Here is a 57,671-nt window from a genome sequence, read left to right as displayed (position 1 = left end):
TTGTTGTTTTACCATTAGAACCGGTAACACAGACATATGGAGCTTCACTGACATTTAACGCAACTTCCGGCTCGGTAATAATTGGTAAGTCTAGTTTGATTGCTTCCTTTACCATTGGGTTATCATATGGAATACCTGGATTTTTAACCAAATAATCAAAGTGCTCTTTTGAAAGCAAATCAACTGGATGTTGACCGCCAATAACCCTTACACCAAGCTTTTTTAATTCTTGTGCATGAGGATTTTGATCGAGATTAGCCTTATCGTTTAAAGTTAATTTTGCACCAAGCTTAAGCAACAACTCACTTACAGCAAAGCCGCTTTTTCCTAATCCTAAGACTAAAATATTTTTATTCTTATATGTCTCAATCTGCCTCATTTTGTTTTATCCCCAAATAACTAAATATAAAATACTGCCAATTAAACCAGTTAGCCAGAAAATGATATCAACTTTCCATTCAGAATAGCCTAACATTTCAAAATGATGATGAATAGGTGTCATTTTGAAAATTCTCTTACCCGTTGTTTGGAAAGAAATTACTTGTAAGATTACACTAGCCGTTTCGCAGACAAACACGATTCCAACTAGTAACAACGACCATGGTCTATTTAAAAAGATACTTACGGCAGCTAAACCACCACCTAGGGCGAGTGAACCAGCGTCACCCATAAAAATCTTAGCTGGTTTGTGGTTGAAAATGAAGAAAGAAATAAGTCCACCAATTACACTCATACAAAAAATTAGTACAGCAAAGTTCTTTTGCTTTAATGCTAAATATGCGTACGTGCCGTATGCAATGATTGATAAACCAGTAGCTAAACCGTCTAGCCCGTCAGACAGGTTAACTGCGTTTGAAAAGCCAACCAACCAGAAAATAACAAAGATTGTAAACAAAATTGCGCTTGTCACAATGCCGATAAATGGAATATAAAGACCAAATTTGAAGTTATCAGTTGCTGCAATTAGAACAATTAAAGCTGCAATTAGGATTTGCAATGTGAACTTTTGCCAAGCCTTTAAGCCCAAATTTCGTTTATAAAACAGTTTAATTCCATCATCTAGAAAGCCAATAATGCCATAACCTAATAAACTAATTACCAAAATCCAAATTAATTTATTCAAGTGGTTTTGCCAAGCAGCTACCCATATTGTTGAAATAACAGCGGAAAGCACAAAGATGACACCACCCATTGTCGGCGTCCCCGATTTTTTCTCATGCCATTTAGGGCCTTCATCACGAATTTCTTGTCCTTCATGGTGGCTTCTCATGAAAATAATCATCCATGGAAGAAAAATTCCTGTTAATGCTAACGAACTAACTAATGCAATAATGCTAATGATAAGCATAAAAATGCTACTCCTTTAATTTGATTTTTATTTTAGTACCTGACTTAATAGTGACACCAGGTTTCACGCTTTGCTGACTAGCTCTACCAGTGCCTTGAATATCCAACTTCACGTCAGTAAGATTTTCAAATTGACGCAACTCTTCAATTGTCCAACCATTCATTTTTGGACATTTTATTTTACCGGAAGTCAAAACAAAAATTTTGTTACCTGCTTCTAGTTTTTGTCCTTTGGCAATTGACTGCCCGCTTATTTTATCACCACTGCCTACCTTAGCAAGCTTCAAACCTACTTGACGTGCCTTCTTCTCAGCTTCTAAATATGACATTCCTTTAAAATCAGGTGTTTTAATGATTGTTGTGTCATTTACTTCGTTTTTTGACATTAAAATGACGCGTTTCATCATCGGCTTAAAAATTGAAGCTAAGATAACTTCCGCAGGCTTGCTCATCCGTCGAGGCTGTTTCACAGTAATATAAATGCAATAGCGTGGGTGTTTGGCTGGGGTGACGCCAACAACAGAAAATGTATAATTATTATCGCCCTTAAGGTAGCCTCCACCCTTAGTATTTGCAATTTGAGCAGTTCCAGTCTTGACCGCAATACTTTCGCCCTTAATGCGGTAAACAGATCCTGTTCCAATTTTCTTATTTAATACACGTTGCATATTTTCAAGAACAACTTGTGCAGTTTCTTTTGAATAAATTGGTTCACCAACATTTTTGATTTGATAATTGGTAATTATCCTACCTTCTGAATCTGTCACTTTTTCGACAAATTGTGGCTTTACCATTTGACCTTCATTAGCCAAACTACTAAAGGCTTGCATCATCTGCATAACATTAACATTTACGCCTTGACCAAAACTTGTAACTGCTTGATCAATTGGTGATTTAAAAGCAATCAGCCCTGGTTGTTCTCCTGGCAAAGTTACACCAGTGTTTTGGCCAATGTGAAATTCATTCAAATATTTACGCCAAGTTTTGGCACCCATTTGTTGTTCAAGATGAACAAAACCAGTATTACTTGAGCGAGGAAAAGCTTGAGAAAATGGGATGCTTCCCCATCCATGAGTTTCCCAGTCATGAATTACTGAACCGCTAACTGTTACCGAACCAGAATTGTAGTATTGATTTGGGTGATAATTTCCACTATTAACGGCCGCAGACAAAGTTAGTACTTTAAATACAGAGCCTGGTTCATACGTATCTTGTACCAAAATGTTCCGGTATGATTTTTCCATTCCCTTTTTTGTTTGCGGGTTAAAAGTCGGTCTCTGCGAAGCAGCCAGGACTTTACCAGTTTTCATATCTTCTACAACGGCAGTAATTGAAACTGGATTAAAATTACTTTGAACGTAAGACAGGCGATTTTCAAGGTATTCTTGCAATTGTGAATCAATGGTTAAATAGACATCATTACCATCTTTGGGCGCCTGATAGTTCTGAACACTATTAGGCGTTTGAAAGTTTGAAGCATCGACTGACGAAATTTGGTAGCCGTCTTTACCTGATAAAACATCATTATACCAAGCTTCAAGTCCCATTGTTCCAATCAAATCTTGGGTCTTAGTTTTTTTGTTATACTCTGGCGTGGCTAAACCAACAATATGTGATGCAAAATTACCATTAGGATAAAGTCTTGATTGAGTTTCAAAAAACTTAATTCCTGGTAACTTCATCTTTTCAACTCGTTCTTTTTCTTTACGCGTTAACCCAATACCAGCAGTTCCAAATTGAACTTGAAAAGCCGGGTGACTTGGATTTAAATACTGCAAAATCTTGTCAGCAGAAAGCGGTAGGACCTTCGCCAATTTTTCAGCAGTTTCTGCTTTATTTACAACGTATTCGGGCTTATTTTTATAATTGATCGAGGATTTATCCAAAATTGCATAAATTGTATACAGATGAGAGTCCTGAGCAACCGCAAGACCATTACGATCATAAATTGTCCCACGAGTTGCTTTTAAAACCTGGTTTCTCATGTATAACTGCTCAGTTTTTTTGGTCAAGTCTTGACCGCTAACTGTTTTAGATATTCCTATATATAAAAATCTGCCCATAAATACAAGAAAAACCAAAGCTACAGCTACCTGAAGGAATCTTCCTACAGTAAAACGGTATTTGTGAGCTTTGGATTTCTGTAAATTTAAATTACTAATGTGCTTTTTCATTAGTGAATAGTCCTAATATTTTTTTCAATCAAAGTTAGCCCCTTATCTTTGGCAATCTTGTTAAGTCTTGCACTTGAGGTTAACTCACCTAATTCCTGATGTAAATCACTTACTTGACTTTGCTTTTTAGCAACTTCACGTTGCACACTAGTAAGTTCATGTTGAGCTGAAGTAGCAGAAATGCTTGAAGATACTAACATTGTCATCAAGCCAATTGTGATTAAAGTGCCCACGGCAAGTAAAGTCCGCTCTAGCCCATTCCAAGCAACATGCCGATGGTCAAGAACTTGTCTTTTTCTCTTTTGGGGTTCTTCTTGATTATTAGGATTAAATTCTATTTTTCTTGCTAAACTATCAGCCATTGCTATTTCCTCTTCACAATTTTTCCGCAACTCGCAACTTTGCACTGTGTGAGCGGTTATTGTTTTCCAACTCTTCTTTTGAAGCAACAATTGGTTTCCGATTGACCAGGCGAAGTGTTGGCTTCATGCTATCTGGTATCATTGGCATTCCTCTTGGTACCTCAACTTCAGAATATTTTTTAAAAATATTCTTTACGATTTTGTCTTCATCAGACTGGAAGGTAATTACACTAATTCTGCTACCGGGCTTTAAGAGCTCAATAGCCTCCTCAAGTGACTCCTGCAAAACATCAAGCTCATGGTTAACAGCCACGCGTAATGCTTGAAATGTCTTTTTAGCAGGATGTCCCCCTGTTCGACGTGCAAACGCAGGAATTGCTTCCTTAATAACCTCTACCAATTCAAAAGTTGTTTCTATTGGTCTGTTTTGTCTTCTTTCAACGATTTTGCGAGCAATTTGGCGAGAATATTTTTCATCGCCAAACTTGTACAAAATATCTGCTAGTTCTTTTTGGCTGTAGTTATTTACTAACTGATATGCATCAAAACTCTGACTCTGATCCATACGCATATCTAATCTAGCATCAAAGCGATAAGAAAAACCACGTCCTGCTTGATCAAATTGCGGGGATGAAACACCTAAATCATAGTATATACCGTCAATGCCATTTTGATAACCTAGCTCAACCAGATTCTTCTTTAAATGACTAAAATTGTCATGTACTAACTCTAGTCTAGGGTCACTATTAGGATTCAATAAACTAGCAAAGTTTAACTGTGCTGATTTTATTGCATACTCGTCTTGATCAAAGCCTATGAGAGTTCCATTCTTAAGCTTACTTAGTAAGTATTTTGCATGTCCGCCACCGCCAAAAGTTGCGTCTACGTATAGACCACCGTTTTGGGGATTTAAATTTTCAATTGTTTCATGTAAGAGTACACTGGTGTGTTTGAATTCCATAGTCATTTTTATAGTTCAATATCATCCAAATCTTCTGCGATGTCATCATAGTTTTCGTTAGCGTCTTCACTAAATTCTTCCCAGCGTTCCTTTGACCAAATTTCAATTCTGTCAGAAACACCAACGATGACACATTCTTTAACCAAGGAAGCGTGTTCCTTTAAAGTTGTGGTCAGATTGACACGTCCTTGCTTATCAAATTCGCATTCCATTGCACCAGAGTAAAACAATCGCGTAAAACTACGCGCATTTCTCTTAGTTAATGGAAGTTTTGCTAACTTAGCTTCAATTTTTTGCCACTCATCAAGTGTGTAGCCAAAAATACAGCCTTCCATTCCGCGAGTGAATACCATCTTATCACCAATTTGAGTACGCAAACGAGCGGGAATAATTAAACGCCCTTTGCTGTCAAGATTGTGATGAAATTCACCCATGAACATGGTCTAGCCCCCTTCCAAATAATAATTTACCACATTCCACCACTTTCTACCACTTTTTATTACATTTTTTTGATTTTTTATTTTTTCATATTTAAAAACAAAAAAAAGATTGAAATCTTTCGCAAGATTTCAACCTTTTAAGCTTATTTAGTTAGTGGGGAACTATTCCCACTTAAATCATCATAAATAGTAACCCAACATACCAGAAAATGGTATTCATTGTTAAAAAGTCCCAAATTTCTCTTATTGTTCTTCCCAATGAAATATTTTTATTTTTTACTGCCTCACTAACTGCAATAATTATTACTAAAATAAAAAACATGAAAAAACCATATGGCAAAAACTCTGGTCTCTTTTCTTGAACAACAATCAAATGACAAGCTGCAATTAAAAAAAATGGCAAAATATCATAACCTCTAAATTTTGCTTTCGGGAAAAACCAATTTAGCAAGGCAGCTATTAATATTCCAATAACGGGTAACATAAAAATTAAAAGCATATTTATTCTTCCTCTATTTACTTTGTTTCCATTTTATCCTATTAGCCGTTTGAAAAAAATATTTAAGTAGAATAAAATATTGTTCAAACAGGAGGTCAACAAATGACGCGAAGACGTAAAAAGAAAAAATCAGGTTTTGAAAAGCTAACTATATTTATGGCATGGATAATGGCTATTATTACTTTAGCTGCCGTTGTCGTTCAGGCATTAAGTCAAATCGGCTTTTTTGAATAAAAAACGTGAGAAAATAATCTCACGTTTTTTATTTACGGAGAATTAAGAGCGATAATTCTCTTGTTTTACCATAAACGGAAACTCTATAGCTAACCAGTTCCAAATCCAATACGTTAGTATAATGAAAGCAGCTGACCACAAGAAAGTCGGTAACAGCCCTTTTAGCAACATTCCTAGTGACACTTTAGCAATACCAGTTAAGTTAAAGAATAGCCAGTTATAGGCGTTTAAGAACACCGTTCCAATTAATGTAAAGACAGCTCTAGCCCAGAATAACTCTGGTAAAAAACGAGCCACTTTTTGTAAAAACCAACAAACACAAGGTAAACTAACTGTATATATACCAATGATGCCAAAGAAAAAAACATCACTTACAATGCCAGTACCAAATGCTAGCCATAATTCCTTTTGATTAGTATCATCAATTAATGCAACTAGCATCATCCCAATTGGTAATAATAAATTGGCACCACTGCTAAAACCATACAGTGGATGTAAATATAACGAAAGGCTACCATTTAAAGCTAATGTGATAAACAAAGCGAATGCCAGTGTATATTTTTTCAACGAACTCATTAGTCTACCGCCCTCTTAATTACGGTTACTGTTGTTGGGTCATTCAATTCACCAGCAGGATTTACTTTTATTAAATCTGATAAACCAAAAGAATCATGTGTTGTAGCAGCAACTGTTCCAACTAATAAGCCCTTAGGAGAATTCCCTCCCATTCCGCTAGTATATATTCTAGTACCTTGTTTTAACTTTTTACTATCAACTGCCTGTGTAAACGCAAGTGTTTTATCTCCAATAACAGTGATAATTCCATGAACCTTTTTACCATTAGTTGCTTGGGCTTCTACCGCAAAACGGTTAGCAGACTTATCAGTAGTTGTGATTAATTCAACCTTAGCAGAAGCGGCATCTGCTTCTACAATACGGCCAATAATTCCTCCACCAGACATTACAGCCATATTTTTACGTATGCCAGAAGTTGTCCCTTTATTGATAACCAAAATATCTGTCCAGCTATCAGGAGAACGAGAAATTACTGATGCATTAACTTGGTCGAAATCAGTAAGAGTTTTCTTAAGTTTTAAAGCTGACTTCAACTGTTTATTTTCAGCTTCAAGGCTAGAGTTGCGCGCTTTAGTTTGTTCTAATTCAGATACACGACTTTTTAAGTAATTATTCTCATTTTGTGTATTTAGCAGCTCATTAACATTGTTGAAGCCACCAGAAATTATACCGATTGGAAAATCAACAACTCTGGCACCAACTGCAACAATATCATTGCCTAAACTTTGAATTACAAGTGGAGTATTTCTTTTGTTACGTAAACTAACAGAGCCACCAATCACTGTAAAAAGAGCAATAACAACAATGCAAACTGATAATAATTTTTTATTTTGTAGAAATTTCTTCATCTGGAATGATCCCTAAAGAAAAGCCGGCAAAAATAGCCGGCTTTTAAAATTTTATCTGCGACTTCTACGCATTATTTCAATGTTTTTGAGAGATTCACCTGTTCCAACTGCAACACAGTCCAATGGATCTTGAGCAATGAATACAGGAACTTTTGTAGCCTCGGAAATAACATCAGGTAAATTCTTAAGTAAGGCGCCACCACCGGTTAACACAATACCGTGGTCGATAACATCAGCGGCAATTTCTGGTGACGTTTGTTCGAGCGTTTCTTTAATAGCAACAATAATGTCTTGAACAACGTCTTGAATGGCAAGTGACACATCTTCTGCTTTGATATCAACAGATTTTGGCAAACCGGTAACTAAGTCTCTACCACGAATATTTACTGACTCAATTTCCTTTGCCTTTTCAACCGATGCAGATCCAATTTGAATCTTAATATCTTCAGCAGTACGTTCACCAATTAGCAAATTAAAGTTGGAATGAACATAATTTACAATAGCGGCATTGAACTTATCGCCTGCTTGACGAATTGAAGTTGAAGATACAATTCCACCGAGTGAAATGGTTGCAACATCTGTTGTTCCACCACCAATATCAACTACCATTGAACCAGTAGGATCCATTACTGGTAACCCAGCACCAATTGCAGCAGCAAATGGTTCTTCAATCACATAAGCTTCACGTGCACCAGCTACTCGAGCAGCATCAATTACTGCTCGTTTTTCTACTTCAGTTACACCAGATGGAACACAAATCATTACTGAAGGCTTAGAATTACCAACGGTCTTCTCAATAAAATACTTTAGCATTGAAGCAGTTGTATCATAATCGGCAATAACACCATCTTTCATCGGTCTAATTGCAACGATGCTTGATGGGGTTCTACCAATCATTTCTCTGGCTTCTGAACCAACAGCGATTACTTTATTAGTATGAGTATTTTTAGCAACAACAGAAGGTTCTCTTAAAACTATCCCTTTTCCTTCCATATAGACAAGTGTATTTGCTGTACCCAAGTCGATACCAATATTTTTTGCTCCTAATCCAAACACGAAAATCTCTCCTTATTACTGCAGTCTCTAAATCTTGAATCATTATAGCATAAACTCAGACTTAAAAAAGAAGCGCAGTATAAACTTTAAGATGAACTTAAAACAATTGATGCTCACGCATGCTTAAATAATGCCCTTTTCCAACGATAAAATGATCCAAAAAGTCGATGTGTAGCATGTCACTTGCGTTGTGCAACAACTTGGTCAATTCTAAATCACTTTTTGAGGGCACTAATTTACCGCTTGGATGATTATGAACAACAAAGACACCCGCACACGCATATATCAATGCCCAACGAAAAATTTCACGCGGATGAGCCACAGATTTATCTAATGTACCCCTGAACAAACATTTTTCAGCAATTATATGGTTGCTATTATCTATATAAATAGCCCACAATTCTTCTTGCTTACGATTCGCCAGCTTGTCCGTTAAATACATCCCCACTTCATTACTAGAAGTCAGCACTGCATCACGATCATAGACAGCCATCCGTAAACGCTCAAGCACCATTTCGCCCATCACTGCAACTTTATCATCACATTTGAAATCAGACAAATATTCAAGTAAATCGTCAAAGCTAACAATATTCAACTGATTTAGTCTCTTAATTAACTGATCATAATCAGTTATTCCAACTTTCTTCAGCTGGTCAAACAGCTTAGTCAAAATCACAATATCAGTGTCTATCAAATAGTGTCTGGACTTAATAAATTTCATTAAATCATTCCTTTCACTATTTAATACGCAAAAAGACGTTAAACTTTTTTCAAGAAAGCGAAAAAGTCGTTGCAAACTTCTGCAGCAATCTCTTTATCACTATCGCCTGCTGGAATTAAATCAGGCACCATGACGCACTTGATTTCAGCAGCAACAGCAGATTGCAAACCGGCTGATGAATCTTCAAATGCCAAAATATTATTTTGCGGTATTCCTAATTTTTTAGCAGCTAGCAGATAAATATCAGGTGCTGGTTTAGGCTTTACGTGATTTTTCTTTACATCATCATAATTCAAGTGAAATTGGAAATAATTCCTAATTCCCGTCATCCATAAATTATGCTCTACCACATCCTCGGTATTACTTGTAACAACTGCCATTGGTATCTGCTTTTTCTGAAATAAATCGAGTGCTTGTTGGACACCAGGACGTAATTTCAACTTCCCTTCATTCGTCCACTGCCATACCAATTCATCGGTCCGCTTAATAAAGCGATCACGTTGCTCATCACCAGAAAAGTACTTTTGGTAAAAATCCTGCATATCATTATTGGTTGAGCCAACAAGTTTAAGATATGTGTCATCTGGAATGCCCAAATTTGCTTCTTTAGCAGCTTGAATGTTAGCCTTCCAATACAAATTTTCAGAATTAACCAGCAATCCATCCATATCGAAAAGGATACCGTTAATTTCTGCATCAATACCATTAATTTTCATTTTTGGCATTCTCCTCTAAATGTAAAACTTCACCCACCAAATAAAACGATCCTGTTACTAATAGTATATCATCTGATTGACTTTCTAGTTTTAATTGCTTATAGGTTGATTGCCAATTTTCTTGGTATGGATACTTCTGCACAACCCAATCTGGAAAGTCTTTTTTCTTAGCGGCACGAGGATAATCAATCGTTGTCAATTCTACTTGATCTGTTGGCTGGAATAATGAGAAAACCTCGTCTAAATCTTTATCATGCATCATCATCATTAAAATGCGAACCGTGCCATGACGAAGATGTGCTTGCTCATGAATAAAATTAAGTAAGTTCTGCATTGCTTGAATATTGTGGGCTCCATCTAATATGATTAATGGCTCAGATTGCAATACTTGATAACGGCCAGGAATAATTGTCTGATTAATCGCATCTTCAATTTCATCAGACGCTAAAGGAAGATGTAAAAGCGAAAATGCTTGAATCGCAACAGCAATGTCAAAGCCCTCAACTTCTGGTCTAAGATTGAAAGATAACTTTTTCTTGTTATCCCTATAACGTATTTTTTGGTCACCCGAAACGAAAAAGTCCTTACCCAATTTTCTTATTGGAGAACTTTTTTCGCGAGCTCTCTCCTCAATAATTGGCATTACTTCCTTAGGTAGATTACCTAGAACAACTGGGCGCTTGGTTTTGATAACTCCACTTTTTTCACGAGCAATATCAAGTAGTGTGGGACCAATTATATCTTCGTGATCAAGTCCAACAGTTGTAATGATGCTAACTTCCGGGGTAATAACATTGGTTTTATCATGTTCACCACCTATTCCAACTTCAATCACGGCATAGTCACATTTAACTTGTTCAAAGTAAACAAAGGCAGCGACAACTTCATATTCAAACGTCACTAAAGCAAAATTAGGATCTTCGATTCTAATTTGGTCGAGTGCGTTTTCAACTAGATTGGCAATTCTAACCAATTCAGAATCACTAATATTTTGGCCGTTTAACTGTATTCGCTCATTAAACTCAAAAATGTACGGTGAAACAAAAAGGCCAGTCTTTTGACCGGCCTTTTGCAACAAATTACTCAAATAATAAGAAGTAGATCCTTTACCATTTGTGCCCGTAACATGAATTGTTTTTACCTGATCTTGCGGATCACCTAATAGTTTTAAGACACGCTTAATATAGGTCAGGTCAGCTTTTTCATGTAGTTTAGGAAGTGAATATAAGTGCTTAATCACATCTTGAGCGTTGGTAAAAAACAATTTTATTCACCCTTCTTTAATTCTTCAATTCGTTGACGTACACTTTCGAGTTGACTTTCATAGTCAGCTTTCTTAGCTTTTTCTTTAGCGATTACTTCTTCTGGCGCATGAGCAACGAAGCCTTGATTGCCTAATTTCTTAGTTGAACGATCAACTTCAGCTTGAAGATTCTCTTCTTCTTTTTCCATCCGCTTAATTTCGTCATCAACATTCACTAAATCAGCTAATGGTATAAAGACTTGTGCACCTGAAATAACAGCAGTTTTAGCAAGTTTCGGTGCAGCAATTTGGGTCGAAATAGTCAATTCCTTTGGATGCAAGAAGTTCTTAACGTAATCTTCATTATCAGTTAAAATTCTTTCATTCTTAGCGTCTTCTAGTTGAATCATAATGTCGATTGAAGATGATAATGGCGCATTTACTTCGGTACGAATATTTCTAACTGCCTTGATAATTTCAATCAAGAAAGCCATATCATGACGCGCTTGCTCATTTTCAAATTCAGCATGTGCTTCAGGATATTTAGCCACCATAATTGACTCACCATCGTGTGGCATTGAGAGCCAAAGCTTTTCAGTTACAAATGGCATAATTGGGTGTAATAAACGCAAGATTTGGTCAAGAATCCAAATTAAATTATCTTGTTTTCTTGCTTTTAATTCTTCATCATTACCATTCAAAGCTACTTTGGCCATTTCGATGTACCAGTCACAGAAGTCGTTCCAAATGAAGTTGTATAATTCACGACCAGCTTCACCAAATTGATAGTCATCAAATAACCGAATAACTTCACTGACCGTATGATTTAGGCGATCAAAAATCCAACCATCTGCTAAATCGAATTTAGCTGTATCTGGCATATGAGCAGGTTGTGCATCTTCTGGTAAATTCATAATTACGAATCTAGCAGCATTCCAAATCTTGTTGATAAAGTTCCAAGCAGATGCAAGTTGCTTTGGATTGTAACGCGTATCTTGACCAGGAGCTGTACCGTTAAGTAAGAACCAACGTAAAGCATCGGCACCGTATTCATCAATTACATCCATTGGGTCAACACCGTTACCCAATGACTTACTCATCTTGCGCCCTTGTTCATCCCTAATCAAGCCATGTAGAACTACATCATTGAAAGGTCGCTCGTTAGTAAAGTGCAGGCTTTGGAAAATCATACGGGAAACCCAGAAAAAGATAATGTCATATCCTGTTACTAAAGCATTTGTTGGGAAATAACGTTTAAAATCTTCTGAATTTTCATCTGGCCAGCCCATCGTTGAAAATGGCCATAATGCACTTGAGAACCAGGTATCTAATACGTCAGGATCTTGGTCCCAGTTTTCAATGTCCTTTGGTTCTTCTTCACCAACGTACATTTCACCAGTCTTCTTGTTATACCAAGCTGGAATTCTGTGGCCCCACCATAACTGGCGTGAAATAACCCAATCATGAACATCTTCCATCCAATGCTCGAGTGTTTGTTCAAATCTTTTAGGTACAAAGTTAACCTTATCATCAGTTTTTTGATTTTCTAAAACCTTTTCAGCCAATGGCTTCATCTTAACAAACCATTGCGTTGATAGACGAGGTTCTACTTGAACACCAGAACGCTCAGAGTGTCCAACCGAGTGAACGATTGGCTTAACTTTAATTAGGCAACCTTGCTTCTTTAAATCCTCGACTACTGCTTTACGGCATTCGAAACGATCCATGCCTTCATATTTACCAGCATTCTCATTCATTGTACCGTCATCGTTCATTACGTTGATTCGTTCTAAATTATGACGATTACCTACAGCAAAGTCGTTAGGATCATGAGCTGGTGTAATTTTTACCAAACCAGTTCCAAATTCAGGGTCAACGTGTTGATCCTCAATAATAGGAATGTGACGTCCTACTAATGGCAAAACTAATTCTTTACCAACGATGTCTTTGTAGCGTTCATCACCGTGAGCAACTGCAACAGCAGTATCACCAAACATTGTTTCAGGACGAGTAGTTGCAATTTCAACAAAACCAGAGCCGTCAGCAAATGGATATTTAATATGATAGAACGCACCTTGATCATCCTGGTGGATAACTTCGATATCACTTAAAGCCGTCTGTAATTCTGGGTCCCAGTTAATGATATATTCGCCACGGTAAATTAAGCCTTCATTATATAATTGAACAAAAACGCGACGAACAGCTTTTGACAAACCTTCATCAAGCGTAAAACGCTCACGGGAATAATCAAGTGACAAGCCTAACTTAGCCCATTGGCTTTTAATTATTCCAGCATATTCATCTTTCCAGTCCCAAACTTGCTTAACAAAGGCTTCACGTCCCATTTCATGGCGATCTTTGCCTTGTTTACGCAACTTAGCTTCAACCTTAGCTTGCGTAGCAATGCCAGCATGATCCATCCCTGGCAAATACAAAGTGTCATAACCTTGCATTCTCTTATAACGAATCAAAGTATCTTGAATTGCAGTATCCCAGGCGTGGCCCAAATGCAGTTTTCCAGTTACATTTGGAGGTGGGATAACAATTGAATACGGATGTGCCTTTTTGTCACCCGATGGCTTAAACAAATCTTGATCTAGCCATTTTTGATATCTGCCCTCTTCAACCTCACGGGGGTCATATTTAGGTGCTAAATCTTTCATATTTTTCCTCCCAATAAAAAAGTCCTAAACAATTTAAAAATTGTTTAGGACGATCTAATTAACCGCGGTACCACCTAAGTTAGGTAAGACTAGGTCCTACCTCTCTTAAAACATGATAACGGCAAATCACCGGACTAGCTTACTACCAGTTCAGCTAATCAGTTTTCAATCAAGCTACCAACTAATCTTCCTTCGGTCTTTCACCAACAATGGACCTTTCTCTATTTATAAGATTAGTACCTCTTGATTATTACTTTGTTGCCATTATAGCATGTTTTTTACAGTAATGCAGTATCTTCCTCAGCTTTATTAGCCAGGAATTTCTCATCTGGGTAGATTGGTGTAACTTCAATACCATCAAGCGCACGTTCTATCAAACCATCGACATCCAGTCTAGCTTCATATTCACGTGCTTTATCCATTTTCGGTTTTGTCTTTGGACGTGGTGGTGCAAAAATAGTACAGCAATCTTCAAACGGTTGAATTGACAAATCAAAAGTGCCAATTTTTTCAGCTAAACTGATAATTTCTGTCTTATCCATTGTTGCAACAGGACGAAGGACAGGTGTAGTCGTCACATCATTAATTGCAGCCATTGATTCCAATGTTTGTGAAGCAACCTGACCAACAGATTCTCCGTTAAAAATCGCTAAATCTTTACGCTTCTCACGAATCAAATCAGCAAGTCTTAACATAAAACGACGTTGAACTGTCATCAAGTAACCTTCAGGAATTTTTTCCTTAATAGTTTCTTGAATCTCAGCAAATGGAACAGCGATAAAATTAATTCGACCCGCGTAATTTGCCAAAATTCCAGTCAACTCTTTTGCCTTATTCAAAGCCTTCTCAGTAGTGTATGGTGGACTATAAAAATGAACCATTTCAATGTCAACACCACGTTTTAATGCTAAGTAGGAAGCAACTGGAGAGTCAATTCCACCGGAAAGCATCATCACTGCTCTTCCACCCGTTCCAACCGGCATTCCACCAGCACCATGGAGCAACTCATCAGAAATGTAAACTGCATCTTGACGAACTTCAATTCTCAAAACAATATCGGGATGCTTCATTTCAACTTTTAAGTTGGACATGTGATCAAACAAATAGTCACCAACCATTAAATTCAATTCGTTGGTATCATAAGTGAAATGGTGATCGCTACGCTTGGTATTAACCTTAAAAGTCATCCCTTCGTGATAGGTTTCCTTCATTAAGGCTAAGGCCGTTTCCTCAATATCCTTTAAAGTCTTCTCAGTCTTAATCGTTGGGGAATAGGTTTGGATACCAAAAACCTTTTTTAAGTGTTGATCAACTTGTTTAAATGGTGCACCATTTAAAACAATATGCATGCGATCATGCTTGGGATGAATTTCGACTTGCGGAAAGTCACGCAGAACTTTAGTTACATTTCCTGCTAAGCGACCAATGAAGTCCTTCCTATTCTTTCCCTTGGTTGAAAGCTCGCCGTAGCGAATCATAATTTCCGTATATTCCATTAAACCTACTCTCCTAAATGATTTATCTGAGCGAAGTGACGATAAATTTGATCAAAAACTTTAATAAATTCATCTGCTTCATCCAGTGTATTAGTTTCATCAAAACTCATGCGGATTGCACTTGTAGCTATTTTGTCATCAACATTCATTGCAATCAAAGTACTTGCTTCATCTACTTTAGTTGAAGCACAAGCAGACGTTGTTGAAGTATAAATATCATGATCTTCGAGCGTGTGAACGAGAGTCTCACCTCGAATGCCTTCAAGCGAAAAGCAAAGAACATGTGGCGCAAAGCCAGTTGAAACTGGTGAAAAAATGGTAATGCCAGGTTTATCTTGCAAATAATTAACAATTTTTGCCTTAATTGCCTCTTCACGTGCTGCTTTTTCAGCTTCGTCAGCCAAAATCAGACGCATTGCTTTGGCCATTGCAGCAATTGCAGGCAAATTTTCAGTACCTGAACGAAGACTCTTTTCTTGTCCCCCACCATCATGGAGCGGAGCAATCATTTTGCCTTCTTTTTTATAAAAAACACCAGTACCACGAGGGCCATGAAACTTATGTGCAGATAGACTTGAAAAATCAACACGTGGTGTAAAAACACGTGACCAAATATTTTTACCTAATGCCTGCACATTATCAACATGAAACATGATATTTGGATAATTAGATAGTAAATCACTAATTTCTTCAATTGGCTGAATGGTACCAATTTCATTGTTAACACCCATAATTGAAACTAGAGTTGTATCAGAATCAATTGCGTTACGCAAATCATTGACATTAACTCTACCTTCTTTATCCACTGGCAATCTTGTAACATTAAAGCCCAAGTACTCTAAAGTATTAAAAGCATTGGTAACAGAGGCATGCTCAACACTAGAAGTAATTAAATGCTTACCAAATTTACGTTTTTGAAAAGCTGTTCCTTTAATAGCCCAATTATTTGATTCAGTTCCACCAGAAGTAAAGAAAATTTCATCTGCTTGCGTACCCAATAGGTTAGCAATCTGTTTTCGCGAACTCTCCAATAATTGAAAGGCCCGATCACCTAATTTGTGCAAACTTGATGGATTACCCCAGATTGTTTGCGCAACCTGATCATAAGTCGCTAAAACTGAGGGATCAATTTTAGTGGTAGCACTGTTGTCAAAATATATCACAAGCTTTACTCCCTTCCAAACCCAATTGGCTTGAATGTCCATTAACTAATAAATTGTAGCTTAAATCAAATCTAGCTTCAATGCAATAATTTAAATACAAGGCGTTCATCGCTAGCACTTCAATATTAAATTACTAAAAAGCCTCGCAATAAAATCATTTGTAAGTAAAAAGCCGTATTTAGATAAATACAGCTTTTTATTTGTATCAGATTGTCTAATTGTTCTTCTTGTCAGAATAATAAAGATTTTCAAGTCGTTGATATGATCCAGGCTCGACCTTTTCAATTGCTGTTGCAATCGTATCAAGTGCATCCTTATAGTTATAATCCATACTGTAAAGTTGCATTGTTTTCTTTTGGGCCTGTTTAATTGAATCCTGATTAGAGTACTTGTTGGAATATTGCAAGGTTAGCTCAACTAAATCGACACAATTAATAATTTCATCGGCTTCTCTTTTTAGTCGCTCGACATCGTCTGAAATCTGAATCAACTCGTTAGAAATTTCTTCCATATTAATTCTAACTTCACTTAGTTCCTTTGCAACATGACCAATTTCATTAACTACTAACGTGTACATTTGAATGAATGTATCAGGATTACCAGGTAACTTCTTACGCTCCAAACGGCGATAGACTAACGAAACTTCTTGCTTAAAGCGATTGATTGAGTCATTAGCTACGTTTTCAGCATCGTAAAGCCCATCAACGTCTTGTGACATTCTCTTCTGTTCATCACTAATTTCACGTAATCGCTCTATCATGCTGAGCCAAGAAGTCTTGATTTCAGAATAAACGCCCTTTCCATCAGCAATATTCTGAGTATCTACAGTATATTGTCGATTCATATCGTTTACTTCTTGTTCCAGTTTTCGACTTTCAGCTAGTTCGCCATGAGTTAGCTCATAGCTTTCATCGATATGCCGCAATTTTTCAACTAGATTTTTGGATTCAACTTGTGCATGAGCAAGTAAGCGTTGAATTTTATCTTGATTCTTTTCAACAAACGGACGAGCTTTGTATTCTAGCGTTAAAACATCATATAGGCCATCTATTTCAGACTTAATTTGCTTAAGCTCCTTCTTAAGATCTGCCATTTTTAATTCAGCTAATAACTTTTCAGCATCATCAACTTGAACCCGAATTTGTTTAATTTCTTCTAAAACATTTACCTTAGTAATGCAATATTTTGAAGAAGCCATTTTTTTGTAGGTATCAGTTAGTTCACTTAACTGTTCACGAAAAACCGTGTCAAGCTCATGCTGGGCCTCGCGAACTTCAGGTAATTTTGTGCCAATCGAATTAATTGCTGCTTTTATTTTAGATAAAACGCGCTTAGCTTCAACTTGATCCCCCTGCGCAGTTAAACTTTTGGCTTCAGTAAAGTCAGTTTCAATTGCACCAAGTTCAGTTTCAATTTGATCAAGTGCAACACCATATTTAAAGGAATCGGCTAAAACCTCTTTACGCATCTCCTGGTAGCTCTTGTTCAAATCGTCATATTCCATTTGGTTTTCACGGTTTGACTCAAGCAATTCTGTAAAAACGTCTTTTGTGTTTTTGGCATCATCATAAGTTGGCTTCATAATTTCTTGAGCCTGCTTAATATTTTTGTTTGCCTTAAAAAGCTGATAATGTGCGTTTTGTTCTGCAGCTTGCTCTAGTAATTCCTGAACTTCGGGAATTTTCTTACTAGTTGCTTGTTGATAGTTCTTACGCCATGTTGTTAAAGTTGTTAGACTTTCCCCCGCAAGATCAATCTTATCAAGCTTAGCAATATCATTGCCCAAGTCCATTTTGTCAATCTTGGTAATCATATCGTCAAGCTCAATAATTTCTCGCAATTGCCTCCGATTAATGATGAGCATAAATGCTACAATAAGAATGATAATTAAAATTGCAATTATTACAATTATGGACTGAGTTGATGTCATATTTTTCCTCCAAAACTACCCTCAATTATACCAAACTTCTTTAATGGAGTGCGGATTGATTTGAAAGAAGTTAACTATCTTAATTGAATGCTAAAATCTACCATTAATATAACCTTTTCCTGACGTTTTTAATTTATCAATATAATAACTACCAAATTGGCCTAAATTTAACTTGTTTTTTAAAAAACCGCCTAGAAACATCCAGTTTTCCTTGCTTAAATAGCCCAAGGTAGCTATAATAGACTTCGTGTAAAATATTTGCAGCTATAAGTGGCAAGAACGTCAACATCTTAATACGTTTTAGTGAACGAGTAACCGACGCTGCAAGAGGCGAAAATGAAAATTAAGATGCACGAATGCTAAACTTATACGTAACTATTTTACTCCAAAAACTGTTATCAGATTTTATTGGAGGATTTTATGTCAAGATATACAGGTCCAAGCTGGAAACGTTCCAGAAGATTAGGAATTTCACTTTCAGGTACTGGTAAAGAACTTAGTCGTCGTAACTATGCACCAGGTCAACACGGTCCCAATTCACGTGGTCGTTTATCAGAATATGGTGAACAATTACACGAAAAGCAAAAGCTACGTTGGATGTACGGTTTAAACGAACGCCAATTTAGAACTTTGTTCAAACGTGCTGGTAAAATCCGTGAAGGTGAACACGGTACTAACTTCATGATTTTACTTGAATGCCGCTTAGACAGTCTTGTTTACCGCCTAGGTTTAGCTACTACTAGAGAACAAGCTAGACAATTAGTTAACCATGGTCACATTACTGTTGATGGTAAACGTGTTGATATTCCTTCATACGACGTTAAGGTTGGCCAAGTAATCGGTCTTAGAGAAAAGTCAAAGAACTTACAACAAGTTAAAGATGCACTTGAAGCAGTTGTTTCTCGTCCATCATTTGTTACATTTGATGACAATAAGCTTGAAGGTTCTCTTGTACGTCTTCCAGAACGTGATGAAATGGAACCAGAAATTAACGAAGCTTTGGTTGTTGAATACTACAACAAGTTACTTTAATTTCTTTTATTCGCAAAAGCCCTTTCCTACTTGGGAAGGGTTTTTTGTTACTTGAAAGGAAAAAATAATAACTATGTCAGACGATTTAAACACACGAGTTGCAAATGCAGCCCAGGGAATCATCCCACAAACAAAGCCTGATGAACGTAGAAGATATCTCGGTTCACTGCGAGAGCGCGTCTTTGTCAGAATGAATAACACTGAAGTTAAAGACCCTGCCCTAACCCAATTATTTTTAACGCACTTCAATGATTACACTGGATTTTCGATCCTGATTAACGGTAATTTAAATGATGAATTTTTAAATCAGGTTGAGGCACAATGTGGAAAAACAAACATTCCTTTTACGATTGTTACTAACGAGACCGCTAAAACTGGTCCTGAGGATACGGCAATTTTAGTAGTTTCAAACACAGCAATTAACAAAATGCGAATAGAAATAGCCCAAGTTTACCCGCCCGAAATTCCTAAAACTGAGTTAACTCATGATGTTAAAAAAGATAAAAATGGTTTTTGGCATCGCTTATTCCATGGAGATAAATAATGAAACCATTAGCTTATCGCATGCGTCCACGTACACTAGATGAGGTTGTGGGGCAACAGCACTTAATTGGTCCTGGAAAAATTATTAGACGAATGGTTGAAGCCAAACTGTTGTCATCCATGATTTTATATGGCCCACCAGGCATTGGAAAAACTAGTATCGCAAGTGCAATCGCTGGTTCAACTAAATATGCTTTTCGCATGCTTAATGCTGCTACCGATAGTAAAAAGCAATTGGAGCAAGTAGCTGCAGAAGGCAAATTAAGTGGAACTGTTATCCTTTTACTAGATGAAATTCATCGGTTGGATAAAACTAAACAAGACTTCCTTTTACCTCTGCTTGAGTCTGGCGAAATTATTCTGATAGGTGCGACAACCGAAAATCCATATATTGCAATTTCTCCAGCGATAAGATCACGTTGCCAGATTTTTGAATTAAAACCTTTAGCTGAAGAAGATGTTAATCAAGCAATTAGCCGCGCACTTAGGGATTCAGAAAATGGCTTGGGTTCATACCATGTTGAGCTTACAGATGATGCAAGAAAATTATTAATTCAAAAAGGAAATGGTGACTTACGAACCACCTTAAACGGCTTAGAGTTGGCCGTTCGCTCAACTAAGCAAGAAAAAATTGCTGCGGGTAAAAATGAAGATGACCAACTAATAATTGACCAAGAAGAAATGGCAAATTCAATTCAGATGCGCAGCCAAAACTTTGATGCAAAAGGCGATGGACATTATGACTTAGTCTCCGCCTTTCAAAAATCAATTCGCGGTTCCGATACTGATGCTGCTCTGCATTATTTGGCTCGCTTGATTGAATCTGGTGACCTTATTTCAATTTGTCGCAGACTAAGTGTAATTGCATATGAAGATATTGGCTTAGCAAATCCAGCAGCCGTGCAACACGCACAGCTTGCAATACAGGCAGCACAAAGTCTAGGCTTTCCTGAAGCGAGGATTCCCCTGGCAAACGCTGTGATTGAACTTGCACTTTCACCAAAAAGCAATAGTGCAATCAGTGCAATTGATCAAGCACTAGACGATGTGAAAAATAAAAACTACGGTCCAATTCCTGATGACCTTAAGGACACCCACTATAAAGGTGCTAAGAAACTAGGTCACGGTAAAGGATATGTATACCCTCATTCATTTGCTAATGACTGGATTGCACAACAATATCTGCCGGACAATTTAGTTGGCACGCAGTATTTCAATCCTAAAGGCAATTCTAAAATCGAAAGTGGCCTTAAGAAGCAGTACGAAATTCTACATGAAATGCAAGAAAAAGGATTAAAAAAATAAAGAGTGACACAACTGTTATTTCTAACAATTGTGCCACTTTTATTTTTGTCTAAAAGTTAACTTTCTAATTTAAAAATTAGCCTTTTTAACATATTTATTTTGAGCAACGATATAATACTTTTTGTTCTTAATAGAAATAGGATCACCATAGGTCGAAATTGAATGGTTCTTTCTCAATACCTTTTTACCTAAACGATTACCATATTTGCTATAAAGATAAGCATTATGTCTCAGCTTTAAGTTCTTACCATCGATGTTGCCTGCATTAACTAGTAAACCATTTTGCAAAATATAGTAGTTAGATCCACTAATTGCTTTTTGACCGGTTACGCTAATTATTGAGCCAGCTAGATAAATCAATTGGTTAGCACGATGACCATTTTCATCATAAAGGTATGCATTGTGCATCAACGTTTTTTCAATGGTTGTCTCGGATTCTTCCTTAGGCCCATTAGCAGATATTGCTTCAACCTTTGCAGATTGATTAGAGACAATCACCGCAACATTTGTAGCTTTAACATAGCGGTTCTTATCAATGATAAAGTATTTCTCGCCACGAAGTTTAACACTATCACCATAAGTTTTAACAATACTACCCTTCTTTAGAACGCCAGCTTTCTTTACACGCTGTCCGAATTTGTTATAAACATAAGCATTATGCTTTAACTTTTGCTCAATTGCCAATCCGTTGCCAACAGCAACATAATATTTCTTATTGTTATCATGTGTGTCAATTAGTACATAGTATTCATTACCTGCAATAGTAACAGTACCATAAGTTGAAAGAATTGAGCCGGCACCTAGTGTAACTTTGTTAGCACGCTTTCCTGAATTATCATATAGATAAGCATTATGCATTAAGGTTACATTAGTACTTTCGCCTAAATCATTTGCTGAATCATTTTCTTTATCAGTAGTTGGTTTCTTAGCTGGATTTGCAGGGTTAGAAGTCGTATCACCATTACTATTAGAAGTAGAATTACCTCCACCGTTGTTAATGTTATCATTGTTGCCGTTGTTATTGTTGTTGGCACTGTCTTTAATAATTTTATCAATAACAGTTGAATCTGAAGAGGCTTTATTAATCGCTTCAATACCATCGTCACGCTTACCGTCAACATCAGTAAGAGTATTATTTTGATCAATCTTTTTCTGAGCATCTGCTAGAAGGCGGTCGATTTCAGTCTTAATCGCAGCTTTTTCATCATCAGTATAGTTATCACCATTTTCATGTTTTACCTTGTTATTATCAATTTTCTTCTTAGCATTAGTAGCAGCGTCAGAAACAGCAGCTTTGGCAATTTCTCGTATTCCAGTTATTCTATTATTCGAAACTTCATCGTAAGAATTACCAGATATATATTTATATTTGTCATGCTCACTGTTAGTTGAATAAATCCATGCAGAATCACCAAAGTATTTTTGGTTCTGAGCAACTGCACCTTTGTATTCAGCCTCAATATCCCTATTGGCAGAACTCTTAACTGTGTACAATGCTTGTTGCATTAATTGATCAATTGCTTGCCTCGTCATGTCAATATCATGGTTCATCTGATTGGCAATACTTTCATAAGATGCATCAGCTTGAGCATCCTGGGTAAGCACATTATCTACACTTCCATGTATGCCATCAAGTCTATTTTTGAAATGATCTCTATCTGGAGGAAGAAGGCTATCTATATCATTAAGCTTATCCTTTGCCTTATTGAACATATCCTTAACTTGTTCTTTAGCCATTAGCTCATTATAAGCATTGATTCCGTTGCTATACGATTGCGTTGTAGAGCCAATATTTGTTGAATGCTTAATTGCATCAATTGCATCCTGGATAGCTTGAATATTCCTTTGATAAGCAGGATTTGCTTTTTGTTCTTCAGTTAATTTATTGTATCCAGCTTCTAGACCTGTTATTTCATTTCCAGCACCTTTTAAGGCATTAGTTTGATTATAATCAAACCACTCAGAAGTATTTTGATAAGTATCAGTTAACTTAGTACCAATTTGATTTTCATCAGTCGGGACTTTGTTGATATCAGTTTGCTGCTCTATGCTTGCTTTTTCATTTGCATATAAATCATCAACTATCTTGTTTAATGCTTTCTTTTGATCAGCAGTTAGTTGAGATAACCCAATAATGTTGTGAGTTGTTGAATATTTTCTTTGTAAAATATCCTCTGCTTTTGCTTTCGCAGCAGCAAGATCAGTATCTTTTTCAACATCAGTAAATCCAGGAACGTGACTGCCAGAATCGCTATCAGAATATCCTTGAGTTGCATTGTTGACTATCTGATCAACGTCCTTTTTGATGTCATCAGTAGAACGATCATTTCCATTCTTATCTGTTGTTGGAACTGCATTAATCTTTGCTTTGCTCTGATCATAAATGTCTTGAAGTTTCTGCTTCTGTTTTTGTAAATCAGAGTTTACTAAACCGGAATCCTCAAGCTTTTTATCAGCTTCTGTTTTTTGCTCAAGAAGATTATTAATAGCATTTTGCTTAATTTGATAGATTTCTTCTTTATTTTGAGCTGTTTGATAAAGTTGATTAATTCCAGTTTCACCTAAATTGATTGAGTGTCCGTCGCTATCCAGTCCCTTTTCAATAGACTGCAATTTCTGTTTAACATTTTCGAAATCAGTTGTTGTTGGATTGCTTGGTAAAGCAACTTTACTAATTTCATCCTTAGTCTTTTGAACCAGCTGATTAAGTTGATCCTGCAAGTCAGCCTTTTGTTGATCAGTTAAATGACTTGCAACCTGACCAATACTGCCCTTATCTTTGACATATTTATCAATAGCGGCAATTTGCTTGTTCTTTTCGCTAAGTAAATTAGCTGGAATACCGGCCTGATCTATCGCAGCTTCACCAGCTTTTTCAACTTGATCTAATTTTGCATTATCATCAGCACCATATAAATCACTAACACCTTTTTGCATCGCGTCATTTATTGCAGCTTCATTTTTGCTTATCTCAGTTGGATCAAGACCTAAACTTGGTAATTTTGCCTTAGCAGCTTCAGCATATTCTTTCAGAGTATTAATTTGTTTGTTCTTTTCCTCGAATCTCTGAGTTAAACCAGTAATTGCATCATTACCAGCTTGTGCTGCTTGATTCATTGCACTATTTGCATCTGTTGAATTGTTTTGAGCAGCTTGAATATTTTGGGCAGCTTTGTCACGCTCTGACTTAATTCGGTCTCTCATCTGATCTGCAAGATTAGGATTATCTTTGGCAATCTTATCGGCAGACTCGTTTGCCTTATTAACTGCATCCTGCAACTTAGTCAATGCATTATTAACAGATTCTGCCTTGATAATTTCATTATTAGCTTTATCCAAATCAACATTATTCTGATTTTTAGCGTCAGCTAATTGATCTTTATTTACAGTGGAGTTAATTCTTGACTCACCAGATTGCCGAACTTGATCAAGTTTATTCTTCAGGTCATTATATTGATCTTGACCTAGCTTTTTATTAGCTAAATCTTGATCAATTTGTTGTTGTAATTTACCAATTGAGTCAGCCAAATCATTCTTAGCAGAGTCTTTAGCAGCGTTCATGTTCTTATCGTTGACGGTGTCAATGATTCCTTTCATAATGTCGTGGCCCTCATCTTGGGCTTTTTGAACATCATCTTGGTTTTTAGCCTTGTCTACCTTTGCCTTTGCCTTATCCCGCTCGCTATTAATCATGTCCGCATCTCTAGGGTCGTTTTGAATGGCTCCTTTAGCATACTCATCCAAAAATGAATTTGCCTTATTTTTAACTGATTGCAGTTTAGCATCAGCCAAAGCCTGGTAAATATTGTTTAGACCAGCATTTTTCTCTGTGTCAATATTTTCTGCAAGAGCACCATTAACGCTTGCAACGGCGTGATTATAAGCATCTTGTGCTTGCTGCTTAAACTTAGCTAATTGATCTGAAGTTAAACTTGGTAATCCATTAATTTCTGGTAGAACACCGGTATCAGTTGAGCCTTTTCCAAGAGCTTTATCAAGTTCTTTAATTGCTTGATCTCTTTGGTTACGAATATCATCTGCATCACTCTTATTTGCATTTGTGATGACATTACTAATTCCCTGCAAAGTATTATTTTTAATCTTTTCAACTGTATCACTATCATTTGTAGCGTCAATATCTTTAAGGCCTAAATCAGCTACTTCAAAAACTGCATTTTGGTCTCGTGAATCATGTAGTTTATCGCGAGCTTCAAGTGCCGTCTTTTGAATCAAATCTTTAGCAACAACTTTATCACTAGCCAACTTTGCAGCTGATTCGACATCATTAATTTTATTTAATGTATCTTGATAAATCCCAGTTAGTTGATCTTTGTTTGTTGTAGCGTCAATTTTACTGTTTGCATCTGTTGGGATTGTACCAAGTTGATTAATTGCATCATTAAATTTATCTTTTACTTCATTTCTTTGGGCTGTCGATAATTTGCTATAAATGTCACTTAAACGATTCTTAGCACTGTTAGCAGCATTAGCAATACTATTCTTAATGTCAGTTTTAGATGCGTTGAAACCATTACCTGTAGCTTCTGCAGCATCAATAGCAGATTCACCTTTTTTCTCAGCTGTGTTAGCATCGGAAATGGCATCTGTAGAATCAACTACTGATTTAGCATTATCACGTGCAGCTGTAATATTATTAATAGTGGTTGTCTTGGTATCATTAGTAATATCTGAGGAATTACTAATTCGCTCAACCGCCTTTTGAGCATAATCATCAAGCTTTTGCTTATTAAGAATCTTGTTAACATTTACATCACTAATCACATTATCAATTAATGACTTACCGTTTTGAACGATTTCATTAAGTTGTCCGTTAGTAGTGGTGGTTTTATTATTAATTCCATTAACACCGATATTATATATAGCATCCACTTTTGCACGTAAATCTGCTTTGTTGGCACTTGTAATCTGATCCATATTGCCAATTTGTTCTTTAACTTTATTTCGTTCAGCCATTAGAGTTGCTAAAGCCTGGTCTTTTGCGGATTGCAAGTTAGCAGAAGCTAGAATGTTTGCTAAATCATTTTTACCTTTAGTTAGTGCTGTATCTATATCATCTTTACTTGCACCCTGAATAGCAGTTTGCGCTTGATTAAAGGCATTTGTAATCTGGTTATAGTAGTCATTCTTTTCTGTTACTCCCAAATTAGGGTCATTAGTAATTTGACTATTTGCATCATCGCGTGCACCTTTTAATTTTTCGATTGCTGCTTTACGTTGCTTTTCTAGAGCCTGGGCGTTGATATCTGATGAAAGAGAATTAATAACTGAATCAATTGCATCAACTCCTTTTTGAGCATCATCATTAATGTCAGTTACTGTATGGTCATTAGTAATAGCTTGAATTGTTTGATCGTACCCTGCATCAATTTGATCTCTTTTAGCTTGGACTGTTGCAGGATCAAGTTGTTCATTCTGTTGGGCTTTGGCAAGAGCATCTTTAGCTTTAGCTTTGGCCTGTTGTAATCTACTAATTGCTTGTGCTCTAGTGGCTGTAATCTGAGCAGCACCTAAATCTTTTAGAATATTATTTTGACCTTCTTGTTTAGCCGAATTAATATCAGAAACATTTTGAGCCGAAGTAATTTTTGCCTTCGCAGCCTGGGCATCTTGATCAATTTGATCTTCATAATATTTCTTATTTGAAGGACTGAGTTGACTATCATCAATGCTTTCAATTTTAGTTTTTGCATCATTAACTGCTGTATCAATGTCTTGAGCTGCCTTTGTTCTAGCTTCTTCTACTTCCTTATTTGCAGTGCCTCGAGCATCGCTTACAATATTCTCAATACTACTTTTAGCATTAGTGACTGTCTCAGCGATTTTTGAACTATCAACTTTGTTTAAGGCATCTATACTATCTTCAGCTACCTTACTGATTTGACCATGATATTCTTTCTTTTGTTCATCAGTCAGATTGCTTGTCTGATCAATTTGTTGATCAGCATTAGTTTGATCTTGCCTGATCTGCTTGATAGCATCAGCTAAGGAATTATTACGCTCACCCTTAGCTTTAGCGGAAAGCAGTAGGTTGTTTAAGGCAGTAATACCATCATTTCGTGCTGAGTCGATTGCGGTTAAACTATCTGCTTGATCAATGCGTTGGTCGTAACCAAGGGGAGTTGTTGAATTATCGAGCAACTTCTTTGCCGCGGCTACGCTATCATCAATATCATTTGCAGACAAGCCTGGTAAACTACGTAGTTGGGTTTCGATATCGCTTTCAGTTTTAGCAAGTTTGATCTTAGAAAGCTGTCTTAAAATTGATCTCTTAGTTGCTTCCTCAGTCGTTGAGACTGTTGCGGAATCGCTAGCTTTATCAACATTAGTCAAGCCATCATTTACTGTTTTCTCTATATCAGAGTTTGAGGCGATCCCTAACGAATTTTCATTAGCGGTTGCATAGCCCCAAATCTCAGCCTTTGCAGCATTTTGATCAAAAATAGTTTGTGCAGCTGCTTCTCTTTGACTAATTACAGTATTATCAGCAGTTCCGTATATCGACTTTTGCTTATCATATATAGAACTCCCTGGTTTAGCAGTTGCAACTTGGGCAGCCTGATCAATTGCGTCTAATAGAGGGGTCTGCTGATCTGAACTAATACCTGAGTTCTGTACCCGCTTTTTGGCAGCTTCAGCTGCAGCATTAATTTTACTTGCTTCTTGATCAGCATTTATATCCTTAATAGACTCCTTACCCTTAGAACCATCAGGATCATCACCAGTGATAATGTTGTGAACTGCTTTATTATAAGAATCTTTTATTTCTGCGGTCTTATCGGCATGATTTTTAATTTCATCTTGAGCAACTGCCTGTAAGTCTTTCAGGGCCTGAATTGTTTTGTTAACTTGATCAATTATACCTTGAGCTTCTTTTTGGTGCCCGTCCACTGACACTTGATCAAGGTCTTTTTCAATATCACCTTCCGGTTGAGCAATCGCCTGAGCGCGAGACAAACGACCGGTTAGCTTTAATACTTCGTCCTTCTCTTCTTTACTCAAGTTAGGATCATTTGCAAGTTTGTAAGTATCGACATAGACCTGATCAATTTTTTGTTTAAGATCAGTTTCAATACTCTTTTTATAGCCATAAGCTGCTTGATCAATTGCATTAATACCATTCTTCATTGCTTCTGTAATATCTTTATCAGCTTGAAAAGCTTTCACAGTATTAATTGCTTTATCACGTGCAGCATTAATCGCATCTACCATTGTAGGAAATCTCTTTGACTGCAATGTGGCTTCATTATTTAAATTCGTTATCGCACTATCACGAGATGTTTCAATCGTTGAGGAACTTTGTGCTTGGCTTACGATGTTCTTAATCGCATCAAGGGCAGCATTCTTACGATTGTTAATCTCTGTTAACGTGTTTGAACTTGAGGCGTAGACTGAAGTTTTTTCGTTATCAGCATTAACAGTCTTAGATGCAGCAGTCGCAATTTTATCTAATTGACTATTAAAATCGTTAACTTGAGTTTCAGACAGGTTATTAGGTCTATGAATTTTCGCATCACTAATTGCGTCAGTGATTGCCTTAGCGGCTTGATCTTGTGCATCAGATAAAGTTAAAATATCCAAGTTTTTAATAATTGGCCGACGTCCCGTAGCTACACTAGATGGATCGTAGCTAACAAAGTTAGCATTGGGCGCTAGTTCTACAGAGTAACCCTTATCAAACTTAATCGTTTGGTCTGCGGGGATAGTAAAACTAAATGAGCCGTCATCATTTATAATTGCCGCATACTGAGTTGGTAAAGGATTCAAAGAACTGTTGCTTGAGTCTCTTATAGTGTCTTTTGTTTGAGCATATGGATTGTCAATTAAGTTCTTACCATTTTGATCCTTTGGTGTCCACGCTGTCTTTCTACCCATACTATCAATCAAATTAGCCATAATATATGCTTTAGTTGCAATAGGTAGGATTAAACTAAATGGGTTTTTCAAATTTTGTGAATCTAAATCAGGGCCATCAACAGCAGAATTGTAATTAATTACACTACCTGGATCACCAGAAATTGTTTGTGAACCATCAGCATTTCTAGTTATTTGAACCTTACCGGGATCAATATCCAAAAAGCCGCTTGGATTGGCTGGAACAAAACTAATGTTGTTATAACCAAAATTGTTTCTATTATTAAATGCCTTTTGAATAATATCTGAAAAGATTTGATCGTAAGTCCAACCGTTTTTAATACCATCAGCCAATGAGGTTTGAACATCTGCTGGTAACTTATCAAGTGAAATATTAGCTTTAGCTGCTTGCGCCTTAATTTCTGCCAATCTATCCGCAGTTAACTTCTCTTGACCGTTAAGCAATTCAATATTATCAACTGCAATCGTGCTATCAGTTTTCCTTACAGTTAAAACGTGAAACGGTGGCAATGTTACTTTACCTAGCCCACTTTGCGTCGAACTCAAATCAAACTGTTGTCGAACATTTGTTAAGGTAATTGGCATTGTACCGATAATACTGGTATTAGGATTGGTATTACCTTGGGCATTTAAAATTAATGAAGTAGGATTATTAACAACTAGTTTTCCACCTTGAACGTCTACCAATAGTATTTGACCAGTACCGCCGTTCACATATTTGCCACTTGGATCTGGCTGACCAAGAACGATATTGAAGCCACCGTTTTCTATATTAGCCGTACCCTTAATAAGAACTAACGTACCAGAATAGTCACCCATATTTGAACCGTTAATGTTTAATGAGCCTCGCGGTAAAATGTTAAAGTTACCGCCATCATAAATCAGGTTTCTGTTCCACCAGTTATTGGCTATATCGCCGTTAGTGGTAATATTGACTTTCGCATCGCTATTAATATTGAAGACAGAATTACCATCATTGATAAGAATCGCACTAGACTGATCATTGTCATTTGTACCATTATAGTGATCACTACCAACTATGATGTTTAATTCACCATCAACATTCACGGTTTCATTATTACCTAACATGGCAATAGCTAAAGGAAGTCCGGTGTGTTCAGCAGCGTTAGAGCCTAAACTATTATTAGGAAAATAGATTCGCGGCGAAAGTGTAACCTTAGCGTTCTTAGCAATGTTAACAACGTTGTTGCTGCCTGCCATTTCGAGCACATTACCACCAACAGTTTTACCGGTAAAAGTACCGCTAAAATCGATTGAGTTGTTTGAACCAGTAAATTCAAATAGTTGTTGAACGTCACCACTTGAAATTGTAATCCCTGGATACGGTGTATGCGTTACTTCACCGTAGTTAGTCCCTGTGAAGTAAATTTTAGTATTATTACCACAGTGAACCATTTGCGATCCATGGAAATTAACATTATTAAAAGTGATTTTTGAAAAATGGCCGTCTTGGTTGTAATCATCAGTCATGATTACGCCCCAAATATCAGCACTCCATAAATCAAGGTTATCGTAAGTAATATCCAAGTCTTGCGTACTTCCACTATTTAATTGGAGGTGATTACCTTTCAAATCAACTTTAAATCTGGTATTACCGTTGCCACGGGATTTAATCAACATTTTCCTTCCGTAAAAGTAGTACGCTTGTGATCCATTCTCGGGTCCGTCTGTAATATCGTTCATGACGTCAATTTCTGAAATAGACTCATTCTGAAAAGCAGCTATAAGTTCAGTAAAGCTATGGACCTGCGCTACACTAGCATCCTTAGTTTTAATTTCAGTCGTTTTAGCAGTATCTGGAACTTTAGCCGCTGGATCAGTTGGATCAACGGGTTTAGTCGTCGTACCTCCTTTACCTGAGGTGTCAGTGGTTCCACCAGTTTGATTGGTATCAGAATTACCTGTACTAGTTTGGTCCTTAGAATCAGCTGTGTCAGAATCAGGTTTTTGATTAGCACTATTTTGCTGATCAGAGCCATTTGTTGCATTGGTCTTTCCTGTCTGACTAGTTGAAGAACTTGAATTAGTGGTTGGAGGTACACTGCCATCTCTTAAAAATGAGCTTAAACCTGAGTAGGTACTTACATCAACCAAGTGATTAGCATTTTGAGTGTTATCATCTTGGGAGTTAGCCTTTTGACTATCAGAAGTACTCAAACTATCTGTCTTCTTGCTAACTTCTTGAGAAGCATCTACCGTATCTGCTTTAGCAGTTTGAGTATTTAGGCCAAAAAAGGTAAAGCCCAATAGCACAGAAGCAGTACCAATTGTCAATTTTCGAATTGAAAAGTGGTCCTGCTTATCTTGCATTTCCATTTTCTTTAATCTTTCATTGTTATTATTTTTCCCTAGCATGATATTCCTTTCTCAAAATCTATGTTACAACTACATTGTATGACCACTATTAATAATTTGCTAATATAGTGCTTACACTTGATATGCATTTTATAAATAATGAGTTAAGTGATTTTAAAAAAGGAAAATGAGGGGATGTTTTCTGCAGGCAATTACTATTATATAAAGATTTGTTGATGTGCTTCAGGATTGATGCTTAATACTTCAAATAGAAAAAAGTGCATTTCATTTGACAATTACTTGTTTTCTAAAATTATATTTAAACAGCTTACTGATGTATAAATATTAAAATAATAATAAAAACAACAGTTTAATTCATAACATTGTGATTTTTTTGCAATACTATCTGCTTACTGTTTAAATCTTGACAAATGCTGTAATGGTGGGTAGTATAATAATTGATCTGAGTTGATCGACTAGCTTAATTGTATATAGTTGACCGGTCAAACATAAGACATGCGAGATTGTAAATAACTTTTGAATCGGAATACTATTACTTAGTTAATAGGATCCATATTCATTGCGATACATCTCATTTTTTTGAACACTGCGGGTTCAACAAGCATTCTTTTGCTATATTCGGTCGACTCGGATTTCTTTAGAAATTCAGGAAGCGGTCTATTGACCGCTTTTTATTTGGAGACTTTTATGATCTTAAAAATTGTTATTATTCTGTATTTAGCCGTACTTCTTCTAACCGCCTTCTATCTTTGGCATAACCGAGATAGACACTTTTTGGTTTTTAGTAGTAAAAGTAATACGAATTTCCGCCCTATTATGTCTTGGACAGCAATTATCTTATTGTTGGAATGCATTATTGGGATCATCATCTTATTCCAAAGTAATAAGTATTTGAATTTGGTTACCCTACTTCTTAGTTCAATTACTATTCTAATTTTTAGCTTATTAATTAATCACGAAAATGATTAATTGGCCAAAAGTTTGGTAAAATGAATGTATAAGAGAGGTGTTTTAAATGATGAAACAATATCACCGCATACAAGTCGCCGTTGATGGATCAAAAGAAGCAGATTTAGCTTTTAAAAAAGCAATTTTACTAGCTAAGGGTAATAATGCAGGCTTAGAAATTTTACATGTCATTGATACTAGATCCTTCCAAAATGTTTCAAGCTTTGACTCCGAAATGGTTGAGCAAGTTTCAAATGATGCTAAGGAAAAGCTGCAAAAATATTACAATGATGCAAAAGAAGCGGGAATTAACGATGTTCACTTTTCAATTGAATTCGGTTCTCCTAAGGCAATCATTGCACACGACTTTCCTAAAAAGCATCAAATTGATTTAATCGTAGTTGGTGCAACTGGCTTAAATGCTGTAGAACGAATTTTAGTCGGTAGCGTAACCGAGTATGTAACCAGAACCGCAGATTGCGATGTACTAGTTTGCCGTACCGCCGAAAATCAAAACTAAAATAAACTGGGCATACAAAAAGCACTTCTTTTAAAAGAAGTGCTTTTTATTTTTAATTAAAAGTCGCCTGCCTGGCTAAACATATAATCTTTATTATGAAACTTCATCGATAAAATCATACCAATACCAATCATATTCCCAATTAAGGCTGAACCACCTTGGGAAATAAATGGTAATGGTATACCTGTCAACGGCAAGAGATCAATACTCATTCCTATATTTTCAAAAACATGGAACAAGATCATCATAATGACCCCGGTCGATACATATGAGTAAAATGCATTTTTGGTATCAAATGTGATACGCACCATCTGAATAATCAGGTATAAGTAAAGCAAGATAACTGCTACACTACCAACAAAACCAAATGATTCACCAATTACTGAATAAACCATATCCGAACCACGAACTGGTACGTAAACACTTAGATTTCCAAACCCATTACCAAAAATCTGTCCAGATCCAATCGCTTGCATACTCTGCCACAACTGATATGCTGCTTTAGATGTATCTGTAGATGGATTCAGCCAAGACATGATACGAGCAAATTGATACGGTTGAAAAGAATGGCTTAGAATAACCTGGCCGCCTGGTGTAGTTACCATAAAAATCACTACCACACCTATAATTGCAACTATGATAAACATTGGTGTTATTATCTTCCAAGATATTCCTGAAACAATAATTACCCCACCAACTATAGCGAAAAAGACAAGCATCGTACCAAAGTCATTTTGTAATTTCAGTAGAATTGCAATTGGTAGCATCCAACCAACTATTTTACCAATTAAAACCCAGTCATTTCGAATTGTGTGTGCGAACTTCTGATTGTGCTCTCTAACTACTCTAGCTAACATTAGAATAAACGCTGGTTTCATTACCTCAGATGGCTGAAAGGAAATTGGCCCTAGCTTAAACCAATTTTTGGCACCAGCATCAGCAGCTAGACTTCGATTATAAAAGAATAAAACTGCAATCAAAAGGACAATTCCTAGACCGTAGGCATATGGTGCAATTCGAAATAACTGTTCTGCATCAAATTGAATTACAAAAACAATTATTACTAAAGAAATCAGATACCAAAGCCCTTGCATTAAAACTGCTTTTACTGGACTTCCCATATGACTTGGATCATCTATTGCAGCAAAGTAAATCGAGTATAAACCAACAGCTGCCAGAATCAGCACAGGAACAACAATGTTCCAGGCTATTTGATCATACAAATCAGTTTTATTTTGTACTTTTACCATTAATCATCACTGTCCACTATTTTTCATGTAAAGCAAAGTACGATAGCAAGTCATTGATGCTACTTTCTAACGTCTTTGCATATAGAACACTATTAGTTTTATTAGTAATTGCACGATAACGTCCATCAATTTTTTCAATTAAACCAATAGCTTTTTTCTTCTGTGGAATGACTACTTCCCAAGTCGGATTATCTTTTTCGTTGATTTCATTAATTTCAATATTAATATTCTCTGGTTTCTTTGACATAAATACTCCTATTTCACATCAGGATGAAATTTTTTAGCAATAATTTCATCTTCATATCTCTCTGGGTGGGGGTTACGGAAAATAGTAAACTTATCAGGTACCGGATCAACCCCTCCGCGAACAAAGGGATTGCACCGCAAAATTCTGCTAATACCCATAATTAATCCTAAAAAAGGACCAAATTTGGTCAATGCATCAATCATGTAAGTTGAGCAAGTAGGATAATAACGGCAAGACTTAGGTAAAGCCGGCGAAATAAATTTCTGATAAATTCTAACTAGATAAATTAAAATCTTACGCAAACCACACCTCCAGTTGAATTAATGACGTTGATGCTTTTCGATATTTTTAAGCAAAATGCCTGTTCCCAATGCAACAGCTTCAAGAGGATGATCAGCAGTCAAAACTGGAACCTTAAGATAGTACGAAATTAGTTTATCCAAGTTCTTTAACATCGCACCACCACCAGTTAGCATAATACCACGATCAATAATGTCGGCAGATAACTCAGGCGGAGTCTTCTCTAAAACATCTTTAGTTGCTGCAATAATTGTCATTAAACCATCATGCAAAGCTTCTTGAATTTCAGGAGCAGAAACAGTCGCCTGCTTAGGAAGACCATCCACTACATCACGTCCACGAACAGTAATCGTCTGATCCTTATCCGGTTCAAACGCACTACCAATTTCAATTTTAATTTGTTCAGCTGTTCTTGAACCAATAAGCAAATTATGCTTGTTTTTAATGTAAGAAACAACAGCTTGGTTCATATGGTCTCCAGCATAGCGAAGAGATTGGCTAGTAACAATTTCACCCATTGATAAAACAGCAATATCAGTAGTACCACCACCAATATCGATAACAATGTTACCTTGTGGCTTAAAAATATCTAGCCCTGCACCAACAGCTGCAACCTTAGGTTCAAAATCAAGGTAAACCTTACCACCACCTGATTTTTCAGCTGCTTGAATAATTGCTTTCTGTTCAATTGAAGTTACTCCAGTTGGAGCACAAATCAAAATGTTAGGTTTTGACATAAAGCCCTTAACATTTAATTTTTCAATGAAGTAAGATAGCATCGCTTCTGTAATGTCAAAATCGGCAATTACCCCATTCTTTAATGGGCGAATCACACGAATGTTACCAGGCGTTCTACCTACCATTTTGTATGCTTCAGTTCCAACAGCTACTACTTTATTTGTACTTGTATTGACAGCAACTACTGATGGTTCATTCAAAACGATTCCCTTACCAGAAACGTTAATGAGCACGTTGGCTGTCCCTAAATCAATTCCTATATCTCGTGCCACGATAATCCTCCATAAATATTCATTGTACATTTTACCATAAAGAAAGCTAGTTTGCTGCACTCTTCAGGCGTTTTAACAAGTCTTAAAAGAAATTACTTAATTGTAAAGAAGTATCTATCAACGTAATGAAAAAGTTCCCTACTAAAAAGCCTAGCGCAATTGCCGCAAAAATCAGTAGCAATTGCGCTTCAAAGACCTTATTAGTTCTGATGATTTTTTCGATTCTGACACTCTTCATAATTTGAAATGATAGCCCTATTGTTATCAGGTAAATAATAATACTGATCAGAGCATGAACACCAAGTTGAAACATTTAATTTCCCACTTTTCTTTAGTCAAATAAAAAACGGATACACGCTTTTGTGTATCCGTTAAACTTTAATACTATTTACCTGAATTGTAAACACTAATCCGGTTGACAGCCCTTCTCAATGCAACTTGTGCTCTTTCGAGCGATCTTTGATCATGCGTTGCTTTTGCTTCCTTCAAAGCATCTTGAGCACGCTTTCGAGCTGCTTCAGCACGAGACACATCAATTTTATTTGAACGTTCCGCACTATCAGCAATAATCGTTGCCACGTTATCAGAAAACTCAAAGTAGCCACCGCTTACTGCTATGTGATTAACAACTTCATTCATCTCCCGACTTCTTTTAACCCTAATTTCACCAATTGAAAGTGGAGTTAAAATAGGCAAGTGATTATACATGATTGAGCGTTGTCCATCGATTGCACGCATCTCAACAATACTACAATGATGAGAAAAAACTACGCCATCAGGTGTTACAACATTTACCATGAAAAGTTTTTCTGGATCTGCCATTTGACATCACCCTACTTTTCTAATAATGCTTTTACTTCAGGATCACTGGCGGTTACACCCATATCTTGAGCTTTTTTCAAAACATCTTCGATAGGACCCACGCTACGGAAAGCATCTTCTGGTAAATCGTCTAAATGACCATCCAAAATCATCTTAAAGCCCTTAATTGTCTCTTTGATTGGAACATATGAACCAGGTACACCAGTAAATTGTTCAGCAACAAAGAAGTTTTGGGATAAGAAGAACTGAATCTTACGAGCACGACTAACAATTACCTTCTCTTCATCAGATAATTCATCCATACCCAACACTGAAATAATGTCTTGTAATTCGTGGTAGCGTTGCAAAATGTGCTGTACACGTGTAGCAACTTCGTAATGTTCTTGACCAACTACTTCAGGATCCAACGCACTAGAAGTTGATTCCAATGGATCAACGGCTGGATAAATACCCTGCTCAACTAAGCTACGTTCCAAGTTGGTTGTAGCATCAAGGTGAGCAAAAGTTGTAGCTGGGGCTGGGTCGGTATAGTCATCGGCAGGAACATAAACGGCTTGAATTGAAGTAATTGAACCCTTCTTAGTTGAAGTGATTCTTTCTTGCAATTGACCCATTTCAGTTGCAAGTGTTGGTTGATAACCAACGGCACTAGGCATTCTTCCTAACAGAGCTGAAACCTCAGAACCAGCTTGAGTAAACCGGAAAATGTTGTCGATAAAGAGCAAAACGTCTTGTCCTTCAACATCTCTAAAGTACTCAGCTAGGGTTAATCCAGTTAAAGCTACACGCATTCTGGCACCAGGCGGCTCATTCATTTGACCAAAGACCATCGCTGTTTTGCTTAAAACACCAGATGCCTTCATTTCAAAGTAAAGGTCATTACCTTCTCGTGTTCTTTCACCAACACCAGTAAAGACCGAAATACCACCATGCTCTTGAGCAATATTGTGAATTAACTCTTGGATAATAGTAGTCTTACCAACTCCGGCACCACCAAACAAACCAACTTTACCACCACGAACATAAGGTTCAAGTAAATCAATAACCTTAATCCCTGTTTCCAGAATTTCTTGGCTGGTAGTTAATTCATCATATTTTGGTGCATTTCGATGAATACTGTTACGAGGATGATCCTTATCAAATTTTGGACCATTATCGATTGGTTCACCTAAAACGTTAAAAACACGTCCTAAGGTATCAGAACCAACAGGTACTGAAATAGGACCTCCAGTATCTTGGACCTTCATTCCGCGCCGGAGTCCGTTGGTAGATTCCATCGCGATTGTTCTTAATACACCGTCACCGAGTTCAAGTGTAACTTCAAGAACAATTGATTCATCATCCGACTTAACGACGCGCAAAGCATTGTTAATATCAGGTAGGTTTTTGTCAAGTGGAAATTTCACATCGACTACAGGGCCGATTACTTGAACAACTTCACCTTCACTCAAAACATCTACCTCCTTTTCTCTTAATTATTTCAAAGCATTTGCACCACTGACAATTTCGGTAATTTCAGTAGTGATCTCAGCTTGTCTTGCACGGTTTAATTTTGTAGTTAAACTTGAAACCAAGTCATTTACGTTATCGGTTGCACTCTGCATTGCTGTCATTGAACTAGCATGTTCTGCAGTTTTTGCATCCAGAATTGCCCCATAAATAGTTGAACGGGCATATTGAGGAATTAGTGTAGTCAACACAGTATTAATGTCTGGCTCAATATCATATTCTAAATCTCGGTGTTCTTTTGCTTCTTTAAGGCCGATATCGATATCAACAATAGGAAGCATTTTTTCAACACGAAATGCTGATGATAAAGAGTTTATGTGGTGCGTATAACAAACGTATAGCTCATCATAAACTCCGTTTAAGTACATTTTGATTGCAGTTGAAACAATTGGTAAAACTTCATCAAAAGTTGGCACATCAGAAATTGCAGCATTTTCATAAACAACATTCAAGTTGTTTTTCTTGAAAAATTCAGCTCCTACAGAGCCAACAGCAAGAATTTTAATATCTTTATTTTCTGCTTTTGCATCTTCAGCTAAGCCCATCATATTTTTAATGACGGCACTATTATATGATCCAACAAGTCCTCGATCACCTGTAATTACAAGATAACCAGTAGACTTTACTTCTTTACGAGCTTGAACCATGTCTGAAATGACACCTAGGCCAAAAACATTTTCATAGTCAATCTTACTGATGCTGTCTTCATCGATTGCAACATTTTCTTTGTGCAAGTGGCTAACCACTTGTGCACTCATCAAACGGGAAAGAGTTTGTCGAACATGGTCATTATATACCGTATATCCTTCATCTCTTTTTTCTGTTTGATTTAGTTTTGACGCAGAAACCATTCTCATTGCTTCTGTGATTTTACCAGTTTGCTTAACTGAAGCAATTTTCTTCTTCAACTCAAGTAAAGATGCAGGCATACGCTACCTCCTATTTATTACTTGGTGAAAAACTATCTGCAAATTTAGAAATTGCAGTCTTTAACTCACTTTCATCCGGCAGTTCACCTGTCTCACGGATGTGATCCAATAAGTCTGAATGTTGACTATCAAAGTTATCATACAATTCTTTTTCAAATCGGCCGATATCTTCAACAGGAACAGAATCCAAATAGCCATGAGTTAGTGAGTATAGTAAGACAACTTGCTTTTCAACTGGAATTGGGTCATGTAATGGTTGTTTTAAAACTTCAACAACTCTACGACCACGATTTAATTTAGCCTGGGTTGCCTGATCCAAATCACTGCCAAATTGAGCGAAACTCTCTAATTCATGATAAGCTGCCAAATCAGTACGTAACGTACCAGCAACTTTTTTCATTGCTTTTATCTGAGCGCTACCACCAACACGGGAAACAGAATTACCAGCGTCAATAGCTGGACGAGTTCCTGCAAAGAACAAATCACTTTGCAAGAAAATCTGACCATCCGTAATCGAAATTACGTTGGTTGGAATATACGCTGAAATATCTCCCGCTTCAGTTTGGATAAACGGAATGGCAGTCATTGAACCTCCACCAAGTTCATCACTCAACTTCGCACTACGCTCCAACAGACGGGAATGCAGGTAGAAAACGTCACCAGGATAAGCTTCACGACCAGGCGGACGACGAAGGAGCAAAGAGAGTTCACGATAAGCAACGGCTTGTTTGGATAGGTCATCAAAAATGACTAAAACATCCTTACCGTTGTACATAAATTCTTCACCCATTGCCGTACCAGCATATGGTGCTATATAAAGCATTGGGGCCGGTTCACTTGGTCCAGCTTCGACAACAATTGTATAATCCATTGCGCCAAAGCGTTTCAAAGTTTCTACTTGCGTTCTAACAGTTGACTCCTTTTGACCAATAAAGACGTAAATACAAATTACATCTTGTCCTTTTTGATTCAAAATAGTGTCAACAGCCAAGCTTGTTTTACCAGTTTTACGGTCACCAATGATTAATTCACGCTGACCTCGACCAATTGGAACCAATGCATCAATTGCTTTAATACCAGTTTGAAGTGGTTGATTAACTGATTGTCGTTGCATAACTCCAGGTGCAGCATCTTCAATTGGACGAGTCTTAGTGGTTTTAATTTCACCAAGTCCGTCAACTGGCTGACCCAGAGGGTTAACTACACGACCAATCAGTTCTTCGCCAACTGGCACACGCATGATTTCACCGGTTCTTTTTACTTGGTCACCTTCGCGAATATCATCAAAGTTACCCAAGATAATGATACCAACATCATTTGACTCAAGGTTTTGAGCAATACCATACGAACCGTTGTCAAATTCCAACAATTCATTAGATAGAACATTGTCCAATCCGTGAGCCCGGGCGATACCATCACCTATGTAAGTTACAACCCCAACCTCATTAATGTCGAGTTTGTCATCATAGTGTTCAAGCTGTTGCTTGATTAAAGAGCTAATTTCTTCTGCTTTAATGCTCAATGGTTTCACCTCTTTTAATTTTTACTAATTAACTGCGCACGAATCTTTTTCAGTTTGTTCTTTACTGAACCGTCAATAACGCAATCGCCAACTTTTAGAATTACACCGCCGATTATCTCTGGATCTACTTTGTTTTCTAGGGTAACACTAGCTAAACCAAATTTTTTAGCATAACTATCCCCTAGAGCACTTAATTGATCTTCATCAAGTTTAACCGCAGTTATTGCAGTTCCAACCATTATTTTTTTGCTGTCATTATACAATTTATTAAAGAAATCGATAATATCAACAAGTTCAAGAAAATGATTATAATCTAGCAGCAAATTTAAAAAAGTTTGAACTTCTGTACTGAAGCCCTGTTCAATTGCTGACAACGATTTTTTCTTTTCATCACTGTTTAAAATTGGATCACTAAAAACACTAAGGATCTGCGGATTTGTACAAACGGCTTTTCTTAATTCACATAATTCTTCTTTAACAGTATCCAAAGCGTTCATGTCTTGCGCATAATTAAATAGCGCAGTTCCATAACGTGCAACAATTTCTTCTCTACTTAAGGCCATTATTTATTCAGCCCCTTAATAAACTGATCAACCAAATCTTTTTGATCGTCAGCAGATAAGTTTTTAGCAATTACCTTTTCAGCAATTGTAACCGATATATCAGCTACCTGCGCACGTGCTTCATCTAATGCATCTGCTTTGGCTTGTGCAGCATCTGCTTTCGCCTTTTCATGAATCGAAGCAGCGTCATCGTTAGCCTCAGCTACGATTTGACTACTTGTCTTCTGCGCATTAGCTTTTGCATCAGAGAGAATTTGTGTTGCTTCTTGTCTTGAATTTTTCAAGGCAGCTTCACGTTCATTAGCCAAAACTTCGGCTTTTTTGCGGTTGTCTGCAGCTGAATCTAAATCGCTAATTACTTTTTGCCGTCTTTTTTCCATCATTTCGGAAACTGGTCCCCAAGCATAGTGCTTAACCAAGACAAGCAAAATTGCAAAAACAATCAAATACCAAATGGTATTACCAATGTAAATATGACCTGATGAGGCTGCAAATAAAGTTTGAAATGTCATTTACTGCCCTTCTCTCTTTTCAACTTAATTACTTTTAAAAATTAAAGGAAGAGAATCAGAAAAGCAACAACAATTGCCAAAATTGGAACGGCTTCAATCAAACCAACACCGATGAACATTGTTGATCTCAAGTTACCTGCACTTTCAGGTTGACGAGCCATACTTTCGACAGTCTTAGTAATAACTTTACCGTTACCCCAAGAAGCAGCTAATGCTGCAATACCAGCGACCAAAGCTGCAGAAATATATTTAAATGCTTGTGACATATTTAAACCTCCGAAAAATTATTCTTTTGTAACTTTCTTACCAACATAAACCATTGATAAGGTTACGAAAACATATGCCTGGATAGAGCCAATGAAGACAGAGAAACCTTGCCAAACCATCGCAAGTGGGGCAGCTAAAACCATAGTTGTAATACCAAAGCTAGGAGCTAAACTATTTCCAATCAATGTCAATAGCACTTCCCCAGCATAAATATTGCCGTATAAACGTAAAGACAAAGTCAAAAAGTTAGTTATTTCCTCAATCATATTGATTGGGAACAAAAAGCTAACTGGCTCTGCATAATTGCGCCAATAGCCACCTACGCCAAATTTTTGCATTCCAAATGTGAATGATAGAAGCAAGGTCATCATTGCAAACGACATCGTCGTTACTGGATCAGCTGTTGGTGACTTAACAAACATATTGTCACCAACTTTGACTTCTAAGAAGAGTCCCAATTGATTCATGCAAAAGATAAATAGGAACAAAACAAAAGCATAAAGTGATAGATGCTTACGCGCATCAGGATCGCTGACATTATCTTTAACAATGCCATCAGTGAAATCCAATAAGTATTCAATCACATTTTGCTTCTTGTTCGGTCTCAATTCAACTTTGCGCGAGAGCCAAATGCAGACGAATAAAACCACTGCAGCCATTAAAGTTGAGCCAATCATCCCAGCGAGATCAAAGTTTAAACCCAAAAATTTAAAAACAAATGATTTCTCCATTACTTCGTGACCTCCCTTCTTGTGCCCAGTTTATCGAACACTCCTACAATATTAACACCAAACAAACCTTTTGTGAAAAATTGTAAGCGAATTCCGTATACTATTTGTAAAAATTTCGCTATTTAGTGCCAAACAAGCGGTCACCGGCATCACCAAGACCTGGGGTGATGTAGCCATTTGGTAATAACTTCTCATCTTCTGCTGCGGCATAAATGTCTACATCAGGATTTTCTTCCTGAATAGCTTTTACGCCTTCAGGTGCAGCAACTAAAACGGCAAGTTTAATGTCCTTAACACCACGTTTTTTCAAGGCGCCAATAGCCATATTAGCTGAGCCACCAGTGGCAAGCATTGGGTCAACTACTAAACACTCACGATCTGCTACATCCTTAGGCATCTTGCAGAAGTACTCGTGGGGTTCTAATGTTTCTTCATCACGGTACATCCCAATGACACCAACTTTAGCTGAAGGAATCATTTCCATCACACCATTGAGCATACCAATACCTGCACGCAAAATAGGAACAATCGTCATCTTTTTACCAGCTATTTCCTTTTGCGTTGTTTTGCCCATTGGTGTTTCAATTTCAACATCCTTTAATGGTAAATCCCTAGTAATTTCATATGTCATCAATCCGCCAATCTCACCAACGATTTGACGAAACTCATTGGAGCTTGTCTCCTTACGTCTAATGATTGTTAACTTGTGTTGAATCAACGGATGATCTAACACTGTAAATTTACCCATTCTTTTCCTCCTATAAAACAAATATACTTTCTCGCTTATTTTAATCAAAAAAGCAGAGGGTTTAAAGCCCTTTGCTTTATTTTTTTACTTTACATGAAAATGGTTCTCAGCCGCAGCTTTATTTAAACGATTCATATATGCCAAGGTGGCCTCGCTGCCACTAAAACCTTGAACATAAATTTGATCAATTGACTGCTTATCATCAAAATAGCGCAATGCACCAAATAAGTTATGATCGGCATCTACCAGATTTTTACCCAAACTATACTTATTTTGCTCTGGTACATTCAACCCAACTAAAACAGAATCTAAAGCTGCTACGCCAGTATGCTCATTAAACTCAATTTTTGCAAAATCACTCGTGTCATCAACAATTATTACTGGTTCACTTGGAGCATAATGACGATACTTCATCCCCGGAGCCTTTGGTATATCTTGATCTTTCACTTGTCCACTGTTAATCAAGACCTTTTCACCAAGTACTTCGCTTAGCTCTTGTGGCGTAATTTCACCAGGCCGTAAGACAACCGGCGTTTCGACGGACAAATCAATAATAGTTGATTCCAAACCTACTCTTGTTGGCCCACCATCGATTATGCCCGAAATTTTACCATTTAAATCATGATAAACGTGCTGTGCAGTGGTTGGACTTGGTTTAGTAGAAGTATTCGCAGAAGGCCCAACTATTGGATAGCCTAGTTTAGAAATTAAATCGTGCGTCAACTTATCATCAGGACAACGAAACGCTACAGTATCTAAACCACCAGTAACAGCTTTTGGCAAAGCATTAGGTTTAACAAAAAGCAAAATAGTCAGCGGACCCGGCCAAAAATGCTTCATTAATTTTTGCGCACGTTCAGGAATTTCTTTGGCATAATCCGAAACCATTGCTTCATCTGAAACAGTTACAATTAACGGATTATCACTAGGTCTTCCCTTAGCAGCATAAACACCCTTCACAGCTTTTTCATTAGTTGCGATAGCGCCAAGACCATAAACTGTTTCGGTCGGAAAAGCCACTAATTCACCAGCTCCTAAAAGTTTAACGGCTTCGTCAATTTGGTCTTGCTGAAAAATTTTCGTTTCCATTACTTATTCCACTTCCCAGATACCATTCGTGGTTTACTTGCCATATCATCCTTAAATTCAATTGTAAAATCAGGTAATTCTTTCGCAAACAGTTCTTGTAATTGCTGTTTTTCGCTAAAACCAAATTCTAAAAAGAACTCTCCACCAGGATTCAAGTGTTCACGTACCTGCTTGGCAAATTTTTGATAAAATGTAATACCACTTTTACCACCAAATAATGCTTCTTTAGGTTCATTTTGTAAAACATTCTGATCCATCACATTTTTTTCGGATTCTTTGATATATGGTGGATTAGAAATTATCTTATCGAACTTTTCTAATCCAATTAAAACGTTAGCTTTGCGCACAGTGACATCTAAATCATAGACTAAAAAGTTTTCTTCCGCTGTTCTTAAAGCAGCGTCTGTCACATCAGAAGCAAACAAATTCAAATCTGTGATTCCTTTTTTAGCTGCTTCTTTTGCTAAAGCAGCAGTAATACAGCCTGAACCAGTACCTAAATCAAGTACGGTCTCACCGCTTTTTAATTCTTCAAGCGTCCAAGCAACTAGTTCTTCAGTTTCAAAACGCGGAATTAAAACACCTTGTTCAACTAATATCTTGTAACCATAAAACCAGGAATAACCCAAAATGTATTGAGGTGAAATTCCTTTAGCAAGTTTTTTGACATCTTTTTCGGCTTGCTTAATTTGAGCGTCGCTTAGCGCCATTTCTTGTTTTAACTCAAATTCGCTTGGACTTAGTCCAAGTCTTTCAGCTAAAAGAAAATCAACGTCTTCTTGACGCTGATCAGCAGCCGTTTCGGTTGCCCAAATACTTAAGTCCTTCAAAGTAGCAATTTTAGCCATTTTGATCAGCCAACTCCTCTAATTGCTTAGTTTGGTTATATAAAATCAATGCATCAATGACTTCGTCCAACTCACCATTCATAATTCGATCTAACTTGTTGAGTGTTAAACCAATTCGGTGGTCAGTTACACGGTTTTGCGGATAGTTATAGGTTCTAATTCTTTCAGAACGATCCCCCGTACCAACCGCATTTTTCCTCTTTTCGTCATATTGATCACGATTTTCACTTTCATAGTAATCATAAACACGTGAGGTTAAAATTTGCATTGCTTTTTCCCGGTTTTGTTGCTGACTACGTTGATCCTGCATTGCCACCACAATTCCAGTAGGCAAGTGGGTCATTCTAACAGCACTTGAAGTCTTGTTAATGTGCTGACCACCAGCACCACTAGCACGGTAAACATCAACTCTGATATCTTTTGGATCAAGCTCAAAATCGACTTGCTCATACTCTGGCATTACAGCAACAGTTGCAGTTGAAGTATGTACTCGTCCTTGAGATTCAGTTACAGGAATACGCTGTACACGGTGCGCACCATTTTCATACTTTAATTTAGAGTAAACTTTGTCACCTGTAATCATAATTGCAACACGCTTATAGCCACCAACTTCAGTAGGTTCACTATCAACAATGGAGACCTGCCAATTTTGCCGTTCAGCATACTTTTCATACATTCTGAGTAAGTCACCAGCAAAAAGTGATGCTTCATCACCACCAGCAGCACCTCTGATTTCCATAATGATATCTTTATCATCGTTAGGATCTTTAGGAAGCATTAAAATTTTGATTTCATCCTCCAAATCAACTATTTCCTGCTCCAGACTACTGTTTTCTTCTTTAGCCATATCAACTAAATCAGAGTCACTTTCACTTGAAATAATTTCGTTATTATCTTTTATTTCTTTTTTATCTGCTTTGTATTTTTGATATTTTTCTACAACATCATGTAAGTCAGATGCTTCTTTGGAAATTTCCATATACCGTTTGGTATCGTTGATAACCTCTGGATCTGCCATCATTTCTTGCAATTCATCATAATGAGCCACAAGTCCTTCAAGCTGTGCCATAATTTTATCCATATTTTATCAGTCCCTCTCTATCTTTGTTCATTTGGGTGAAAATAATGAAAACGACAAACCGGATAGTAACTTTCATCACCACCAATTTGGACCTGCTCACCTTCATAAACTGGTTTCCCTTCGTGAATACGCAAGTTCATTGTAGCCTTACGTCCACAATAGTGGCAAATGGTTTTTATTTCGTTGATTTTATCAGCAACAATCAACAGATTTTTTGACCCTTCAAATAGGTTATTCTGAAAATCATTTTTTAATCCAAAAGCCATTACTGGAATGCTTAATTCGTCAACAATTCTAGCACACTCAAAAACATGGTGCCGTTCCAAAAACTGTGCTTCATCAACAAAAACGCACGCAATTGGACCATCACCAAGCTTTTTTTCCTGATCATTGATTTTTTCGATATAAGCAAAAATATCCATGTCATGCTCAATTGGAATAGCCTTGCGATGAAGACCTATTCGTGAAGCAACAGTTCCTACCCCACTCCGATTATCTACGCCACTTGTCATCAGCACAATTTTTCGACCCTGAGCCTCATAGTTATGTGCGTCTTTCAGAATTTCAAGCGTTTTGCCACTACTCATTGTGCCGTAGTGAAAAAATAATTGTGCCATTTTTGCTCCTTTGTATAATTATATCCACCTGACTTTATCTAGTATAGATGAAAATCAAAATAAGTGCAGTTAAAATAGTAGTTAAAAACTCGTTTTCGTTTGCGTGCTATGCTATAGTTGTTACAGATTTTAAAGCGAGGGATAAACATGAATCTAAAATCTGATGTTGCCAAATTTGCCGGAAAATCAAGTTACTGGTTTCTTCACAATGTACTAAAAGGTGGAACTAGCTTCCCAGGAAAAATTGCAATGAAACTTGATCCAGATATTTTGAACACACTTGCTCAAAATTACGAAACAGTTATTGTAACCGGGACAAATGGTAAAACTATGACTACTGCATTGATAGTTGAAGCCTTACGAGAAAAATACGGCGAAGTTTTGACCAATCCGTCTGGTTCTAACATGCAACAAGGAATTGTTACTGCTTTTTTAGCTAATAAAAAGAGCAAAGCTAAGCGCCCCATTGCTGTTTTAGAAGTTGATGAAGCCAATGTCAAAATGGTTACTAAACTAGTTAAGCCGAGTGTTTTTGTTTTAACTAATATCTTTCGTGATCAAATGGATCGCTACGGCGAAATTTATACTACCTATAATAAAATTATTGAAGGTATTAAGTTAGCTCCTGATGCAACCGTCATTGCTAACGGTGATGCTAGTATTTTTTCATCAGTTGATCTGCCAAATCCCAAAATTTTTTACGGCTTCAAACTTCCAAGTGACCATTCACAAAATGATGTTAAAGCTCCGGTTAATACCGATGGTGTCCTTTGCCCTGAATGCGACCATATATTGCATTACCATGACCGAATTTATGCTAACTTAGGCGACTTCTTCTGCCCCAACTGTGGCTATCGCCGTCCGGAGTTAACATATTCAGTCAGCGAGATTATCGATCAGGATCCAAATCATCTTAGCTTTCGAATGGGAACCAAAGATTATCACATCAATATTGGTGGAACATATAACATTTACAATGCCTTAGCAGCCTATTCTGTCGCACGTCATTTTGATCTTGACGATGAAGAAATTGCTAATGCCTTTGCCAAAAACAAACGCGTTTTTGGTCGCCAAGAGTTAATTCAATACGCTGATAAGGACATTGATCTCATTTTGGTTAAAAATCCAGTTGGTCTAGACGAAGTTTTGCATATGCTTAACACCGAAAAGGATGACTATTCTCTAGTTACACTACTTAATGCTAATCATGCTGATGGAATTGATACTTCATGGATTTGGGATGGTCAGTTTGAAGATTTGAATCACGAGCAAATTAAACAAATTCTAGTTGGTGGACAGCGTTGGCATGACATGGGATTTCGCTTAGAAGTTGCTGGCTTTTCACCAGAACAAATGACTACCTGTCCGGATAACGAAGCAGTAATTGAAGAAATTGCCAAGCTTCCAACTAAAAAGGTTTACATTTTATCTACCTACACTGCCCTTCTTTCACTCCGCAAGACAATGGCAGAGAAAAAGATAATTAAGGCTGGCATGTAATTGACATAATTAACAGCTAAAAACTATTTTTGTAAAGTTTTTAAAGATAGCGCTTGCAAAAAGATGATTTTTTTGTTAACTTTAAAAGAGTTAATGATAGCGCATGTTACTGGTAATGCAGGCAAGACTACATTGATAACTAACATTTTGCTTTTTTAAGTATTAGTTATTTTTGTCGTCCTGTCTGCATTTTTTGATGGGTACAAGAATGAATAAAATTAAAAAGATACTAAATGTTAATGTTGTAATTATTGATCACGATGGAAATGAATATATTGCTTTTGGTAAAGGGATTGGCTACCACGCCAAAGTTGGCAGCGAAGTGCCTGAGGAAAAAATTAGTCGGAAGTACATTCCGGTTGATGATAACAAACAAAACGAGCTCGTTCAGTCACTACAAAAAATCCCAGCCAAGATCATTGAAACAACAACTGAAATAGTTGAATATGCAGAGCGAAGTCTGCACGAAAAGCTCGATGCAAGTATTTATTATGCTTTGTCTGACCATTTATATTTTGCAATTCAACGTTTGCAAAATAACTTATCATTAGGCAACCGTATATACTTGGAAATGAAAACTTATTATCAGCCTGAGTTCAAAGTAGGATTACATGCACTTGATATTATCGAAGACAATTTAGGCGTAAAGTTACCTCAAGAAGAAGCTGCTAACATTGCTTTTCACATTATTAATGCTTCCAGTAATCAGGAAAGCAGCAATGTGCTTGAAGTTTCTCGACTAATTGATAATATCTTGCAAACTCTGCGTGTTCTTTGCCACGGTAACCTGGCAACTGAAGGCTTAAATTACGAGCGCTTCGTTACTCATATTAAGTTTTTTGCTGAAAGATATATCAGTAATCAGATGCTTTCAAATGATCCAGAATTACTAGAACAAGTGATGAATCTTTATCCTGAGGCTAGTAAAATTGCCATGAAGCTTAAGCAAACAATTGAAATTATTTATAGTAAGCCTATTACTAAGGAAGAGCTTGCTTATTTAATTATTCATATTCACCGTGTGACCATGTATTGAAAGGAAAAGAACAAATGAGAAGTAACAAAGAAGTTACCGATATGATCGTCAAAAATGTTGGCGGTCCCGATAACATTTCTAGCTTTTATCATTGTGCGACGCGAATTCGCTTCACATTAAAGGATAAAAGTAAATTTAATGCTGAATTTTTGAAGCAGCAACCGGAAATCTTGGGGGCGGTTCAAGCTGGTGAAGAATCGCAAGTTATCATCGGCGCAAAAGTTGGTGAGTACTTTAAACAGATTCAAAACGATTATCATATTTCTAGTGATAATCCATCTGAGCCATCTCCAGATAAAGAAAAGGTTGGCTTTTTCAGAAACCTGGTTAATATTTTAGTTACAATTATGGCACCAATCATTACGCCATTAATTGCCGGCGGTATGTTTAAAGTGGTTATTTCACTTTTAACTACTTTTAATCTAATCTCAGTCAAGTCCCAGAACTACGCTATTTTGAGCTTTATGGCTGATGCTGTCTTTTACTTCCTGCCAATGATGCTGGCAGTTAGTGCTGCAGAACACTTTAAGACAAATAAATTTTTGTCAATTGCTATTGCTGGTGTGCTTTTACATCCCAATTGGGCAGCGTTAGTCGCTGCAGGCAAACCAGTAACTCTGTTTGGAGCACCAATAACTTTAGCTACATACAGCAGCACTGTTATTCCAATCATTTTATGTGTTTGGATTCAATCCTACGTTGAAAAATTTGCTGAAAAAGTCTCCCCTAACGTCATTAAAACAATGCTTAAACCACTTTTGATTTTTATCATCATGGCTCCCCTTGCTTTAATTGTTATTGGACCAATTGGCTCATGGTTAGGTGACTTATTAGCATTACTAATCAATAGTTTAAACAAATACGCGCCTTGGCTAGTTCCAACTTTAATGGGTGCTTTCTCACCTCTTCTAGTTATGGTAGGTATGCACGTAGCACTAGTGCCAATAGCATCTTTAGGTATTGCTAGTCCTGCAAGAAGTGAGAATATTCTTGGACCTGGTATGCTAGCCTCGAATATCGCTCAAGCTGGCTGTTCATTTGCCATTGCCCTAAAAGATAAACGTTCACAAAATCGCCAATTAGCACTTTCTGCTGGTGTAACTGCCCTATCAGGAATTACTGAGCCTGCTCTTTACGGTGTTACCTTAAAGTACCAACGAGCAATTTACGCAGTTATGGCTGCCGGTGGATTGGCTGGCTTTTACGCTGGTATCACTCAAGTTGTTAGATATTCATTCGGTTCACCTGGTATCTTCACTATTGTTAACTTCATTGGTAAGCCTGGCAACTTTTTAAATGCCATTATTACTGCTATTATTGCCTTTGTTTTAGGTTTTATCTTCACCTTTTTACTCGCAAAAGTTGAAAAAACTGATTCAAGTGCGTCAAAAACATCAGATACATTAAATTCATCTAATACTGAAAATTACGCTGAATTTGAAGCTGTTAACGCTCCAGTTGATGGTAAAGTTATTCCTCTAGATCAAGTTAACGATGAAGTGTTCGCAAGTGGATCGCTTGGTTCAGGTCGCGGGATTGACCCTGAAACTGATCTAATTGTTTCTCCTCTAGCCGGTAAAGTTACTATGACCTATCAAACTGGTCACGCAATTGGAATCACATCAGATAATGGTAATGAATATCTGATTCATATTGGAATTAACACAGTTAACTTAAAGGGCGAAGGTTTCGACGTTCAAGTTAAAGAGCAACAAGAAGTAAAACAGGGAGATCCTTTGGTTCAAGTTGACTTTGCTAAAATTAAACAAGCAGGATATGATCCGACTGTTTTAATAATTGCGCTCAATAAACCAGACAACCAGTTAAACTATGACTCAGTAGATCAGGTAACTGTTGATGATCGAATCTTCAGCACTAGAATTAAAGGACAAGATGATAATGAGTAAAACTTATTCGTTTCCCAAAGACTTTTTATGGGGCGGAGCAACAGCCGCTAATCAACTTGAGGGTGCCTACAATGAAGACGGTAAAGGGTTATCCACGATGGATTTACTTACTGGTGGTGATCATCAGACACCGCGAAGAATCACACGTCAAATCGAAGACAACACCCTCTACCCTAATCATATGGCCGTTGATCACTATCATCATTACAAAGAAGATGTTAAGTTATTTGCCGAAATGGGTTTCAAAACATACCGTTTTTCAATTGCTTGGTCAAGAATTTACCCTAATGGTTTAGAAAACGAACCTAATGAAAAAGGTTTAGAGTTTTACGATAACTTAATTGCTGAATTGAAAAAATATCATATTGCGCCGTTAGTAACCATCTCACATTTTGAAAACCCCATTGGATTAACACAAGAGTTCAATGCTTGGGCCTCTCGTAAAATGATTCCCCAGTATGTTAAATTTGCTAAGACTGTAATCAAACGTTATCACAAAGATGTTAAATACTGGCTTACCTTTAATGAAATCAACATGCTTGCCAAACCGCTTGGGGCGTATATGGGTGGCGGAATGTACTTAGGTGATTCAGAGGTCTTCAATAATACTGAGGAAGACTCTACCCAACTGCGTTATCAAGCACTACATTATCAGTTCTTAGCGAGCGCCGAAATTGTTGATTGGGCACATCACTATGATTCTTCATTAAAAATGGGCTGCATGATGGCCTACCGCATGATCTATCCTCTAACCAGCCATCCTGACGATGTTCGCTATGCTCAATATATGACTGAAATTAATAATTTTTACTGTGGTGACGTACAGGTTAAGGGAAAATATCCTTACTTTGCGCAAAAGTTCTGGAATGACCACAATCTTAAGTTAGATATCACTGACGATGATTTAAAATTGTTACAAAAAGGAAAAGTTGATTTTTATACTTTTTCTTATTATCAGTCATCTACTGTCACTGTTACCCAAGACGATGCTGAAAAAGCAGCTGGTAACTTCTTTAACGGTGTTAAAAATCCATATGTTGAACGTAGTGCTTGGGGTTGGGAAATCGATCCTGTTGGCCTTCGAACAGCACTAAATCAAATATACGAACGTTATGAAATTCCACTAATGGTTGTTGAGAACGGACTGGGAGCAGCTGATCAACTAGTTGAAAAAGATGGTCAATATACTGTCGAAGATGATTATCGGATTGATTATCTTCATGATCATATTGTTGAAATGGCTAAAGCAATTGATGACGGCGTTAACTTAGTTGGCTACACCCCTTGGGGCTGTATTGATCTTGTATCAGCAAGTACAGGTGAAATGACTAAACGCTATGGCTTTATCTATGTTGATAAAAATGATGATGGTAGTGGAACTTATAACAGATACAAAAAGAAATCATTTAATTGGTACAAAAATGTTGTTGCAAGCAATGCAATAGACGATTAACAACACAAAATAAAAGAGCTTCATAATAGTTAGGCTTCAATCTGGCTATTTGGAGCTCTTTTTTTATGAGCAAATATGCTAATATTTTGTGAAATCTGCTAATTCAAATGCAACAGAGTAATTACATTTTTGAGCAAACTAAAATACACGATTCGGTTAAATCCAAATCGTGTATTTAAATGTTATTCAGTTATACAAATATTTTGCTGCTCAACAGACTAGATACGCTTTTTAAATGCTGCAACCATTCCTAGCAATGAAACTGCAACGACAGAAATACCAGCTAATAACATCTTCAAAGAGTTAGTCTTATCAGAACCAGTTTGTGGCAAAACAGCTAGTTTAGCGGCAGGATCCTTAGTTGTTGTATTTACATTATCACTCTTGTTCTCATCTTTTTTGGTAGTATCAGTTGAAGCTGCTGGGTCCTTCTTATCTTTGCAAGGATCCTTTTGATCAGAACTTGTACCAGGCTTTTCAATTGGGTTTTGAATTTGTCCTGAATTGTCAGTTACATTGGTCTCATTTGAACCATTATCCTTAGTATAAATGTAGATTACCTCTTTAGGTGTGTCTTCAAAGTAACCTTCAGTTGGTCCTTGCCAGTCCTTTAAAGTATAACCAGAAATTGCCTTACGCATTGTTCCATAGCTTACTTGTGTATGGCCGTCAATAGTCTGATCGTCAGCAATCTTATTTCCTGCTTCATCTTGATAATGAGCAACAACTGTAGCAGTTCTTCCATCGTTAACTACTGTAGCAGCAGGATTGGCAGCATCAGCTTTAACAACATTAGTTCCATTAACACCAGCAAAAGCAAATACTGCTGCAGCTGCGGCAGTCAATAAAGCAGAGCTTTTCTTGATTTTTAAGCTTTCAATTTTCTTCATAATTACTCTCCTAATAGCGTTTTCTATTCTTTAATACAATTATAATATCACAACTTGTTCCCCATACCTAGAAATTTTCTAAGTCTAATTTAAACCGGTTAGCTCCCACTTCTTTAGTTTCCAGGTATAAAAATTTTTGCTAAAGAACAAACACCAGTATTTTATTCTAAGTTCCCAGCTTACTGCACACAATATGATTAGAATACCTCAGGTTTAGTGATGCAAAAAATAACACCTACCAAAAGTTTAAATATACATATATAATAGCTACGGTCATATATTTTTATTGTCCACAACGCCAGTGACACTAAACCTATGGCATATTTTTGAAGGGAGATCTTAATGATCAAAATAAAAAAAGTACTATCAGTTGTTGGAGTCAGCTTCTTAGCAATCGCATTAGGTGGATGCTCTTCTAATAACAAGTCGAGCAATTCTAACACACTCACTAAGACTGAACTGCAGAAAAAAGCTTTTAAAGAAAAGTATGACGAAATTAAGCTTGGAGATATTTCTAAAAAGGGTGGCGGCGGTGCTTCCATTACTGAAACCACTGAACTCTTAGGGAAACCAAAGTCCACTAAAACCACTTTAGTTAACGGACTAAAAATCAAAACAATAGGTTGGACTAAAACAAGTGCAGCACTTGTTGTTCAGTTCTATAATAAAAAGGCAATAACAAAGACCATTACTAATTTCAAGTGGGAAAAAACAGCTGGTAAATTAACTCTAAAATCATATAATAAAGTTAAAGAAAATAGCTCTTATGCCAGTCTGGTTAAAAAACATGGTCAACCCGATACATTAAACGAGAACATCGTAATGGGAAAAAAGAACAAGATTGCTTTTTATCAAACTAAAACGAAATCAAAATCCGATAACAATAGTAATCGCGTTACTTTTGTTTTTTCAGACAACAAGCTCGTTTCAAAAACAAAAGCTGAGTTGAGTAAATAGTTTTAAGTACTCTGCTCAAGCTACTTCTAAATTTATAATTTAACCTCTCTTAATTTATTCAATCAAAAGGGTCGCATTCCAACAATTTAATTGTGGACTGTGACCTTTTAATATGCTCTGATTATTTTTTTATGACAACATTGCTTAGTAGGACTTACAAAGTTGCTTTCTTTATAAAGCTGTTCACATTTACAATGTAGTATTCCTTATTCTTTATTCTAATAGGTACGCCATAAGTCTTTACCAGTCTGTTTTTCTTTAATTTTGTTTTTGTGCGGTTGCCATATCGATTATAAAGATATGCATTATGTTTCAAATTAGATTGCTTTGCATCAATTGTTTCCTGCTGCAAAATACAAACCATTTGACAGTTCATAATAGCTTCTTTCATTAACTGTTTGAAAAGTCGGCATAGAATAAAATTTGCCTGTAGATCTTAAACTTGAAATTAACTCAGAAATAAAGCACTTTGGACATGAATTTTTCCATTTATAACTATATATATATTAGAAAAGTAAAATTTTTTATTATACGGAAAAGCAGTACAATAGATTTTGTTGTTTTCTCTTAAAAAATCACAGAGCCAAGTATATTCATTAAAGTCTAAAGGACTAAAAATACTTATAATCAAGCTATCATCAGATATTTCTTTTATCTTTGCTTCAAACCAGTCGCTTTGAAAAGTATTAAGGTAGTAGCTCGTTAGTGTGTCATTTTTTTCATTCATAACTTTAGACATCAAGTTATATATTTTTTTGTTATTGGTAAAAACTACTATATTTTTATATTCAGAATAATATTCAACTTTTTCTTCGAGAAGCTGAGAATCCAACATAAACTTTAAAGTTGACTTATATATTTCTAAACCAAAATAATCTTCTAAAAACTGCTCAGTAACTAAATTTTTGTGAAGATTGTCTATCTTATTAAAGAAACTAATTATGCTTTTATTTGTAAGGTGATTTATCCCATTTTTATTTTGGACTACTGCATTATTAATATCATTATTTAAAATTAAAAACTGTGGTATTATATATGATTTCATAGTTATCTTATTCTTATATTTTTAGTTTTTTCCCCAATTTCAAGGTCATGACTAATGATTATAACTAGATTAGTTTGTGCAATTTTTTCCAATAAGCATAATAAATCTGATTGCAATTCAGGGTAAATATTAGCTAGTGGCTCGTCTAATAAAAAGCAGTGCGCTTTCTTTTTCAAAATAGCAGAGTAAAGCTTTACTAATTGTATTTCGCCCGTTGAAAGCTCAGTCATTTTCTTATCTAACACTTTTTTTATATTAAATTGAGAAGAGCTAAATACTTTTTGGAAATATTGATCACCAGAAATACAGTTTTCGTTACTCTCATTTACATACATATCTAAATATTCCCTTACAAGACAATTTGGAAGAACCGTATCTTGGAATAAACAGCTCATATTATTTTCTCTCAGCTTTTCCTTATTTATTAAGTCAATATCTATATTGTTTATTAAAATTGTTCCTTTTTTTGCTGACGTATACAGTCCAATTATCGTCCTTAAAAAAGTAGATTTTCCTATTCCATTTTTGCCTCTAATAACATAAAAACCAGGATTATTAAAAGTGCATGTAAGTTCTTTTGAAAATAAAGTCTTATGTGCCTCCAAGCTAATATTGAAATTGTGAACTTGTATATTTTCAACATTAGAAATGACTATTGCTCCGTCTACTTCATTCCGGATAGACATCAATTGATCAATTCTCATGTATGCAACTCGAAAAGACTCAAAGTTAAACAAAATAGAAAAGATTTCATCCACTTGTCCTAATAATTGATTAAAGTATTGGAAAAGAACAGAAAAAGATCCAATTGTCATTCTTCCTGATATTACGGCCAATCCGCCATTAATAAACAATATTATCTGGAAAATCAATTGTAAGACAATTTCACAAGTAGACATACCTAAATTAAGAAGAAAGTTTTTTCTTGTAATATTTAAAAGAGAAACTTTGGTCTTTTTCCATCTTCTGGATTCTATTTCTTCCCGTTTATTACCTTTAATTTCAACATATCTATTAAGCCATTCAGCAAATCCAGAAAAATATTCATTGTAAATTCGTCTTAATTCTAAGTTTATTTTGAATATTTTTGGTTTTAAAAAAAGGTACAAAATAATATAGGCTGGTAGCAAAATCATTACTAGCAAGAAAAAGCGAGATTTAGCTTTAATAATATAAATAAAAATTATAATTGAGGAAATAGTAATTGAAACGATTTGATTTACCGTTTGAAACAAGAAATTTAAGATTTCATTAGTATCTTCCGTAATTCTATCTGCAGTTTGAATAGGATCAAGTTTTAAGACTTCTAACGTATCTTTTGAATAAAGCTTCTTTATTATAATATCGTTTACTTCTATGTTTATTTTTCTGAACTTTAGAATTTGAATTTTGTTTATAAAAAAAGATAAAAACAATCTTATTAGGTTTAAAACTATTATCACTATTATATTACGTATAAATGATGTCCTATCAGCCTTATATACTAGTGAATTTAATAGCATACCTTCCAAAATAACATTAGATGTCTCAATGCATGTACTAACAGTACTCATTCCTAAAAAGAGAAAATACTCAAACTTGTACTTGCTATTAAGCTCTTTTAGAACAGCACGCATAACATCACCTACATAATTTAATTAAAGGATAATATCTTCTAAGGATTGAACTTTTTTTCTACTTTTATTTCAGAGCCACTACTGCCTGAGTTACTCTTTTTATAATTTGGCAAAAAAATACCTTCCAAAAAGCATTAAACACTTTAATATTTAGTTAAAATAAAGTTAATTAAAGACTAATTGAGCGACCTTAAATTGTCAATAAATTTTTATTT

General features: G+C 36.4%; 51 protein-coding genes (1 of these 51 only partly in view). 11 read left to right on the top strand and 40 right to left on the bottom strand.

The window, feature by feature from the left end:
• The 7 genes from murD to CRG87_RS01660 all read right to left on the bottom strand — a co-directional run.
• Positions 1–379 carry the start of a UDP-N-acetylmuramoyl-L-alanine--D-glutamate ligase gene (murD, locus tag CRG87_RS01690; protein ID WP_074425458.1) on the bottom strand. Its footprint begins 1,001 nt before the window's first position, so only the first 379 of its 1,380 coding nucleotides appear in the window; it begins with the start codon at positions 377–379; the stop codon falls past the left edge of the window.
• A gap of 6 nt (positions 380–385) precedes the next feature.
• The gene (mraY, locus tag CRG87_RS01685) at positions 386–1,348 is read right to left on the bottom strand and encodes a phospho-N-acetylmuramoyl-pentapeptide-transferase (RefSeq protein ID WP_232354531.1); all 963 of its coding nucleotides are present in this window, start codon (positions 1,346–1,348) and stop codon (positions 386–388) included.
• A 7-nt stretch (positions 1,349–1,355) separates the two neighbouring features.
• Positions 1,356–3,521 (bottom strand): penicillin-binding protein, encoded by a 2,166-nt coding sequence (locus CRG87_RS01680; protein ID WP_074425460.1) that lies wholly within the window; start codon positions 3,519–3,521, stop codon positions 1,356–1,358.
• Complete coding sequence (ftsL, locus tag CRG87_RS01675; protein WP_074425461.1) at positions 3,521–3,883, bottom strand: cell division protein FtsL; 363 nt, start codon at positions 3,881–3,883, stop codon at positions 3,521–3,523. Before ftsL ends, CRG87_RS01680 begins: the two co-directional genes overlap by 1 nt.
• Before the next feature lie 13 nt (positions 3,884–3,896).
• Positions 3,897–4,844 carry a 16S rRNA (cytosine(1402)-N(4))-methyltransferase RsmH gene (rsmH, locus tag CRG87_RS01670; protein ID WP_074425724.1) on the bottom strand — a complete coding sequence of 316 codons (948 nt, stop codon included), beginning with the start codon at positions 4,842–4,844 and terminating at the stop codon, positions 3,897–3,899.
• An 8-nt stretch (positions 4,845–4,852) separates the two neighbouring features.
• On the bottom strand, positions 4,853–5,284 hold the full coding sequence (mraZ, locus tag CRG87_RS01665) for a division/cell wall cluster transcriptional repressor MraZ (protein ID WP_074425462.1): 432 nt from the start codon (positions 5,282–5,284) through the stop codon (positions 4,853–4,855).
• Positions 5,285–5,456: 172 nt separating this feature from the next.
• Positions 5,457–5,783, bottom strand: coding sequence for a DUF3397 domain-containing protein (locus tag CRG87_RS01660; protein ID WP_074425463.1), 327 nt, complete (start codon positions 5,781–5,783; stop codon positions 5,457–5,459).
• A gap of 102 nt (positions 5,784–5,885) precedes the next feature.
• Here CRG87_RS01660 and CRG87_RS01655 point away from each other — a divergent pair, with 102 nt between their 5' ends.
• Entirely contained in the window at positions 5,886–6,017 is a 132-nt protein-coding gene (locus tag CRG87_RS01655; protein ID WP_074425464.1) for a DUF4044 domain-containing protein, read from the top strand.
• A gap of 42 nt (positions 6,018–6,059) precedes the next feature.
• Here the strand turns inward: CRG87_RS01655 and mreD are convergent, their stop codons facing one another.
• The 10 genes from mreD to ezrA form a co-directional block, all read right to left on the bottom strand.
• Positions 6,060–6,593, bottom strand: a complete 534-nt coding sequence (gene mreD / locus CRG87_RS01650) for a rod shape-determining protein MreD (RefSeq protein WP_074425465.1) — start codon at positions 6,591–6,593, stop codon at positions 6,060–6,062.
• The gene (gene mreC, locus CRG87_RS01645; protein WP_074425466.1) at positions 6,593–7,441 is read right to left on the bottom strand and encodes a rod shape-determining protein MreC; all 849 of its coding nucleotides are present in this window, start codon (positions 7,439–7,441) and stop codon (positions 6,593–6,595) included. Before mreC ends, mreD begins: the two co-directional genes overlap by 1 nt.
• Positions 7,442–7,492: 51 nt before the next feature.
• Positions 7,493–8,497: a rod shape-determining protein gene (locus CRG87_RS01640; RefSeq protein ID WP_074425467.1), complete on the bottom strand. Its 1,005-nt coding sequence runs from the start codon at positions 8,495–8,497 to the stop codon at positions 7,493–7,495.
• A 97-nt stretch (positions 8,498–8,594) separates the two neighbouring features.
• On the bottom strand, positions 8,595–9,218 hold the full coding sequence (locus CRG87_RS01635; protein ID WP_074425468.1) for a JAB domain-containing protein: 624 nt from the start codon (positions 9,216–9,218) through the stop codon (positions 8,595–8,597).
• Between the two features lie 38 nt (positions 9,219–9,256).
• A complete protein-coding gene (locus CRG87_RS01630) occupies positions 9,257–9,934 on the bottom strand; it encodes an HAD family hydrolase (protein WP_074425469.1) in 678 nt (225 codons plus the stop codon).
• Complete coding sequence (locus CRG87_RS01625) at positions 9,924–11,198, bottom strand: bifunctional folylpolyglutamate synthase/dihydrofolate synthase (protein ID WP_074425470.1); 1,275 nt, start codon at positions 11,196–11,198, stop codon at positions 9,924–9,926. Before CRG87_RS01625 ends, CRG87_RS01630 begins: the two co-directional genes overlap by 11 nt.
• A 2-nt stretch (positions 11,199–11,200) precedes the next feature.
• Positions 11,201–13,840: a valine--tRNA ligase gene (locus CRG87_RS01620; RefSeq protein ID WP_074425471.1), complete on the bottom strand. Its 2,640-nt coding sequence runs from the start codon at positions 13,838–13,840 to the stop codon at positions 11,201–11,203.
• 278 nt (positions 13,841–14,118) lie between these two features.
• A complete protein-coding gene (gene thiI, locus CRG87_RS01615) occupies positions 14,119–15,336 on the bottom strand; it encodes a tRNA uracil 4-sulfurtransferase ThiI (RefSeq protein WP_046306689.1) in 1,218 nt (405 codons plus the stop codon).
• 5 nt (positions 15,337–15,341) lie between these two features.
• Positions 15,342–16,499: a cysteine desulfurase family protein gene (locus CRG87_RS01610; RefSeq protein ID WP_074425725.1), complete on the bottom strand. Its 1,158-nt coding sequence runs from the start codon at positions 16,497–16,499 to the stop codon at positions 15,342–15,344.
• A gap of 214 nt (positions 16,500–16,713) precedes the next feature.
• Complete coding sequence (gene ezrA, locus CRG87_RS01605; RefSeq protein WP_074425472.1) at positions 16,714–18,429, bottom strand: septation ring formation regulator EzrA; 1,716 nt, start codon at positions 18,427–18,429, stop codon at positions 16,714–16,716.
• Between the two features lie 420 nt (positions 18,430–18,849).
• On the opposite strand from ezrA, the gene rpsD reads away from it, so the two are divergent.
• The 3 genes from rpsD to CRG87_RS01590 all read left to right on the top strand — a co-directional run bounded on the left by rpsD (position 18,850) and on the right by CRG87_RS01590 (position 21,309).
• Positions 18,850–19,461: a 30S ribosomal protein S4 gene (rpsD, locus tag CRG87_RS01600; RefSeq protein WP_046306681.1), complete on the top strand. Its 612-nt coding sequence runs from the start codon at positions 18,850–18,852 to the stop codon at positions 19,459–19,461.
• 73 nt (positions 19,462–19,534) lie between these two features.
• Positions 19,535–20,005: a YueI family protein gene (locus tag CRG87_RS01595; protein ID WP_074425473.1), complete on the top strand. Its 471-nt coding sequence runs from the start codon at positions 19,535–19,537 to the stop codon at positions 20,003–20,005.
• Entirely contained in the window at positions 20,005–21,309 is a 1,305-nt protein-coding gene (locus CRG87_RS01590; protein WP_074425474.1) for a replication-associated recombination protein A, read from the top strand. The genes CRG87_RS01595 and CRG87_RS01590 overlap by 1 nt, the downstream gene beginning before the upstream one ends.
• 69 nt (positions 21,310–21,378) lie before the next feature.
• On the opposite strand, the gene CRG87_RS01585 is transcribed toward CRG87_RS01590, so the two are convergent.
• Positions 21,379–31,578 (bottom strand): SLAP domain-containing protein, encoded by a 10,200-nt coding sequence (locus tag CRG87_RS01585; protein WP_074425475.1) that lies wholly within the window; start codon positions 31,576–31,578, stop codon positions 21,379–21,381.
• A 648-nt stretch (positions 31,579–32,226) separates the two neighbouring features.
• Between CRG87_RS01585 and CRG87_RS01580 the strand changes: the two genes are divergently transcribed.
• Both CRG87_RS01580 and CRG87_RS01575 read left to right on the top strand, forming a co-directional pair.
• Positions 32,227–32,508, top strand: coding sequence for a hypothetical protein (locus tag CRG87_RS01580; protein WP_074425476.1), 282 nt, complete (start codon positions 32,227–32,229; stop codon positions 32,506–32,508).
• 46 nt (positions 32,509–32,554) lie between these two features.
• Positions 32,555–33,007, top strand: a complete 453-nt coding sequence (locus CRG87_RS01575) for a universal stress protein (RefSeq protein WP_074425477.1) — start codon at positions 32,555–32,557, stop codon at positions 33,005–33,007.
• Positions 33,008–33,063: 56 nt separating this feature from the next.
• Here the strand turns inward: CRG87_RS01575 and CRG87_RS01570 are convergent, their stop codons facing one another.
• The 18 genes from CRG87_RS01570 to CRG87_RS01485 form a co-directional block, all read right to left on the bottom strand.
• Positions 33,064–34,257: an FtsW/RodA/SpoVE family cell cycle protein gene (locus CRG87_RS01570; protein WP_046306669.1), complete on the bottom strand. Its 1,194-nt coding sequence runs from the start codon at positions 34,255–34,257 to the stop codon at positions 33,064–33,066.
• A 16-nt stretch (positions 34,258–34,273) separates the two neighbouring features.
• A complete protein-coding gene (locus tag CRG87_RS01565) occupies positions 34,274–34,504 on the bottom strand; it encodes a DUF2969 family protein (protein WP_074425478.1) in 231 nt (76 codons plus the stop codon).
• Between the two features lie 8 nt (positions 34,505–34,512).
• Positions 34,513–34,806: a membrane protein insertion efficiency factor YidD gene (gene yidD / locus CRG87_RS01560; protein ID WP_046306665.1), complete on the bottom strand. Its 294-nt coding sequence runs from the start codon at positions 34,804–34,806 to the stop codon at positions 34,513–34,515.
• A gap of 18 nt (positions 34,807–34,824) precedes the next feature.
• A complete protein-coding gene (gene mreB / locus CRG87_RS01555; protein WP_046306663.1) occupies positions 34,825–35,814 on the bottom strand; it encodes a rod shape-determining protein in 990 nt (329 codons plus the stop codon).
• Positions 35,815–35,896: 82 nt separating this feature from the next.
• Positions 35,897–36,127, bottom strand: a complete 231-nt coding sequence (locus CRG87_RS01550; RefSeq protein ID WP_046306660.1) for a DUF1146 family protein — start codon at positions 36,125–36,127, stop codon at positions 35,897–35,899.
• Between the two features lie 71 nt (positions 36,128–36,198).
• Positions 36,199–36,636 (bottom strand): F0F1 ATP synthase subunit epsilon, encoded by a 438-nt coding sequence (locus tag CRG87_RS01545; protein WP_046306658.1) that lies wholly within the window; start codon positions 36,634–36,636, stop codon positions 36,199–36,201.
• Between the two features lie 11 nt (positions 36,637–36,647).
• Positions 36,648–38,087: a F0F1 ATP synthase subunit beta gene (gene atpD, locus CRG87_RS01540; protein ID WP_074425479.1), complete on the bottom strand. Its 1,440-nt coding sequence runs from the start codon at positions 38,085–38,087 to the stop codon at positions 36,648–36,650.
• Positions 38,088–38,111: 24 nt separating this feature from the next.
• Positions 38,112–39,074: a F0F1 ATP synthase subunit gamma gene (locus CRG87_RS01535; RefSeq protein ID WP_074425480.1), complete on the bottom strand. Its 963-nt coding sequence runs from the start codon at positions 39,072–39,074 to the stop codon at positions 38,112–38,114.
• A gap of 10 nt (positions 39,075–39,084) precedes the next feature.
• Complete coding sequence (gene atpA / locus CRG87_RS01530) at positions 39,085–40,596, bottom strand: F0F1 ATP synthase subunit alpha (RefSeq protein WP_046306652.1); 1,512 nt, start codon at positions 40,594–40,596, stop codon at positions 39,085–39,087.
• Between the two features lie 14 nt (positions 40,597–40,610).
• Entirely contained in the window at positions 40,611–41,159 is a 549-nt protein-coding gene (atpH, locus tag CRG87_RS01525) for an ATP synthase F1 subunit delta (protein WP_074425481.1), read from the bottom strand.
• Complete coding sequence (atpF, locus tag CRG87_RS01520; RefSeq protein ID WP_046306647.1) at positions 41,159–41,671, bottom strand: F0F1 ATP synthase subunit B; 513 nt, start codon at positions 41,669–41,671, stop codon at positions 41,159–41,161. Before atpF ends, atpH begins: the two co-directional genes overlap by 1 nt.
• Positions 41,672–41,712: 41 nt before the next feature.
• Positions 41,713–41,937 (bottom strand): F0F1 ATP synthase subunit C, encoded by a 225-nt coding sequence (atpE, locus tag CRG87_RS01515; protein ID WP_074425482.1) that lies wholly within the window; start codon positions 41,935–41,937, stop codon positions 41,713–41,715.
• An 18-nt stretch (positions 41,938–41,955) separates the two neighbouring features.
• Positions 41,956–42,669, bottom strand: coding sequence for a F0F1 ATP synthase subunit A (gene atpB / locus CRG87_RS01510; protein WP_074425483.1), 714 nt, complete (start codon positions 42,667–42,669; stop codon positions 41,956–41,958).
• Between the two features lie 118 nt (positions 42,670–42,787).
• The gene (upp, locus tag CRG87_RS01505) at positions 42,788–43,417 is read right to left on the bottom strand and encodes a uracil phosphoribosyltransferase (RefSeq protein ID WP_046306643.1); all 630 of its coding nucleotides are present in this window, start codon (positions 43,415–43,417) and stop codon (positions 42,788–42,790) included.
• Positions 43,418–43,501: 84 nt separating this feature from the next.
• Positions 43,502–44,506 carry an L-threonylcarbamoyladenylate synthase gene (locus CRG87_RS01500; protein WP_074425484.1) on the bottom strand — a complete coding sequence of 335 codons (1,005 nt, stop codon included), beginning with the start codon at positions 44,504–44,506 and terminating at the stop codon, positions 43,502–43,504.
• Positions 44,506–45,354, bottom strand: a complete 849-nt coding sequence (gene prmC / locus CRG87_RS01495; protein ID WP_074425485.1) for a peptide chain release factor N(5)-glutamine methyltransferase — start codon at positions 45,352–45,354, stop codon at positions 44,506–44,508. The genes CRG87_RS01500 and prmC overlap by 1 nt, the downstream gene beginning before the upstream one ends.
• On the bottom strand, positions 45,347–46,435 hold the full coding sequence (gene prfA / locus CRG87_RS01490) for a peptide chain release factor 1 (RefSeq protein ID WP_046306637.1): 1,089 nt from the start codon (positions 46,433–46,435) through the stop codon (positions 45,347–45,349). The genes prmC and prfA overlap by 8 nt, the downstream gene beginning before the upstream one ends.
• 17 nt (positions 46,436–46,452) lie before the next feature.
• A complete protein-coding gene (locus CRG87_RS01485; RefSeq protein ID WP_046306636.1) occupies positions 46,453–47,052 on the bottom strand; it encodes a thymidine kinase in 600 nt (199 codons plus the stop codon).
• A 147-nt stretch (positions 47,053–47,199) separates the two neighbouring features.
• Between CRG87_RS01485 and CRG87_RS01480 the strand changes: the two genes are divergently transcribed.
• The 4 genes from CRG87_RS01480 (at position 47,200) to CRG87_RS01465 (ending at position 52,948) form a co-directional block, all read left to right on the top strand.
• On the top strand, positions 47,200–48,552 hold the full coding sequence (locus CRG87_RS01480) for a Mur ligase family protein (protein ID WP_074425486.1): 1,353 nt from the start codon (positions 47,200–47,202) through the stop codon (positions 48,550–48,552).
• A 208-nt stretch (positions 48,553–48,760) separates the two neighbouring features.
• Entirely contained in the window at positions 48,761–49,588 is an 828-nt protein-coding gene (locus CRG87_RS01475; protein ID WP_074425487.1) for a PRD domain-containing protein, read from the top strand.
• 14 nt (positions 49,589–49,602) lie between these two features.
• On the top strand, positions 49,603–51,495 hold the full coding sequence (locus CRG87_RS01470) for a beta-glucoside-specific PTS transporter subunit IIABC (RefSeq protein WP_074425488.1): 1,893 nt from the start codon (positions 49,603–49,605) through the stop codon (positions 51,493–51,495).
• Positions 51,488–52,948 (top strand): glycoside hydrolase family 1 protein, encoded by a 1,461-nt coding sequence (locus tag CRG87_RS01465; RefSeq protein WP_101138671.1) that lies wholly within the window; start codon positions 51,488–51,490, stop codon positions 52,946–52,948. Before CRG87_RS01470 ends, CRG87_RS01465 begins: the two co-directional genes overlap by 8 nt.
• A 218-nt stretch (positions 52,949–53,166) precedes the next feature.
• On the opposite strand, the gene CRG87_RS01460 is transcribed toward CRG87_RS01465, so the two are convergent.
• On the bottom strand, positions 53,167–53,838 hold the full coding sequence (locus CRG87_RS01460) for a MucBP domain-containing protein (RefSeq protein ID WP_074425490.1): 672 nt from the start codon (positions 53,836–53,838) through the stop codon (positions 53,167–53,169).
• Positions 53,839–54,180: 342 nt separating this feature from the next.
• Between CRG87_RS01460 and CRG87_RS01455 the strand changes: the two genes are divergently transcribed.
• Positions 54,181–54,795: a DUF3862 domain-containing protein gene (locus tag CRG87_RS01455; protein WP_074425491.1), complete on the top strand. Its 615-nt coding sequence runs from the start codon at positions 54,181–54,183 to the stop codon at positions 54,793–54,795.
• Positions 54,796–54,949: 154 nt separating this feature from the next.
• Here the strand turns inward: CRG87_RS01455 and CRG87_RS01450 are convergent, their stop codons facing one another.
• From CRG87_RS01450 to CRG87_RS01440, 3 genes are read right to left on the bottom strand one after another with little or no spacing between them, the layout of a single operon-like run.
• Positions 54,950–55,186 carry an SLAP domain-containing protein gene (locus tag CRG87_RS01450; protein WP_083213184.1) on the bottom strand — a complete coding sequence of 79 codons (237 nt, stop codon included), beginning with the start codon at positions 55,184–55,186 and terminating at the stop codon, positions 54,950–54,952.
• Between the two features lie 57 nt (positions 55,187–55,243).
• Entirely contained in the window at positions 55,244–55,840 is a 597-nt protein-coding gene (locus CRG87_RS01445; RefSeq protein ID WP_074425493.1) for an McbB family protein, read from the bottom strand.
• Positions 55,841–55,842: 2 nt separating this feature from the next.
• The gene (locus CRG87_RS01440) at positions 55,843–57,456 is read right to left on the bottom strand and encodes an ABC transporter ATP-binding protein (protein ID WP_074425494.1); all 1,614 of its coding nucleotides are present in this window, start codon (positions 57,454–57,456) and stop codon (positions 55,843–55,845) included.
• Positions 57,457–57,671: the final 215 nt, after the last annotated feature.

The sequence above is a fragment of the Lactobacillus apis genome, assembly GCF_002837055.1.
In the GTDB taxonomy this organism is placed as follows: Bacteria; Bacillota; Bacilli; order Lactobacillales; family Lactobacillaceae; genus Lactobacillus; species Lactobacillus apis.
This window is presented reverse-complemented; position numbering and strand designations above follow the sequence as displayed.

Coding starts and splice junctions, on each gene's coding strand:
- mraY (WP_232354531.1), bottom strand. CDS start 1,348: ATGCTTATCATTAGCATTATTGCATTAGTTAGTTCGTTAGCATTAACA.
- atpE (WP_074425482.1), bottom strand. CDS start 41,937: ATGTCACAAGCATTTAAATATATTTCTGCAGCTTTGGTCGCTGGTATT.
- CRG87_RS01455 (WP_074425491.1), top strand. CDS start 54,181: ATGATCAAAATAAAAAAAGTACTATCAGTTGTTGGAGTCAGCTTCTTA.
- CRG87_RS01590 (WP_074425474.1), top strand. CDS start 20,005: ATGAAACCATTAGCTTATCGCATGCGTCCACGTACACTAGATGAGGTT.
- CRG87_RS01440 (WP_074425494.1), bottom strand. CDS start 57,456: ATGCGTGCTGTTCTAAAAGAGCTTAATAGCAAGTACAAGTTTGAGTAT.
- CRG87_RS01475 (WP_074425487.1), top strand. CDS start 48,761: ATGAATAAAATTAAAAAGATACTAAATGTTAATGTTGTAATTATTGAT.
- CRG87_RS01635 (WP_074425468.1), bottom strand. CDS start 9,218: ATGAAATTTATTAAGTCCAGACACTATTTGATAGACACTGATATTGTG.
- ezrA (WP_074425472.1), bottom strand. CDS start 18,429: ATGACATCAACTCAGTCCATAATTGTAATAATTGCAATTTTAATTATC.
- CRG87_RS01445 (WP_074425493.1), bottom strand. CDS start 55,840: ATGAAATCATATATAATACCACAGTTTTTAATTTTAAATAATGATATT.
- CRG87_RS01655 (WP_074425464.1), top strand. CDS start 5,886: ATGACGCGAAGACGTAAAAAGAAAAAATCAGGTTTTGAAAAGCTAACT.
- CRG87_RS01565 (WP_074425478.1), bottom strand. CDS start 34,504: ATGTCAAAGAAACCAGAGAATATTAATATTGAAATTAATGAAATCAAC.
- CRG87_RS01570 (WP_046306669.1), bottom strand. CDS start 34,257: ATGGTAAAAGTACAAAATAAAACTGATTTGTATGATCAAATAGCCTGG.
- ftsL (WP_074425461.1), bottom strand. CDS start 3,883: ATGGCTGATAGTTTAGCAAGAAAAATAGAATTTAATCCTAATAATCAA.
- prmC (WP_074425485.1), bottom strand. CDS start 45,354: ATGGCTAAAATTGCTACTTTGAAGGACTTAAGTATTTGGGCAACCGAA.
- mreC (WP_074425466.1), bottom strand. CDS start 7,441: ATGAAGAAATTTCTACAAAATAAAAAATTATTATCAGTTTGCATTGTT.
- CRG87_RS01620 (WP_074425471.1), bottom strand. CDS start 13,840: ATGAAAGATTTAGCACCTAAATATGACCCCCGTGAGGTTGAAGAGGGC.
- CRG87_RS01580 (WP_074425476.1), top strand. CDS start 32,227: ATGATCTTAAAAATTGTTATTATTCTGTATTTAGCCGTACTTCTTCTA.
- atpB (WP_074425483.1), bottom strand. CDS start 42,669: ATGGAGAAATCATTTGTTTTTAAATTTTTGGGTTTAAACTTTGATCTC.
- CRG87_RS01585 (WP_074425475.1), bottom strand. CDS start 31,578: ATGCTAGGGAAAAATAATAACAATGAAAGATTAAAGAAAATGGAAATG.
- CRG87_RS01460 (WP_074425490.1), bottom strand. CDS start 53,838: ATGAAGAAAATTGAAAGCTTAAAAATCAAGAAAAGCTCTGCTTTATTG.
- upp (WP_046306643.1), bottom strand. CDS start 43,417: ATGGGTAAATTTACAGTGTTAGATCATCCGTTGATTCAACACAAGTTA.
- CRG87_RS01465 (WP_101138671.1), top strand. CDS start 51,488: ATGAGTAAAACTTATTCGTTTCCCAAAGACTTTTTATGGGGCGGAGCA.
- CRG87_RS01485 (WP_046306636.1), bottom strand. CDS start 47,052: ATGGCACAATTATTTTTTCACTACGGCACAATGAGTAGTGGCAAAACG.
- mraZ (WP_074425462.1), bottom strand. CDS start 5,284: ATGTTCATGGGTGAATTTCATCACAATCTTGACAGCAAAGGGCGTTTA.
- CRG87_RS01480 (WP_074425486.1), top strand. CDS start 47,200: ATGAATCTAAAATCTGATGTTGCCAAATTTGCCGGAAAATCAAGTTAC.
- CRG87_RS01535 (WP_074425480.1), bottom strand. CDS start 39,074: ATGCCTGCATCTTTACTTGAGTTGAAGAAGAAAATTGCTTCAGTTAAG.
- atpF (WP_046306647.1), bottom strand. CDS start 41,671: ATGACATTTCAAACTTTATTTGCAGCCTCATCAGGTCATATTTACATT.
- CRG87_RS01575 (WP_074425477.1), top strand. CDS start 32,555: ATGATGAAACAATATCACCGCATACAAGTCGCCGTTGATGGATCAAAA.
- mreD (WP_074425465.1), bottom strand. CDS start 6,593: ATGAGTTCGTTGAAAAAATATACACTGGCATTCGCTTTGTTTATCACA.
- CRG87_RS01545 (WP_046306658.1), bottom strand. CDS start 36,636: ATGGCAGATCCAGAAAAACTTTTCATGGTAAATGTTGTAACACCTGAT.
- atpH (WP_074425481.1), bottom strand. CDS start 41,159: ATGGCCTTAAGTAGAGAAGAAATTGTTGCACGTTATGGAACTGCGCTA.
- CRG87_RS01550 (WP_046306660.1), bottom strand. CDS start 36,127: ATGTTTCAACTTGGTGTTCATGCTCTGATCAGTATTATTATTTACCTG.
- CRG87_RS01630 (WP_074425469.1), bottom strand. CDS start 9,934: ATGAAAATTAATGGTATTGATGCAGAAATTAACGGTATCCTTTTCGAT.
- CRG87_RS01450 (WP_083213184.1), bottom strand. CDS start 55,186: ATGAAAGAAGCTATTATGAACTGTCAAATGGTTTGTATTTTGCAGCAG.
- CRG87_RS01680 (WP_074425460.1), bottom strand. CDS start 3,521: ATGAAAAAGCACATTAGTAATTTAAATTTACAGAAATCCAAAGCTCAC.
- CRG87_RS01500 (WP_074425484.1), bottom strand. CDS start 44,506: ATGGAAACGAAAATTTTTCAGCAAGACCAAATTGACGAAGCCGTTAAA.
- CRG87_RS01660 (WP_074425463.1), bottom strand. CDS start 5,783: ATGCTTTTAATTTTTATGTTACCCGTTATTGGAATATTAATAGCTGCC.
- rpsD (WP_046306681.1), top strand. CDS start 18,850: ATGTCAAGATATACAGGTCCAAGCTGGAAACGTTCCAGAAGATTAGGA.
- thiI (WP_046306689.1), bottom strand. CDS start 15,336: ATGGAATATACGGAAATTATGATTCGCTACGGCGAGCTTTCAACCAAG.
- rsmH (WP_074425724.1), bottom strand. CDS start 4,844: ATGGAATTCAAACACACCAGTGTACTCTTACATGAAACAATTGAAAAT.
- CRG87_RS01470 (WP_074425488.1), top strand. CDS start 49,603: ATGAGAAGTAACAAAGAAGTTACCGATATGATCGTCAAAAATGTTGGC.
- CRG87_RS01595 (WP_074425473.1), top strand. CDS start 19,535: ATGTCAGACGATTTAAACACACGAGTTGCAAATGCAGCCCAGGGAATC.
- prfA (WP_046306637.1), bottom strand. CDS start 46,435: ATGGATAAAATTATGGCACAGCTTGAAGGACTTGTGGCTCATTATGAT.